This window comes from Pararhizobium capsulatum DSM 1112 (assembly GCF_030814475.1).
In the GTDB taxonomy this organism is placed as follows: Bacteria; Pseudomonadota; Alphaproteobacteria; order Rhizobiales; family Rhizobiaceae; genus Pararhizobium; species Pararhizobium capsulatum.
In genome coordinates this window covers 55,567-112,818 of the sequence record NZ_JAUSVF010000007.1, presented here as the reverse complement: position 1 = coordinate 112,818, position 57,252 = coordinate 55,567, and the positions used below count along the sequence as shown (strand labels likewise).

At 56.8% G+C, this 57,252-nt stretch carries 57 protein-coding genes and 1 pseudogene (1 of these 58 only partly in view); 8 read left to right on the top strand and 50 right to left on the bottom strand.

From position 1 onward, the window contains the following. Nucleotides 1-112: 112 nt before the first annotated feature. The 13 genes from QO002_RS30850 to QO002_RS30790 form a co-directional block, all read right to left on the bottom strand. Nucleotides 113-421, bottom strand: a complete 309-nt coding sequence (locus tag QO002_RS30850) for a hypothetical protein (RefSeq protein WP_307237602.1) — start codon at nt 419-421, stop codon at nt 113-115. A gap of 242 nt (nt 422-663) precedes the next feature. Next, the gene (locus QO002_RS30845) at nt 664-885 is read right to left on the bottom strand and encodes a hypothetical protein (RefSeq protein ID WP_307237598.1); all 222 of its coding nucleotides are present in this window, start codon (nt 883-885) and stop codon (nt 664-666) included. 175 nt (nt 886-1,060) lie between these two features. Continuing rightward, a complete protein-coding gene (locus tag QO002_RS30840; protein WP_307237595.1) occupies nt 1,061-1,207 on the bottom strand; it encodes a hypothetical protein in 147 nt (48 codons plus the stop codon). A gap of 1,301 nt (nt 1,208-2,508) precedes the next feature. Continuing rightward, nucleotides 2,509-3,549 (bottom strand): NAD(P)H-dependent glycerol-3-phosphate dehydrogenase, encoded by a 1,041-nt coding sequence (locus tag QO002_RS30835; RefSeq protein ID WP_307237592.1) that lies wholly within the window; start codon nt 3,547-3,549, stop codon nt 2,509-2,511. A gap of 44 nt (nt 3,550-3,593) precedes the next feature. Continuing rightward, nucleotides 3,594-5,642, bottom strand: coding sequence for a bifunctional aldolase/short-chain dehydrogenase (locus tag QO002_RS30830; RefSeq protein ID WP_307237588.1), 2,049 nt, complete (start codon nt 5,640-5,642; stop codon nt 3,594-3,596). 70 nt (nt 5,643-5,712) lie between these two features. Then, nucleotides 5,713-6,777, bottom strand: coding sequence for an ABC transporter ATP-binding protein (locus tag QO002_RS30825; protein ID WP_307237586.1), 1,065 nt, complete (start codon nt 6,775-6,777; stop codon nt 5,713-5,715). Nucleotides 6,778-6,842: 65 nt separating this feature from the next. After that, the gene (locus QO002_RS30820) at nt 6,843-7,568 is read right to left on the bottom strand and encodes an SDR family oxidoreductase (RefSeq protein ID WP_307237583.1); all 726 of its coding nucleotides are present in this window, start codon (nt 7,566-7,568) and stop codon (nt 6,843-6,845) included. A gap of 123 nt (nt 7,569-7,691) precedes the next feature. Beyond that, nucleotides 7,692-9,188, bottom strand: a complete 1,497-nt coding sequence (locus tag QO002_RS30815; RefSeq protein WP_307237580.1) for an ABC transporter substrate-binding protein — start codon at nt 9,186-9,188, stop codon at nt 7,692-7,694. Nucleotides 9,189-9,259: 71 nt separating this feature from the next. Continuing rightward, the gene (locus tag QO002_RS30810; protein WP_307237577.1) at nt 9,260-10,135 is read right to left on the bottom strand and encodes a carbohydrate ABC transporter permease; all 876 of its coding nucleotides are present in this window, start codon (nt 10,133-10,135) and stop codon (nt 9,260-9,262) included. A gap of 1 nt (nt 10,136) precedes the next feature. Beyond that, nucleotides 10,137-11,024, bottom strand: a complete 888-nt coding sequence (locus QO002_RS30805; RefSeq protein ID WP_307237574.1) for a carbohydrate ABC transporter permease — start codon at nt 11,022-11,024, stop codon at nt 10,137-10,139. 156 nt (nt 11,025-11,180) lie between these two features. Further along, the gene (locus QO002_RS30800; protein ID WP_307237571.1) at nt 11,181-12,650 is read right to left on the bottom strand and encodes a glycerol-3-phosphate dehydrogenase; all 1,470 of its coding nucleotides are present in this window, start codon (nt 12,648-12,650) and stop codon (nt 11,181-11,183) included. Next, on the bottom strand, nt 12,647-13,459 hold the full coding sequence (locus QO002_RS30795) for an HAD-IIB family hydrolase (RefSeq protein WP_307237568.1): 813 nt from the start codon (nt 13,457-13,459) through the stop codon (nt 12,647-12,649). The genes QO002_RS30800 and QO002_RS30795 overlap by 4 nt, the downstream gene beginning before the upstream one ends. A 4-nt stretch (nt 13,460-13,463) precedes the next feature. After that, nucleotides 13,464-14,819, bottom strand: coding sequence for a sn-glycerol-1-phosphate dehydrogenase (locus QO002_RS30790; RefSeq protein WP_307237565.1), 1,356 nt, complete (start codon nt 14,817-14,819; stop codon nt 13,464-13,466). 139 nt (nt 14,820-14,958) lie between these two features. Between QO002_RS30790 and QO002_RS30785 the strand changes: the two genes are divergently transcribed. Together QO002_RS30785 and QO002_RS30780 are read left to right on the top strand one after the other, a co-directional pair. Beyond that, nucleotides 14,959-15,915 (top strand): sugar-binding transcriptional regulator, encoded by a 957-nt coding sequence (locus tag QO002_RS30785; protein ID WP_307237563.1) that lies wholly within the window; start codon nt 14,959-14,961, stop codon nt 15,913-15,915. Between the two features lie 118 nt (nt 15,916-16,033). Further along, the gene (locus QO002_RS30780; protein ID WP_307237559.1) at nt 16,034-17,530 is read left to right on the top strand and encodes an FGGY-family carbohydrate kinase; all 1,497 of its coding nucleotides are present in this window, start codon (nt 16,034-16,036) and stop codon (nt 17,528-17,530) included. A 200-nt stretch (nt 17,531-17,730) separates the two neighbouring features. On the opposite strand, the gene QO002_RS30775 is transcribed toward QO002_RS30780, so the two are convergent. The 10 genes from QO002_RS30775 to QO002_RS30730 form a co-directional block, all read right to left on the bottom strand. After that, nucleotides 17,731-18,531 carry an SDR family oxidoreductase gene (locus QO002_RS30775; protein ID WP_307237556.1) on the bottom strand — a complete coding sequence of 267 codons (801 nt, stop codon included), beginning with the start codon at nt 18,529-18,531 and terminating at the stop codon, nt 17,731-17,733. 2 nt (nt 18,532-18,533) lie between these two features. Next, nucleotides 18,534-19,421 carry a 3-hydroxy-5-phosphonooxypentane-2,4-dione thiolase gene (gene lsrF / locus QO002_RS30770; protein WP_307237553.1) on the bottom strand — a complete coding sequence of 296 codons (888 nt, stop codon included), beginning with the start codon at nt 19,419-19,421 and terminating at the stop codon, nt 18,534-18,536. Nucleotides 19,422-19,457: 36 nt separating this feature from the next. After that, nucleotides 19,458-20,099, bottom strand: coding sequence for a dihydroxyacetone kinase subunit DhaL (gene dhaL / locus QO002_RS30765; RefSeq protein WP_307237551.1), 642 nt, complete (start codon nt 20,097-20,099; stop codon nt 19,458-19,460). A gap of 8 nt (nt 20,100-20,107) precedes the next feature. Beyond that, nucleotides 20,108-21,115 carry a dihydroxyacetone kinase subunit DhaK gene (locus QO002_RS30760; RefSeq protein WP_307237548.1) on the bottom strand — a complete coding sequence of 336 codons (1,008 nt, stop codon included), beginning with the start codon at nt 21,113-21,115 and terminating at the stop codon, nt 20,108-20,110. Further along, a complete protein-coding gene (locus tag QO002_RS30755) occupies nt 21,108-21,311 on the bottom strand; it encodes a hypothetical protein (protein WP_307237544.1) in 204 nt (67 codons plus the stop codon). Before QO002_RS30755 ends, QO002_RS30760 begins: the two co-directional genes overlap by 8 nt. After that, a complete protein-coding gene (locus tag QO002_RS30750) occupies nt 21,308-22,420 on the bottom strand; it encodes an ABC transporter ATP-binding protein (protein WP_307237541.1) in 1,113 nt (370 codons plus the stop codon). The genes QO002_RS30755 and QO002_RS30750 overlap by 4 nt, the downstream gene beginning before the upstream one ends. Then, on the bottom strand, nt 22,417-23,511 hold the full coding sequence (locus QO002_RS30745) for an ABC transporter ATP-binding protein (protein WP_307237538.1): 1,095 nt from the start codon (nt 23,509-23,511) through the stop codon (nt 22,417-22,419). The genes QO002_RS30750 and QO002_RS30745 overlap by 4 nt, the downstream gene beginning before the upstream one ends. 4 nt (nt 23,512-23,515) lie before the next feature. Further along, nucleotides 23,516-24,415, bottom strand: coding sequence for a carbohydrate ABC transporter permease (locus QO002_RS30740; RefSeq protein WP_307237535.1), 900 nt, complete (start codon nt 24,413-24,415; stop codon nt 23,516-23,518). A gap of 2 nt (nt 24,416-24,417) precedes the next feature. Further along, nucleotides 24,418-25,290, bottom strand: a complete 873-nt coding sequence (locus QO002_RS30735; RefSeq protein WP_307237532.1) for a carbohydrate ABC transporter permease — start codon at nt 25,288-25,290, stop codon at nt 24,418-24,420. 105 nt (nt 25,291-25,395) lie between these two features. Further along, nucleotides 25,396-26,814 (bottom strand): ABC transporter substrate-binding protein, encoded by a 1,419-nt coding sequence (locus tag QO002_RS30730; protein WP_307237528.1) that lies wholly within the window; start codon nt 26,812-26,814, stop codon nt 25,396-25,398. Nucleotides 26,815-27,223: 409 nt separating this feature from the next. Between QO002_RS30730 and QO002_RS30725 the strand changes: the two genes are divergently transcribed. Both QO002_RS30725 and QO002_RS30720 read left to right on the top strand, forming a co-directional pair. Further along, nucleotides 27,224-28,039, top strand: a complete 816-nt coding sequence (locus tag QO002_RS30725) for a DeoR/GlpR family DNA-binding transcription regulator (RefSeq protein ID WP_307237524.1) — start codon at nt 27,224-27,226, stop codon at nt 28,037-28,039. A gap of 54 nt (nt 28,040-28,093) precedes the next feature. After that, a pseudogene (locus QO002_RS30720) lies at nt 28,094-28,783 on the top strand (FGGY family carbohydrate kinase); the annotation flags it as partial. Here the strand turns inward: QO002_RS30720 and QO002_RS30715 are convergent. The 7 genes from QO002_RS30715 to QO002_RS30685 form a co-directional block, all read right to left on the bottom strand. Next, nucleotides 28,683-29,153, bottom strand: coding sequence for an MgtC/SapB family protein (locus QO002_RS30715; protein ID WP_307237521.1), 471 nt, complete (start codon nt 29,151-29,153; stop codon nt 28,683-28,685). The pseudogene QO002_RS30720 and the gene QO002_RS30715 overlap by 101 nt on opposite strands. Before the next feature lie 40 nt (nt 29,154-29,193). Next, nucleotides 29,194-29,454 carry a hypothetical protein gene (locus QO002_RS30710; RefSeq protein ID WP_307237518.1) on the bottom strand — a complete coding sequence of 87 codons (261 nt, stop codon included), beginning with the start codon at nt 29,452-29,454 and terminating at the stop codon, nt 29,194-29,196. A 22-nt stretch (nt 29,455-29,476) separates the two neighbouring features. Further along, nucleotides 29,477-29,740, bottom strand: coding sequence for a hypothetical protein (locus QO002_RS30705; RefSeq protein ID WP_307237515.1), 264 nt, complete (start codon nt 29,738-29,740; stop codon nt 29,477-29,479). Nucleotides 29,741-30,090: 350 nt separating this feature from the next. Continuing rightward, complete coding sequence (locus QO002_RS30700) at nt 30,091-30,819, bottom strand: SDR family oxidoreductase (RefSeq protein WP_307237512.1); 729 nt, start codon at nt 30,817-30,819, stop codon at nt 30,091-30,093. Nucleotides 30,820-30,885: 66 nt separating this feature from the next. Continuing rightward, nucleotides 30,886-31,572: an HAD family hydrolase gene (locus QO002_RS30695; RefSeq protein ID WP_307237509.1), complete on the bottom strand. Its 687-nt coding sequence runs from the start codon at nt 31,570-31,572 to the stop codon at nt 30,886-30,888. A gap of 25 nt (nt 31,573-31,597) precedes the next feature. Next, on the bottom strand, nt 31,598-32,347 hold the full coding sequence (locus tag QO002_RS30690; protein WP_307237505.1) for a pyridoxine 5'-phosphate synthase: 750 nt from the start codon (nt 32,345-32,347) through the stop codon (nt 31,598-31,600). Nucleotides 32,348-32,599: 252 nt separating this feature from the next. Next, nucleotides 32,600-33,529: a sugar-binding transcriptional regulator gene (locus QO002_RS30685; protein ID WP_307237503.1), complete on the bottom strand. Its 930-nt coding sequence runs from the start codon at nt 33,527-33,529 to the stop codon at nt 32,600-32,602. A 229-nt stretch (nt 33,530-33,758) separates the two neighbouring features. On the opposite strand from QO002_RS30685, the gene QO002_RS30680 reads away from it, so the two are divergent. Genes QO002_RS30680 through QO002_RS30670 form a run of 3 tightly spaced genes read left to right on the top strand, consistent with a single transcriptional unit; the run spans nt 33,759 to nt 37,268 of the window. Next, nucleotides 33,759-34,670 (top strand): tagatose-bisphosphate aldolase, encoded by a 912-nt coding sequence (locus QO002_RS30680; protein WP_307237500.1) that lies wholly within the window; start codon nt 33,759-33,761, stop codon nt 34,668-34,670. A 14-nt stretch (nt 34,671-34,684) separates the two neighbouring features. Next, nucleotides 34,685-36,124, top strand: a complete 1,440-nt coding sequence (locus QO002_RS30675; RefSeq protein WP_307237497.1) for an ROK family protein — start codon at nt 34,685-34,687, stop codon at nt 36,122-36,124. Next, nucleotides 36,102-37,268 (top strand): gluconeogenesis factor YvcK family protein, encoded by a 1,167-nt coding sequence (locus QO002_RS30670; protein ID WP_307237494.1) that lies wholly within the window; start codon nt 36,102-36,104, stop codon nt 37,266-37,268. Before QO002_RS30675 ends, QO002_RS30670 begins: the two co-directional genes overlap by 23 nt. A gap of 14 nt (nt 37,269-37,282) precedes the next feature. Here QO002_RS30670 and QO002_RS30665 read toward each other — a convergent pair whose 3' ends face one another. The 9 genes from QO002_RS30665 to QO002_RS30630 all read right to left on the bottom strand — a co-directional run bounded on the left by QO002_RS30665 (nt 37,283) and on the right by QO002_RS30630 (nt 45,825). Continuing rightward, a complete protein-coding gene (locus QO002_RS30665) occupies nt 37,283-38,056 on the bottom strand; it encodes an SDR family NAD(P)-dependent oxidoreductase (RefSeq protein WP_307237491.1) in 774 nt (257 codons plus the stop codon). Nucleotides 38,057-38,070: 14 nt separating this feature from the next. After that, a complete protein-coding gene (locus QO002_RS30660) occupies nt 38,071-39,183 on the bottom strand; it encodes an ABC transporter ATP-binding protein (protein WP_307237488.1) in 1,113 nt (370 codons plus the stop codon). A gap of 28 nt (nt 39,184-39,211) precedes the next feature. Then, complete coding sequence (locus QO002_RS30655; protein ID WP_307237485.1) at nt 39,212-40,024, bottom strand: carbohydrate ABC transporter permease; 813 nt, start codon at nt 40,022-40,024, stop codon at nt 39,212-39,214. A 2-nt stretch (nt 40,025-40,026) separates the two neighbouring features. Beyond that, nucleotides 40,027-40,902, bottom strand: coding sequence for a carbohydrate ABC transporter permease (locus QO002_RS30650; protein ID WP_307237482.1), 876 nt, complete (start codon nt 40,900-40,902; stop codon nt 40,027-40,029). A gap of 90 nt (nt 40,903-40,992) precedes the next feature. Further along, on the bottom strand, nt 40,993-42,300 hold the full coding sequence (locus QO002_RS30645; protein WP_370878635.1) for an ABC transporter substrate-binding protein: 1,308 nt from the start codon (nt 42,298-42,300) through the stop codon (nt 40,993-40,995). A 732-nt stretch (nt 42,301-43,032) separates the two neighbouring features. Then, nucleotides 43,033-43,821 carry a CoA transferase gene (locus QO002_RS30640; protein WP_307237479.1) on the bottom strand — a complete coding sequence of 263 codons (789 nt, stop codon included), beginning with the start codon at nt 43,819-43,821 and terminating at the stop codon, nt 43,033-43,035. A gap of 1,154 nt (nt 43,822-44,975) precedes the next feature. Further along, nucleotides 44,976-45,128: a hypothetical protein gene (locus tag QO002_RS30635; protein WP_307237476.1), complete on the bottom strand. Its 153-nt coding sequence runs from the start codon at nt 45,126-45,128 to the stop codon at nt 44,976-44,978. 314 nt (nt 45,129-45,442) lie between these two features. Next, nucleotides 45,443-45,634, bottom strand: coding sequence for a helix-turn-helix domain-containing protein (locus tag QO002_RS31095; RefSeq protein WP_370878634.1), 192 nt, complete (start codon nt 45,632-45,634; stop codon nt 45,443-45,445). Beyond that, a complete protein-coding gene (locus tag QO002_RS30630; protein WP_307237473.1) occupies nt 45,631-45,825 on the bottom strand; it encodes a hypothetical protein in 195 nt (64 codons plus the stop codon). Before QO002_RS30630 ends, QO002_RS31095 begins: the two co-directional genes overlap by 4 nt. A gap of 319 nt (nt 45,826-46,144) precedes the next feature. Between QO002_RS30630 and QO002_RS30625 the strand changes: the two genes are divergently transcribed. Then, nucleotides 46,145-46,315: a hypothetical protein gene (locus QO002_RS30625; RefSeq protein ID WP_307237471.1), complete on the top strand. Its 171-nt coding sequence runs from the start codon at nt 46,145-46,147 to the stop codon at nt 46,313-46,315. A 391-nt stretch (nt 46,316-46,706) separates the two neighbouring features. Here the strand turns inward: QO002_RS30625 and QO002_RS30620 are convergent, their stop codons facing one another. The 11 genes from QO002_RS30620 to QO002_RS30570 form a co-directional block, all read right to left on the bottom strand. Then, nucleotides 46,707-47,087, bottom strand: coding sequence for a RidA family protein (locus tag QO002_RS30620; RefSeq protein WP_307237468.1), 381 nt, complete (start codon nt 47,085-47,087; stop codon nt 46,707-46,709). Nucleotides 47,088-47,102: 15 nt separating this feature from the next. Beyond that, nucleotides 47,103-48,431, bottom strand: coding sequence for an alanine racemase (locus QO002_RS30615; RefSeq protein WP_307237465.1), 1,329 nt, complete (start codon nt 48,429-48,431; stop codon nt 47,103-47,105). A 26-nt stretch (nt 48,432-48,457) separates the two neighbouring features. Then, nucleotides 48,458-49,189, bottom strand: coding sequence for an aspartate/glutamate racemase family protein (locus QO002_RS30610; RefSeq protein WP_307237462.1), 732 nt, complete (start codon nt 49,187-49,189; stop codon nt 48,458-48,460). Nucleotides 49,190-49,201: 12 nt separating this feature from the next. After that, nucleotides 49,202-50,665: a dihydropyrimidinase gene (hydA, locus tag QO002_RS30605; protein WP_307237457.1), complete on the bottom strand. Its 1,464-nt coding sequence runs from the start codon at nt 50,663-50,665 to the stop codon at nt 49,202-49,204. A 14-nt stretch (nt 50,666-50,679) separates the two neighbouring features. Beyond that, complete coding sequence (locus QO002_RS30600; protein WP_307237454.1) at nt 50,680-51,675, bottom strand: quinone oxidoreductase family protein; 996 nt, start codon at nt 51,673-51,675, stop codon at nt 50,680-50,682. A 108-nt stretch (nt 51,676-51,783) separates the two neighbouring features. Beyond that, entirely contained in the window at nt 51,784-52,698 is a 915-nt protein-coding gene (locus QO002_RS30595; protein ID WP_307237451.1) for an N-carbamoyl-D-amino-acid hydrolase, read from the bottom strand. Nucleotides 52,699-52,727: 29 nt separating this feature from the next. Beyond that, the gene (locus QO002_RS30590) at nt 52,728-53,453 is read right to left on the bottom strand and encodes an ABC transporter ATP-binding protein (RefSeq protein ID WP_307237448.1); all 726 of its coding nucleotides are present in this window, start codon (nt 53,451-53,453) and stop codon (nt 52,728-52,730) included. A gap of 3 nt (nt 53,454-53,456) precedes the next feature. Continuing rightward, nucleotides 53,457-54,236 carry an ABC transporter ATP-binding protein gene (locus tag QO002_RS30585; protein ID WP_307237445.1) on the bottom strand — a complete coding sequence of 260 codons (780 nt, stop codon included), beginning with the start codon at nt 54,234-54,236 and terminating at the stop codon, nt 53,457-53,459. 4 nt (nt 54,237-54,240) lie between these two features. After that, complete coding sequence (locus QO002_RS30580; protein WP_307237442.1) at nt 54,241-55,062, bottom strand: branched-chain amino acid ABC transporter permease; 822 nt, start codon at nt 55,060-55,062, stop codon at nt 54,241-54,243. 198 nt (nt 55,063-55,260) lie between these two features. Further along, nucleotides 55,261-56,121 carry a branched-chain amino acid ABC transporter permease gene (locus QO002_RS30575; protein WP_307237438.1) on the bottom strand — a complete coding sequence of 287 codons (861 nt, stop codon included), beginning with the start codon at nt 56,119-56,121 and terminating at the stop codon, nt 55,261-55,263. Nucleotides 56,122-56,169: 48 nt separating this feature from the next. Next, nucleotides 56,170-57,252, bottom strand: partial view of an ABC transporter substrate-binding protein gene (locus QO002_RS30570; RefSeq protein WP_307237435.1) — the 3' portion only. It continues 126 nt past the right edge of the window; 1,083 of the gene's 1,209 nt are visible here — the last part of the coding sequence; its start codon lies beyond the right edge, outside the window; its stop codon occupies nt 56,170-56,172.

Below are 57,252 nucleotides of genomic sequence, written 5' to 3'. Positions count from 1 at the left end.
AAAAAAAAAAAACGCCGGGCCTTTCGTGTCGATTGGCGGCCGCACGTCCGGGACCGTGAAAAATCTGCAACTTGGCGGAACGACGAGTTATTCGTTGGCGGAAGTAGCCCCCTCATTCGCCCCTCAAAACCTCATCCTTTGCATCCAGCACGATCTTGAGCGTGCGGATAATATCGGCCGCCACAAGCAGTGCCGCTCCTACTTCTTCGTTCGTCCGTCGATCGATCGTTCCCGCCACAACCTTGAGACGGGCGGTAGCATCGGCCGAGTTTTTGTCTGACACCATGCCCACCTTGTCGCGCAAGGCGTAAATCGTGCCTATGGCCCGCTGAAGCAGGCGCTTCCGCTGCGGTACGCCTAGCTTCTCGACCTTGTTCGCGGCCCGGATAAGCTCTGCGATGAAGTCGGTGATCGGGGTCATGATTGAGGAATTTCGATAGGCATTAGGCGGTCTCGGCCCGTTTGACTTCTCATGCATCCGTTTCACTAATTTTGCTTATGGCCGGCAGCTGCGCGATCCCAACAACCGCGAAGGGAACGAGGATTAGCCCGATCACAAGCCAAAGGTACCATCGTCGCTTCTTAACTCGCGCAATCAATGCCGCTACAACTCCGCAGGATGCCCACAGAAGAATTCTTCCACATTCGAACCAAGTCATCATACTACTGGACGTCGTCGGCCGTGTAAGGCTTCTTCTCAAGCATGACCTCGTCGGCGATAGCCCTATCTAACACTTCAATAGCCTGCTGATATTTCACAATCTCAAGGAAACACTCGTCGATGTTGCTTGCGGTACCGGCACGCTCCGCCTCCGCGCGACGTCTTTCCACTAACTTAACGCGCGCCTTCACCAGTGAGGCAACATGATTGTTCGAACTTGGCATCCTACTCTCCTCAAGCTGTAACTGACTGACCGTGAACTGGTATCCAGAGTCTTGCACCACGTTCGCAGCCCGCAGAACGTCTCAGCGCATTCTGGGGCAAACCTTCGTCGGCTGCGGATGTTCCAATTCCGAGGGCGCTACCACGACTTGCTGGGCTTAACCGACGGCTAGGCATCTACCGAGCGTATCTGATGATTGCCAAGAGCGCGGCGAACGACAAACCAGCCAAAATGGTTGGGAGTACCGAGAAGCCAGACACCATCGTCACGGCGGCGAGGCAGAGGAAGATGATGCTGGAGAACACGTAGGCTGCGAACCACATCGCTCTCTCCTGGATCAAAAAACCCGTCCACTGGAAACGCAGGACAGGCTGGGAATGTTCCTGACGGCCCCAGCAGTTACTGTCACGGTCTGCCCGTGAGAATCGACCGGCTTGAACCTCACTTCATTCTGCTGAGGTGACCGAGATTTGGTCAATCTAAAGCACACACGAACGGCGACGGAACGGACTATGCACACAAACCACGTTGAGTCGCGCCTAACCCAATTGGGCGATGGCATCCGCTTTTTCAGTCCCCAAATATAGCTATATTTGCGGCTTCAACCGCACGCTATGATCAACGGCGCTAGCTACCCCAACCCCAAAGGCTAGCGACACCTCGCGCTCAAAGGTGAACCCCGCGGGCTGAGGACAACGAAGCAGGTTCATCCTTGCTTCTTGGTGGGCGATCATCTCCGCCGGGGTGGTCGCCCATCGACTTCAAAAACCGAGAAGCCGCCGCCCGGGCCTGCGCAATGCGCACTACAGGGCGAAAGGCCAGGAATGCAGGCGATCAAAGGGCAGGGTGTCCCACGGCCGGTTAGCCATCGCTTCGGAACATAGCGCGAAACTGGCTGGCTAACCGATCGGATAGCCCATTGATTTCACTGAGTTCGTGTCGTCCCTCCGAGCCCACCGCCGGTTTTGCGCCGCTGAACTGGCCACAATGGCCCCGAAAATTAAACGTTAAAACTTGCCAGCGAGTCTCCGTATCGGCGTTCAGAACGAAACTGCAACAAAGTGATCCAAGGCGCCTGGCGTCGACCGGAATGTGTCCCATGGCTCTTATCGATGCGGTGAAGGAACGACATCCGACGGCGATCAAAAAAGGAATTTCGCGGGCCGCATTTCTCAGCATCATTCATTCCACGGAACACGATCCGAAATACGTGCAAAAACTCCACGATAGCGACGGAGACCCATACCAGCTAACGACTTCAAAGCTAGACGCACGGAAGAGGAGACCGACCTCCGCGTCAGTCGTAGAATTCAAAAACCGCCCTGATTTTACTATACGCTTTCAAAGGCACTAGTTGCGAGCATCGGATAACGTTTCCACGTTGAGGCCGGAATGGCTTACAAGAACAGCGTGGAACATTGGGGCTCTAGGAATGCTGACAAGGTGCCTCCACTACGGTGAACATTTTTTGAGTAAAACATATAATACTATCAATATGTTATCTAAAATCACGTAAGATCAATTATGGAACTTGGCGCATCTATCGCAGCGAGATAAGGAACGCTGTCGATCTACGCATTTTCGCCGTGCCTCCCGGATCGATTGCACCTCGGGGCACCCGCGACTACCGAACAACGAGGCTGGAAAAATCCAACGCGAAGGGTTTGTGCTCAAGAACGGCATCCATGATAGCAGACGCAAGCGGGAAATACCCGGTTGCGTCTCCTTTGGTAAGCGGCTCATCCAGCGGCATGGTCGCAAGTACCCGTGCCGTATCGACGCCTTCGACCGTTTCGCCGAGCAATTCCCTGGACAGTACATCAAGGACCGTGCGGCCCGTTCCGAGACCGTGACCAAGGCGACTGTTGCGTCCTCCGCCGACGGTGACATGCAGATCGCCAAGACCGGCAAGCCCGAAGGCGGTAGCGGATTGGCCGCCCAGCCGCTCGCAGAGCCTCGCCATTTCCAAAGTGGCCTGGGTGAAGGCTGCTGCCGTGGGATTCTTGGACTGACTATTTGCGCGTCTCGGATCTGGATATCGTGTCTGCATGGCGCTGACGCCAATCGCAAAAAAATTCTTGAGGGCGGCGCAGGCTTCGATGCCCGTGTCATCCGTCGTCACCGACAAACGGTAGTAGTCTGTCTCCATGATCTTGGCGAACCGTTCGGCGACGGAAATATCCCGACAGGCGTAAATACTGGCAGTCGGCAAACGGTTAGCAAGTTCGCGAGCGATACAAGGTCCGCCGATTGCGACGAAGGCGCTCATCATCGGAATACGCGGAGGAAGCGCCTGGGCATAGGTCGATACGGTGGCCCCCCTCGCGTCGAGACCCTTTGTCACGAAGGCCACGGGACAGGGTGCGGCCATAAGCCGGTTGAGCATATCGGTCACCCATTCGATGCCGGGGCTGCTCACCCCGGCAACTATGAAGTCAGCATTGCCAAGGTGGTCGGACCGCAACGCGTCGAAAGAAATTGCTTCGACGTTGGCGGACAACGGGTCATCGAGTTTGGGGTGGACCCCGCCCGGTTGCCGCAGGGTCGCCACGATATTTTGGTCGAGCGGCGTACCGACGAGCAGCACTGTGTGGCCATTTTCGGAAGCAGGCACGCAGAGTGCCGTGCCCATCACCCCGGCCCCAAGTACAACGATTTTTGCCACGGCGATCCTCCACCTTGCTTGGCTTCAAACGGCAAGCCGAACCGCTATCGCATCATGGCGGCGACATTGCCGCCGTCTACGGTGATCACGGCACCGGTGCTGGCGCGGGCCTTCGCAAGATGAACAAAGGCTGCCGCCACGTCGGCACCCGTCACCTCTCTGCCGACGAGGTTGCCGCGCATATAGGCCTCCGGTGTCAAGCCCCGCGCGCGGCTTCTCTCCTTGACCATGTCATCCGTCATTAAGCCCGTACGGATCCGGTCGGCGTTGACGGCATTGGAGGTGATGCCCGATGCGCCATGTTCGATGGCGTATTGACGCATCAGCGCCATCAACGCCGCCTTCGAGGTGCCATAGGGACCGAAATCCGCCCCTGGATTGACGGCTTGCTTTGACACGTTGAAGACGATCGCGCCACCGGTGTTCTGCTTTTCCATCACGCGAACGGCAGCGCGTGCCACGTAGTGATGGGCCCAGAAATTCAGATCGAACGCCTTTCGAAACGTTTCCTCCGGCACATCCACGAGCCGGCCCTGAAACGCCGCCCCGGCATTTGAGATCAGGATGTCGACACCGCCGAAATGACCAGCCACCTTGGCGATCGCTGCATCCACATCCGCCGGATCGGTCACGTCGCAGGCGATGCCTAACCCGCCAAGTCTCTTGGCTTCGCGGGCGACTGCCTCCCCCGCAATGTCAATCAGCGCAATCTCCGCACCCTCGGCGCGAAGGGCCTCTGCTACGGCGAGGCCAAGCCCACTAGCTGCGCCGGTTACTACGGCTATTTGCCGAGTCAGGGGCTTTTCCACCTGCTTGGTCAGCTTGACCTGCTCCAGCGACCAGTATTCGATGTCGAACAGGTCGGCCTCGGACAGCGCTTCGAAAGTCTCGATGCCCTCGGCGTTCGTAATCACGTCGATCGTCGCCTCCGCCACATCGGCGCCGACAATTGCGTTCTTGCGAGTGGCACCGGCGGAAAACAGGCCGACCCCGGCAACGTAAAAGACGCGCGGCATCGGATCGAGCATAGTCTTGCCCCCGCCGACACGGGCATTGTTCCGTTCGAAATAGGCGCGGTACTCTGCCTGGTAGGCCGCGACCGCGTCAACGACTACCAGTCCCCATTCCTCCAGACTTCCCGACACAGGCGCAGGCAGCGCAATGCCGAAGCGTTTAATATGGATGACGTGTTCGGGTGTCGCATTGCCTCGCGTGACGAGACTTTTTACCGTCTCTGCGTTGCAGAAGTCGAGAACCTTTGCACTGGTCCGGTGTTCGATGACAAAGCGCTTTGGTGCTCCCTCGATCCCGGTATCGATGGCGATGGCACCGCGTAGGATCGGCGCGATCTCTGCCACGCTCGCGACCGCTACGGGCAGTTCGACAGGTGTGAACGGCCGAGGACGGCCTCTTGCCAACCTGCGTTCCGCCTGATCGATCTTGGCGATCATATCCTCATAAGCTGTGCGCGAATCGTCAGACCAGGTAAAAATACCATGCTTGAGAAGGATCATACCGTCGCCATTGGGGTTGGCTCGAAAGGCTGCGTCGCAGGCCTTGGCCAGAAGGAAGCCGGGCATGACATAGGGAACAATGATCGAGTTGGGGAAAAGGTCGCGGATGAGGTCTTCACCATGCGGCTCGTTCGTCAGGGAGACGATCGCATTGGCATGGGTATGATCGATATGCCTGAACGGCAGCAATCCATGCAGGATGGCTTCGACCGAGGGGTTCGGCGCGTTGGGGTCCATCAGCAGGCGCCGCTGCAGCATCACCATTTCGTCATCGCTCAATTCGTTGAAGCCGACCATGGCCTTTAGTGGCTCCAGCCGCACCGCCGGCAGGCCCTGTGGCTGGATTGTGCCCATATCCCAGCCGCTGCCCTTGACGCAAAGGACATCCACCGAAGCGCCGTCCCGATCAGTAAACGCCGTTTTGACCGACGTATTGCCGCCACCATGTAGCACCAGCTCCGGATCCTGCCCAAGCAGGCGCGTCGTATAGGTCCGGATGGCCAGATCGCGGTTGACACCTTTTCCGACATAAGCCTCGACTACGGATGCGAACTCGCTTTCGTCCCATCTCGATTCCATCACTGTCTCCTTTCTCCCCTCATCCTTACGGAAGCGGGCTGCAAAAACTAACTGTCCAATAGCCGGAGGGTCAGACCCGGTTTTCCGTCGCCGCGTCGAAGACGTGCACCTTGTCAGGTGCGATCGAGAAACGGATATCCGCACGTGTTTCAAAGCGGGCGGACTTGTCGACAATCGCCAGGAATTGGCCTTCCGGACCCTCGCAGCACAGCTGCGCCTCGTGCCCCATGCGCTCTATGAGCAGCGACCGGGCAACGATGGACCCGTGGGGATCAACGGTGACATCGGTCGGGCGAACACCGCAGATCACCCGCTGGCCCGTTGTCACATTCAGGGATGGGTCGAGCTGGATGAGGCCGGCCCTGGTTTCCACAGCCGGTGCTCCCTGGTTGGCAACGACGATACCCGTGAGGAAATTGATCGCCGACGAACCTATGAAGTCGGCGACATACTTGCTCGCGGGCCTGTCATAGACATCGTCCGGCGTGCCAATCTGCTCGATCTTGCCGGCCCGCATGACGACGATCTCATCGGCCATCGTCATCGCCTCGATCTGGTCGTGCGTCACATAGATGGTGGTCGTCCTGAGCCGGTTGTGAAGCTGGCGAATTTCGGTGCGCATATGTGCACGTAGCTTTGCGTCGAGGTTGGAAAGTGGCTCATCGAACAGAAACACAGCTGCTTCGCGCACCATCGCCCGCCCCATGGCGACACGCTGGCGCTGGCCGCCCGAAAGCTCCTTCGGATACCGCTGGAGATAGGGTGTGAGATTGAGGATCTCTGCGGCGTGTTCGACGCGCCGCTTGATATCTACAGGTGCGAGTTTTGCAACCTCCAGGCTGAAGGCGATGTTCTCGTATACCTTCATGGTCGGATAGAGCGCGTAGTTCTGGAACACCATGGCGATGTCGCGGTCGCGCGGATGTACATCGTTGACCCGGCGACCGGAGATCAGAAGATCCCCCTCACTGACACTCTCCAGGCCTGCTGTCATGCGCAACAGCGTAGTCTTCCCACAGCCGGACGGTCCGAGTAGAACTACGAATTGATGATCCTCAATCAGAAACGAAATATCACGCATGATATTGAAGGCACCGAAGGATTTGCCGATGCGCTGGTATTCTACGGTTGCCATGAACTTCTGCTCCACACGTCTTTGTATTCTCTTTATCAGTACGGCCGGATCATGGGCTGTAGCCGTCAGTATCTTTGTCTCGTTGGGGTTATGACGATTTCCTGCACGATCGCCCGCTGCGGCAGATTGTAAGCATTCAGGATCAGTTCGGCGACGATGTCAGCGGAAATTCCGCCTCCGATCGCTTCCTTGTTGGCCTTGTAGTTAGCGAGCGTATTCTTGTCGTTCACATGATCCAGCACTTCGGTGTCGATAATTCCAGGCGACAAAACGATAACGCGCACCTCGTGCGGTGCCAGGTATTCGCGTAAGCTTTCCGAGACCGCGTGGACGAAATACTTCGTGCCGCAATAGACCGTGTGATCCGGATAAACCTTGCGGCCTGCAATCGAACTCATCATCATCAACGTGCCGTGGCGGCGGCTAATCATACCGGCCATCACTGCATGGACGGAGTTCATCACCCCTTTCGTGTTGATGTCTATCATCTCGTCCCATTCTTCGGGGGGTTGCTTGGCGATGTCTCCGAGTCGGGCAATACCAGCATTGGCGAACATCATGTCCACCGGTCCGAATTCTGCCTCGGCATCAGTGACCGCTGCAGCTAGTGCTGCCCGATCGCGGACATCGACCTGCTTTAACACGGCGTTCGACAAGCCCAGCGCCTGCAGCCGGTCTAAGCGACGCGCCAGCAGCAACACCGGGTGGCCGGCTGCCGAAAATGCCCTTGCCGTCGCCTCGCCGATACCTGAGCTTGCGCCTGTAATTGCAATCAGCGGCTTGTCCGCCATGTTTCAGTCTCCCGAATAATTCTGCGGCTGTTCCCGGGTGCGCCTGCGACTGGAATAGAGCCAGAGGTCGCGCAACCCGGGAACCGGTTGGTTTAAGAGCGGTTGAAACCGCCGTTGCTGCGATCAGCCCTTCATCACTGCATCGACCTGCGCGGCGATATCGTCGAGCGCTTGTTTCGACGAGCTGTAACTGCCGGCAAAATATTTGCCGAGGCTGACGGGGATCGTATCGCTGGAAAGCTGGGCCCATTCCGGCAGGTCCGGCTCGGAGCCCATATACTTGGCGATGGTTTCGCGCACGACCGGCAGGTGGCGGGTGGTACCGGCACCGACGCGAGCATTGGCAAGAACGCGGGGATCGTCATAGACGCTGGCACGCGTCGGACCTGTCCCCCCACCGAGCGTGGTGATCAGTGCCTGCGTGTCGGCGCATGTCGCCCATTGCATGAACAGCCATGCGGCATCCGGGCTCTTGGAGTATTTTGAAACGGCGAGCGAAGAGCCACCTTGATGGCCGACGCCCGGTATTTCTCCATAACCGCAATCGGCCGGTTTGCGCAGTGCGATCGGCTGCGGCGGGATGACGACTTCGCATAGCCCGGAGACCTTCGTTTGGGTCGGGTCGTCGAAGAAGGGGAAAAACTCGCCCCAGGAAAGCATGGACGCTGCAACCCCTTGCGCAACGGCCTGCCCCTGACCGTCCCACGTCCAGCCATCCACTCCCGGAGGCATGATGGCACGCAGCTTGGTATAGTAGTCAAGTGCGGCAATGCCCTGTTCGTCATTGCCGACGAACTTCTTGTCGGCGTTGAAGATCGAGCCGCCATGGCCCCACAGCATAGATGTCCATTCACACTCGAGCGCATAGTGGCCCGACTTCATCTGGCCGGCGTAGCCATATGTGGTCGGCCCCATTTCCTTCGTGATGGCCGCTGAATTGTTATACAATTCCTCGAAAGTGGCGGGTGCCTTGAAGCCCAACTTTTCGTAGATGTCCTTGCGATAGATCATGATGAAGATCGGAATGTCGTAGGGAACGCCGACCCAGCGGTTTTCATACTTGCAGATGCCGTCCACCAGAGCCGGCAGGAAATCGTCGATATTATAGTTAGGCATTGCCAAATCGGCCTTTGCCTCGATCTGCTCACGGGGGTCAAAGACGTCCTGGCTGAAGGATGCAGCCCAGCTCTGATCGATGTAGTAAAGGTCATAGGTTCCGAGCGATGACGCTACGTCGAGCGTTAACTTCTGTAAAACTTGCTCCAGCGGAAGAACTTCGATCTCGACCTTGATACCTGTCGCCTCCTCAAAATACTTTTTCAACTGCGAATTGATGGCGTTGGAGGGCGGAGTCGATTCCGTTGCCAGTTTCAGCGTCGTGCCGGCAAACGGCTTACCGACATCTTTCAGCCAGGCAATGACGTCGGCAGACGGCTGAAGTCCTTCCTGGGCGTTTGCTTGCGAAATGGTGAACGGCCGCCGACCCATGCCCATGCCGAGCGCACTTGCGCCCAAGCCGAGTTTTCCGGCGGCCATCAGGAAGTTTCGGCGGCTCATCTGACCTTTGACGAACTTGTCGGTGATCGATGCGAGATGCATCTTTCTGATACTGTCCTTCATCCTCTTCTCCTCCACTTTTTATACGGTCAACAGAATTGCCGGCCGGATATTCAGACGCCCTCCGCGTCGAATTACTGCTTTAGCGACCCCATCGTCAGGCCCCGCACGAGATGCCGCTGAACCAAAAGAATGACGATGAACGCGGGTACGATCGATGCGGCGCCAAGCGCTGCCATGTTGCCCCAGGCCGTGCCGATCGACGTCACGAACGTGGACGAAACCACCGGCACCGTCTTCAAGTTCGTCTGGGTCAGCGTCAGCACGAAAAGGAATTCCGTCCACGAGAAGATGAAGCAGAGTACGGCGGTGGCGGCGATGCCGCCCTTTGCCATCGGTAGAACGATGCGCCGAAAGATCGTCCAGCGCGACGCGCCATCGAGTAGTGCACTCTCATCAATCTCGGATGGAATGTCGTCAAAGAAGCTCTTTAGAAGCAGTACCGCCAGAGGCAGATTCATCAACCCGTGGATCAGGATGACGCCAAGATACGTGTCGAGCAAACTGAACTGCTTGAAGATGAAGAACATCGGAATGGCGACAGCGACCGGTGGCATCATACGGGTGGAGAGCACCCAGTTGACGAACTCGTGCCGACCGCGAAAATTCATGCGCGACAGCGAATAGGCGGCGAGCGTTGCGACGATGATCGCGAGCACCGTCGACATCGAGGCGACGACAATCGAATCCCAGAGGCGCGGAGCCATATAAAAATTGCCGCCGCCGGGCGTGACGGCTTCCGCTGCGCCGAAACCCAGCGAGACGCCAAAGACCTGTTCGAAGTTCTTCACGGTCGGCTCGAAGACGAAGAACTTCGGCGGCCAGTTGAAAATATCCTTTGAGTTGCGAAAGGCCACCGACGTCCAGAAGTAGATCGGGAAGAAGAAGGCCGCGACAACCAGCCAGCCCCCGATGGTGCGCAATGTGCGTATGCCCGTGCTTTGGTGCATGCTACCACCTCACCTTAAAGACTTTGATGAAGATATTGGCCATGATCATCACCATCACCAAGCTGACGAGGCTGAGCGTCGCGCCATACCCCCATTTCAGGAACGAGAACGTCTGCTGCCAGGCATAGAGGCTGACGGTATACGTTGCCGTTCCAGGTCCGCCGGAGGTCATGACGAACACGTAGTCGAACACGCGGAAGAGATCGATGCCACGCAGGAGCACCGCCACTGCGATCACCTTCGACATCATCGGTAGCGTCAGCCGTCGAAACATCTGAAACGACGAGGCCCCGTCGATCATCGCCGCTTCGTAGGGTTCGGCGGGAAGTGAGCGCAGGCCTGCCATAAAGATCAGCACCATGAAAGGTGTCCATTGCCAGATTTCCGCAACGAGCACACCGGCCAAGGCCAATGACGAAGTTGCGAGAATTGGCGTCGATTTGTCGAGCAGGCCCATCGTATTTAGCAGATAGGGCAAGACTCCGAACTGCGGGTCCTCCATCAGCAGGAACATCATGCCGGCAATGGCAGGCGGGATGACCAGCGTCATCGAGAGGGTCGCGCGCAGCATGCCAAATCCGGGTAGCTCGGCATCGAGCAGCATCGCGATTGCCATGCCAAGGATGATTTCGAACACCAACGCGATGAAGAAATAGAGGAAGGTAACGCCAAGAGCGCTCCAGAAACGCGTGTCGTTCCAAAGCTGAACCCAATTCGCCATTCCGACGAATTTCAAAGTACGCTTCTTGGGCACGAATTCGTGGAAGCTCAGCCAGACATTGTAAATGAGTGGGTAGATCGTGAAGACCACGAGCAGACAAACCAGTGGCAGAAGCCACGGAATCGGCGAGTCCGATATCGCAATGCGTTTCACCTGTGTGACGGCCATTCCGTACCCCTCCCGCGAGCGGATTGTGACTTTGCGCTCTAGCCGAACGCGTTCACCGTTGCCAAACCCACACTCCTCTGTCGGTTCGGCTCCTCGCTCCTGTTTCTCTTCCCCCGGCCGCAAACCGGTATGCATCTTTGAAGTCTTTGGTGCGGTTTAGCGCGCGATAACTTCTTCCTGTCTCTGCATGCGAGCTGCTGTTCGGTGTTTCAACATCCAGGCATCGAGCTCCGCAATCTCGTGCAAGTTCATGCGGATGCCCGCTTTCGTTCGACGAAACACCATATCCTCGGACGTACGGGCACAATTGCGCGCCATCGGGAACTGCACCTCAGCTTCCGGCAGATCGACGTTGAAGGACCGGCCCAGATCCCCACAGGCACGGGAACCGGCAAGAATGTCGCGCGCCTCGGATCCATAATGTCGAACAAGACGACGCGCCGCTCGAATGTCTAAAAATCCATAATCCCGCACCAAATCCTGAACTCGTCGTTCTGCTCCGTCTGCGGGAAAGTCACCTCCGGGCAAAGCATGTTTGTCTGTGCAGGCCGCCTTCGCACTCCACTTTGGGAACCGCGATGCCAATGTTTCAATCGCATCCTCAGTCAGGCATCGATAGGTAGTGATCATTCCACCGAAGATGGTCAGCAACGGTGCTTCGTTTTCGGCTCCATCGATTTCAAGAACATAGTCGCGCGTAGTTTTCTGTGCATGGGCAGCGCCATCGTTGTAGAGCGGCCGGACGCCGGAATAGGACCAAACGACGTCGGATGGCTTTACCCACGTCTTGAAATAGGATGAGGCTGCCTTGCAAAAATAGTCGGTCTCGTCATCCGAGATGCGTATGTTATCAGGTTGATCCTTAAAGTCGACATCGGTCGTGCCGATCAAGGTGAAGTCATTTCCATAGGGAACTGCAAAGAAAACACGCCCATCGGGATTCTGGAACATGTAGCCTCGATCGTGTTCGTACACGCGTGGCACGACGATATACGCTGCGTTGACGAGCGCCCGAGACCTAATGTTCTCGAAGACCCCCGTCTCCGTATCCTCGACACTCACCTGCCAGAAACCGTTCTCGCGGTTGGCCCGTACAAGGCGCGTCCGCGTGCGGATATCGGCGCCACGGTTTTCTGCGTCGCGGACATTGAGTACCACGAGCCGGTTGTCCTGTACCCAGCAATCGGAATATTCGAACCCAATCGAAGATACATCGCGAAGTGGTACGCCGAGGGGATCGCGCGAATGGTTGAGGGCCTGTGTTCCCGGAAGCGTTTTCCGCCCGCCGAGATGATCGTAGATGAGCAGTCCGAAACGCAATAGCCAGTCAGGCCACATTCCCTTGCGATGCGGCAGCACGAAACGGAGCGGCCAGATGATGTGTTGCGCAATTTTCCACAGAACCTCCCGCTCGCGCAGTGCATGGCGCACAAGTCCGAGCTGATAGTGCTCGAGATAGCGAAGGCCGCCTTGAATGAGCTTGGTCGAGGCCGAGGACGTGGCGGAACCAATATCTGATTTTTCGCACGGAAAGACGCTAAGCCCGCGACCGGCCGCATCGCGCGCTAAACCCGCGCCATTGATTCCGCCACCGATGATCGCCAGGTCGTACGTCGCTATCGTCATGCAGCCGTTCTCCCCTTACGCGCTGCCAGAAGACGATCGGCAACTTCGACGAAGCCGTGCCCGCCCTCAGCGGCCGTTACATATGTCGGTTCGGCCTCGATGCGTCCTTGAAAGTGGAGGACATTGGCGACACCGCAGGCATTGGGAAAGAAACGGAACATCGGCGCGTCATTCGGACTGTCTCCCACGAACACGATATTGTCTTTATCGCGGTCGATATCGAGCCCGAGCACGTCGGAAGCGAAACGGCGCGTCATGGTCAGCTTGTCATAGGCACCATACCAGCCATTGACATGGATGGACGAAACCTTGGCAACCGCACCTTCCTCCTCGAAGATCCGCTTGATACGGTCCACTGCGCTGGCAGGCAATGATGGTACGTCCTCGCAAAAGTCAATGGCGAGGTCGGCCTCGCGATAGAGCTGGTCGGCGGAAATTGCGGTCCCCGGCACTTCGGCCAAAATGCGGTCACGCACCGTTTTCAGCCGTTTGCGATCATCGGCGCGTTGATCGTCGTTTATCGCGAAAACACGGCGCATACGCCGGCTCTCCTGATGGTAGGAAAAATAGAAGGCACCATTTTCACCGACAACGCCCGAGACGGGCCACATCCGCGCGATCATATCGCACCAGCCGGCCGGCCGTCCGGTGATAGGCGCGACAGCAATGCCCGCTTCCAGAAGCCGCTCCAGCGCCTGATAGGCACAGGCCGGCAGGCGCCCGTCCTTAGTGAGCGTGTCGTCAATATCGGCAAACAGCGTATTGATCCTGCGCGCATCTTCCAACGGCATTTCTACGATCGCGCGCATGAGATCACACCTCGCCACGTGCGAAGTCTTCGAGAATGCCTTCATCTGCGGCAATATCGAGAAACGAAAACCGGTTGCGCATCTCGCGGCAGTGAACCACCGCCTCACGATAAAATTCGACGGGCACACCGAGTTCTTGCGCCGTTGTGGGACCGCCTGCGGCCTTGAGCAGCCGCGTCATTTCTTCGACCGGGATGACGAAGGCTTTTAGTTCCTCACGGAGCACCGGCCAGATCTCGGCAATCTTTTCATTGACCGCTGCGATCGCGCTACTATCGAAGATTTTGGGCTGGATCTCATCGAAACATTGCGTGGCAATGTCGATGCCCATACGGCCCACCATACTCGTAAAATCGATCCGGGTAGGTTTCATTTTCGGTGGCGTGGCGTTTTCCAGATAGTGCCGCTGCAATCGGCCCATGGTTAATACCCCTACACCTACCTGCTGCCCATGAATCGTGCCGGGATGCAGGTCTCTCGCGAAACAGTCGATGTAGTGGGAGATCTGATGCTCGCCCATCGACCCATGGTTCGACATGCCGGTAAAGGACACGCCGAGACCGCACATCGTTAGAACACGGTAAAGGTAGCCGTTTGCGGAGACATCGCCACTGCCGATCCCAGCGGCGCGCCGGTTAAGTTCCGACTCGTCCTCCTGCTGGATGATATAGGGCGCCTTAGCATAGAGCGTCCCGAAGAGGCGGTGCGACAGCCACCAGTCCACCTGCGCGACCGACCGCACGAGGCAATCGGCGAAACCGGCAGCCGATAGATAGGTCGGCGCCGCTGCGGCGACACCAAGGTCAACAAAGAAGCCGGCAGGCGCATGAGACGGCAATGACACCTTGAGACCGTTGTCGAGGGTCATGGACGCTGTGGTTGAGGTATAGCCGTTCATCGAAGCGGCTGTACCGAACACACAATATCGCCGGCCATCAAGGCCGGTTACATATTTGACCAGGTCGTTAATCGTGCCTGATCCGACGGCAACGACGCCGTCAGCGCCATCCAGCTTTTCGGTCAATATCGCCACATTCGCCATATCGGCATGAGGATGGTCGAGAAGAACTGTCTTGACCGGGCCAAGCGATTCCAGAGCACGGGCGACACGTTCACCCATAGCATCCCAGGTGGCGTGATCGGCGACGACCGTGAACGTCTCGCCGAGTTCGAGCCGGGCAACCAGGTCGGCTTCACGTCCCGCAAGGCTGTCTGCAATGACGATCGACTCGTAAGGCACAGTTGCCGGTTTTCCGGTCTCCGGATTTGTCCAGCGGCCGGCGACAATGTCATCAATCAACACAGTCCAGCCGCCTGGGGGAGCGTTTGCGCCGCCGCCCCGGTTCGTTGCCGTTTCCATTGCCGATATCCAGTATTGTTATGATAGAGACAAGTGACACCAGCACCTGACACATGTCAATACATAAATCAGACAGTGTTGACATTTGCCATTGCGTGCCATCTGATAAGTTGGACATAGAAAACCTCTGGGGAAACATATGCTGGACGCAGGCGGAACCCTGCCCACGGAATTCGACGACGCCGTCAACTGGGCGGCATGGCTCTATTACGCCGACGAGTTGACCCAGAGCGAGATTGCTAAGACGCTCAATGTCTCGCGCGCAACTATCGTCAACTATCTTCAAGAGGCTCGCGACCGTGGCATCGTCTCCATCCGTATCAACACCCATGCAAGTGGCCGAACACGGATCGCTCGCGCGCTGAAGGAAAAATTCGGCCTCCAAGGCGCGCTTGTCATCCCCTCGACCGGAGATCGCGATCTCGTGCGCAGGTTGGGGGACGCTGGAGCACGGGTTCTGGCGGATCAGGTGACCGCGGGGGACGTGATCGGGGTGGCGTGGGGACGCACCGTGCTTTCGGTCGCGGACCAGATTTCCCTTCCTGAACCGGTTCCGCATCTGACCGTGGTCCAAGTCTCGGGAAGCTCGACAGGCGAGCCCGATTTCTCGCCCGAACTATGCACTTCGGTCCTGTCAAGCAGGATTGGCGCGCGTTGTGTCAACCTTCTGGCACCGGCCATCCTGTCGACTCGGGAACTCAGAACGATGCTGCTCGACGAACCGGTGTTGAAGAAACAATTCGATCTCATACATTCGACAAATCGCATTCTTTTCGGTGTCGGCGATATCGGCACAAAAAGCACCGTGCGAGCGTCCGGGATCGCAAGCCAGGCCGAAATCGACACCTATGTCGAGAACGGCGCAGTCGCCGTCATCATCGGCCGCTTCATCGATTCACATGGTTGCGCCGTCGGCGGCGACCACGACGAGCGCATGGTAGGAATTGCGCTGGAAGAACTGATCCAGACACCCAACAGAATTTGCGTGGCGGGTGGCGCCGTTAAGATAGAGGCAATCACAGCAACACTTGAAGGCGGTTACGCAACGCATTTCGTTACCGACATGGAAACAGGAGAGGCATTGCTGGCGGTTTGACATTCATACGCGATAGCCAAAAGGTTGCTGCATTTGGAGGAACCATTCAATCCCACCGCATTGCACCGGTTCGTCGCGACGCTTTGCAGATAGCTTTTAGCGGAGAGGAGCCGCTTTCATGCAGTCAGAGGAACACTTTGTCATCGGCATCGATTCATCGACGCAGTCGGTGAAGGCCATTGCCTGGTCGAAAGACGGGCGGCCGTGTTTCGAGGGACGTGCGCCCCATACCCTGGTAAGCCCCGACGCCTATCGCGCCGAACAGGATCCGACCGAATGGTGGAGCGCGGCGATTACTGCTTTGAGGGCCGTAACCGACAACCTCGACCCAGGCCGCATCGACGGCATAGCGATCTCCAATCAGCGCGAGACAATGGCGCTGCTGGACGACGAGCGACGCCCGCTGGCGCCCGCCACGGTTTGGCTTGACCGGCGTGCGGGGGATATGCGCGCCCTTCTTGCGGACGAACTGGGCGCAGAGACCCTGCATGCGATATCGGGCAAGCCGGTCGACGTTATTCCATGCGTCTATCGCCTGCGCTGGATGCGCGCACATCGGCCGGATTTGCTCGATAAGGCCGCCCATATTCTGTCCGTGCACGACTACCTGACGATGCGCCTCAGCGGCGAGCCTCAAGCGACATGGACCAGTGCCGATCCGTTCGGAATATTCGATATTGTCACCAAAACCTGGTCCAAGAAAATCCTCGACCACCTTATGATCGATGAAGCCAAACTTCCGCCGCTCCATTCGCCCGCCTCCAGAATCGGCTCTGTCTCGCAGGAAGCAGCTACCGAGACCGGCTTGAGGGCCGGCACGCCAATCTTTGCCGCCGGCGGAGATGGCCATTGCGCCGCTCTTGGCGTGGGCGCGATCGAACCGGGGACAGTCTATCTCAATCTCGGAACGGCGGTTGTGGGTGGTGTCTGGTCCCCTACGCCGGAACTGAGCGGGCACTGGAGAACGTTGGTATCTCCAACCGGCGACGGCTACGTCTTGGAAAGCGTCCAGCGCGGCGGTGCTTTTTTCGTGAATTGGCTACTCGATAATTTTGCCGGTGGACGCGCTGATCCCGCGGTTTTCCAACGACTGGAAACTGAGGCAATGCGCCTGCCCGTCGGCTCGGACGGACTGATGGTGTGCCCATACCTGATGGGATGCATGGACCCCTATTGGGATGAAAATGCGCGGGCGAGCTTCACCGGCTTCGGACCGGATCATGGAATGGGTCATCTCTATCGCGCATCGCTTGAGGCTATCACGCTGGAGTTTGCAAGGAGCCTGCAACAAATGAGAGCCAAGGGGCTTGCCGCCGCACGCATCTTTGTGATCGGCGGCGGTGCTTCCAGCTTGTTATGGCGAAAAATGGTTTCCGACGCGACGGGCCTTCCTGTCCATCGGAGCCTCTCCAATGAAGCGTCGGCACTCGGTGCAGGCATGTCGGCAGCAGTAGGGTGCGGGTGGTATGGAAATTTTCAGGACGCGAAAAATGCCATGGCGCATACGACCGAGGCAGTCGCTCCCGATTTTGCCGCCTACCGGAATTGGCTCATCCTGTCGGAAAGACAGGCCAAAGTTTATCTAAACAATCGCGAGCGGCCATCGCTTTCTTGAAGCCGGTGTATGCACCGCCAGCTAAAAATGACCCCGTTTGTGAAATGAACTTTTCCCGCTGGACGCGAGAGAATCATGAAACCAGGGAGCTCGGTAGGCCGAAATTGGCAGCACCACACTGCGTTACCGAGTGCGATCTGCTTCCCAGGGCTTCGAGGTACTCTCTGCTTCCGGATAATTAAGCGCTGTAGGTTCCCAACCTATCTAAGCGAGGTTGCCATGACACCACCATCGACTGTAAGCACTGCGGCGTTGACCTTGTCCATGAGCGCCAGATGCAGGAAGGCGTCGGCAACATCACTTGCCAGAACCTCCACGCCAAGGAGGTTGCCCGCCATATATTCGTGTGGCGTCATACCTCGGGCAGCGGCGCGATCTATGATCATCTGATCGGTCATGAGGCCGGTGCGAATACGACCGGCATTGACGCCATTGGCCCGGATCCCCTCTTTTCCATGATCGATGGCATATTGCCTCATCAGTGCCAAAGTCGCCGCTTTAGGGATGCCGTATGGACCGAAGTCCTTGCCAGGGTTGACCGATTGGTTTGAGATGTTGAACAAGATTGTGCCGCCCCGACCCTGACGGCGAAAAATGCGGATGGCAGCCTGGCACGCATTTTGATGTCCAAAGAAATTCAACTCGAAGCTCTGACGCAAGGTGTCCATCGGCAAATCGCCGATCGCCCCCTGCTGAGCAGAGCCCGCATTGGAGATCAGGATATCAAGACCACCAAGGTCAGCAGCCACTGTCTCGAAGGTCACCTCAACGGATGTCGTGTCGGTCACATCGCACGTGAATGTTCTGCAGCCAACCTCGTCAGCCAGCGGCTGCAGCGCCTGCTCATTAATATCGAGCGCTGCGACCAAAGCGCCCGCTCGGGAAAAGGCACGCGTTACTTCGCGTCCTATACCGCTTGCAGCACCGGTAACGACGACGATCCGGCCGTGTAGAGCGGAACAGCCGATATTCGCAGGTGCTAAGGTGGTCTTGATCTCCATTGTCATTCCGCCTTCTGATGGTCCAGATCAAGAAATTGGTTGTAAGCCTGCTCGCTAGTTTCGCCATGGTGAACGACTGAAGCCAGGGCTTTGAGCATTGCCACCGGATTGGACGACTGAAAGACGTTGCGCCCCATGTCGACACCTGCCGCGCCCTGATCAATAGCCAGCCAGGCCATCTCAAGGGCTTCGCGCTCGGGTAGTTTCTTGCCTCCAGCGATCACGATGGGCACCGGACAGCCGAGCACAATCTTTTCGAAGCCGGTCTCGACATAGTAGGACTTGACGAACTGAGCACCGAGTTCGGCAGCGATGCGGGTCGCCAAACCGAAATAGCGGGCATCACGAACCATATCCTTACCCACGCCAGTAACCGCCATCGTCGGAATGCCGTAGCGCGTGCCGGAATCGATTAACTTGATGACGTTGCCGATCGATTTGTGTTCGTGTTCCGCCCCCACATAGACCTGCGCTGCCATCGCAACGGCACCCAGCCGAATGGCGTCATCAATATCGACAGCGACGAGTTCGTTCGAAAGCTCCGTTAGGATACTGTTGCCGCCGCTGCATCGAAGGACCACGGGCTTATTGACCTCGGGCTGAATGGTCGTCCGCAACCCCCCGCGAGTGCACATCAAAACATCCGCATGCGCCGCAAGCGGCGCGATCGTCAGGTCCATGCGCTCGAGCCCGGTCGTCGGGCCCTGGAAGTAGCCATGGTCAAAGGCGAGCATGACGGTCTTGCCGCTCTTATGGTTGAAGATCCGAGATAGGCGTGCCTTCATGCCCCAATCGTGATGAGCGGCGCCCTTGAGATAGAAGCGGCTTGTATCTGCAGGGCGATCCTGTCCCCAGTCCTTGCCGTCCTTGATGTCGTCGAGATCTGCCATATTTGTTCCTCTCCGCTAAAAATGGAGCCCCGCTTGTCAAGCTTTGTCCGTGAAGGCCTGCATTGCTTTTAAGATGATCGCGACAGAAATGGCGCCCGGGTCCGGATGACCGAGACTGCGTTCTCCCAGCGATCGAGCCTTGCCAGTGGTCGCGATCATATTCTTCGTCGCCTCGACACCGGCTAGAGCCGCCTTCGTGGCAGCAGCCACAGTCTGACCCAGGTCCTTGTCCTTGCCTGCCTCGGCACGCGCTGCGCGTGCGGCAGGTGCCAGAGCATCGATGATCGTCTTCTGGCCTTCCGTAGCACCGCCGCGCTTCAGGACCGCTTCAAGACCGCTTTCGAGAAAGCCTGCGAAATTACTGCCGACGATGCCATCCTGGTCGACGAATGCCTTGGAGCCGGATCGGAACAGGGTTCCGAAAATAGCACCCGCCGCCCCTCCGGTCTTGGCCATTACGGCCATTCCAGCAGCCTTGAATGCCAACTCAATCGTCTCTGGCCGCGTCGTTTGAAAACTCTCCAGCACAGCTTCGAAACCGCGCTGCATGCCGATACCGTGATCGCCGTCACCGATGGCAAGATCGGCATTTGTCAACACATCGGTGTTGCGGATGACCTCGGCAGCCACATGCGACAGCATGTCAATGGAGGCCTGCCTATCAAGAGATTGAACCATTCCGCGCCTCACGTTCTGGAATAGCCGAGGGACTCGGCTGGAAGGTCGAGATAGTACTTCAGCTCGGAATCGAGCTTCATCAACGTGATCGACAGCCCTGCCATTTCCTGTGTCGTCACCCAGGTGCCGACATCAGTGCGGTAGACTTTGATGCCGCGCTCGTCGAGAATCTGGCGCACCCGGCGATTGACAATCAGCATTTCCATCATCGTCGTCGAGCCAAGATTGTTGATCAGAAGCGCCACCTCGTCACCGGAGGCAAACGGCAGATCTGGCAGGATCCGACCTAACATCTGATCGGTGATGTCGTCGGCGGAGGTCAGCTTCTGGCGCGAAATTCCGGCCTCTCCGTGAGCGCCCATACCGATCTCGATCTCGTCTTCCGCAAGCTCGAAGGTAAGTTTGCCGGTTTCCGGGATCGAGCCTGCTGCGACGGCGACGCCCATGGAGCGGGTCTGCGCATTGGCCTTCTTGACCACCCGCTCTACATCTTCGAGCGTATCGAGTTCGCTGGCGGCTCCGCCGGCGATCTTAATCAGCAGCAGATCGCCAGCGATGCCGCGTCGGTCGTGCATCCGTTCTGGCGGCGCGGCGGCCACATCGTCTGAAACACGCACGGTGCGCACCTCGATACCGTCTTCGTTAAGCAGTTCAGCACCCATGTCGAAGTTCATGGCGTCGCCCGCATAGTTTCCATAGAGGAACAAGATGCCGCGCCCTCGATGCACAGCTTTGCCTGCTTCATAGATCGTATCGGGAGACGGGGCGGCAAAAACGCCCCCGCACGCAGCGCCATCGCCCATGTTCCGGCCGACAAAGCCATGAAACAAAGGCTCGTGCCCGCTGCCGCCGCCGATCAGAATAGCAACCTTGCTCTGCGGCAGATCGCTTCTGACAATTGCGTCATGATGGGAAAGCTTGGTGATCTTGCCATCATTGGCCAGCACCAGCCCTTCCAGCATTTCATGGACCACTTTTCTCGGGTCGTTCAGGATTTTCTTGCCCGCTCTAGCCATTATTGTCTTCCTCCTCTGACGATCGTCCATCCGGGATGTGATCCAGGATCATGAACAGGATGACACCGGCCAGAAGCACCGGAAAGCCTGTCGCAAACAGGACATGCACAAATGGCTGGCAGAGCATGGCAAAACCGCCCAAAATTAGGGTGATCGCCACGAAGTAGAGCCACTTCATGACAAGGGTGCGTGTCATGACCGTCCTCCCTTCGTTTGATGGGAGATCCGCTTGCCGCCGGCAACGTCGAAAAGGAAGCCGGCGCCATCGACAACGCGGAATGCACAGGCGTCCGATTGCTTGAGCATGGTTGCCGATGGAACGACCTTGCGGAAGGAACCGGCGTTGCCATTGATCTGAACCGCTCGTTCGAAGCCGCGATTGTCTACCGCATATACGTTGCCGTCATTGGCACCGTCCGTGCCGGGTGCAACGATCTCTATATCTTCAGGCCAGACACCAAGCACAAGTTTTTCCGCCATGTTCGCTGCCAGTTGGCCGAACACAGGAAGACCTATCCGCTGACCGCTAGCCCCAATGCGCACACAACCATCCTCAACGACGGCATCAAAGAATGCCATCGCAGGGCTGCCGATCAACTTGCCGACGAAAATATTGGCCGGACAGGCATAGATCTCCTCGATGGTTCCCGCCTGCTGCATGACCCCGCCATCAATGATGCCTATCCTGTCGGCAATAGAGATGGCGCCGTGATAGTCGTGGGTGGCGTAGAGCATGGTCGAGCGATTCTCTCGGTGGATCTGACGCAGCTCCGCGCGCAGGCCCTCGCGCAATTTCAAGTCCAGTGCGGACAACGGCTCGTCCAGCAGGAACAGTTTCGGTCGGCGCACCAGCGCCCGGGCGATCGCCACACGCTGGCGTTCCCCGCCCGACAGTGTATCGACATCGCGGTCGAGCAGATGCGAGATCCGCAGCAGTTCGGCTGTGCGCCCGACACGACTGGCGATCACGGCCTCCGCTTCGCGGTAGGTCGGCGACCGCAAGGCAAAGGCGATGTTGTCTTTGACATCGAGAACCGGCAGCAGATTGAAACCCTCGAATACGATCGATACATCGCGCCCGGATGGATCGATATCTGTGACGTCTCTGCCGGCGAGATGGACACGGCCGGCATCAAGGTCGACCAATCCGGCAGCCGACAAAAGCGTCGAGCTCTTGCCAGCGCCGGTCGGCCCCAACAGGGCGAAGATTTCATTGTCATTGACGGTCAAATCGAGGCCACGCAGCGCCTGTTTGCCCTTGTAGGATTTCCTCAATCCTTCAAGACGAAGCATCGGTTCGGTCATGCTGCTGTCTCCGACGTGACGCGGCGCCCTGTCTCTGCATCGAAAAACAGGAACCCTTCCGGCGCGAAATGCACATGACCAGATAGGCCGCCCGGCGCCTTACGTTTGTCGACACCCTGATAGATCGTTTCCCCGACTCGGAAATTGAAGTAGCGCTCCCTACCGACCGAGAAAATGTCATCGACAGGAATGGCCACGGCTGACGTCGGATCGGCTTCATCGCGAAGATGAATGTTCATTGGTCGAATACCAAGTTTTAACCGTCGTTTGTTGGCAATCGCCCACTCGGGAATATGATTATTCTGCACCGTCAAACGGACGTCGCTGCCGGCCAGTTTCAGCCCCCCTTCCACAGGCACGAGATCAATCAGGTTCATGCTTGGCGAGCCGATGAACTGACCGGAGAAAACGCTGACTGGCTGGAAGAAGATCTGGTCTGGCTCTCCGACCTGGACGATACGGCCATCGCTCATCAGCACGATCCGGTCGGCAAGCGACATCGCCTCGCGCTGGTCATGGGTGACGTAGATCGTGGTGACAGCGAGTTGGCGTTGTAGATGGCCCAGTTCCCAGCGCATTTCCTCGCGGAATTGCTCGTCGATCGCCGACAATGGCTCGTCGAGAAGCAGCACCGCCGGATCGCGTATGACAGCGCGGGCGAGCGCCACCTTTTGCCGAGCACCCGGTGGAAGTGTGCCGGGATACCGATCGAGATCCCGGCCCAGCTTGAAGATATCGGTCACCCATTCCAGCTTGCGGGCGATCTCGGCCTTAGCGACACCGCGTGCTTTAAGAGGAAAGACGATGTTTTCGCGAATCTTCAAATGCGGATAGAGCGAGACGAACTGGAACACCATGGCGATGTTGCGTTCACTGGCCGACAGGTCGTTGACCCGGACACCATCGAATAGAACGTCGCCTGAGGTCGCCTTTACGAGGCCGGCAATACACCGGAGCGTCGTCGTCTTGCCACAACCTGATGGGCCGAGATAGACGACGAACTCGCCATTCTTGACCGTAAGGTTGACAGTATCGACCGCTTTGAAAGCACCAAATTCGATGTTCAGGTTGTCGAGCCGGATTTCAGCCATGCAATCAGAACCTTTCGCCCATCTTGTTCAGATGCCGCACGAGGATCATCGAAAGCCCAATGATGATGACGAGCAGCACCACGGCGAGCGCGGAGGCTTCACCGGTATAAAAGTAACTGAAGGCGGTCTTGGCCACGGCAAAGGACACGGTTTCCGTGGATGAGCCGGGTCCCCCGCCAGTCAACGCGAAGAACAGATCGTATTGCTTGAAACTGTCGATCAGTCGCAGGATCAGGGCGATGAACAACACAGGGGCAGACATAGGCAAAGTGATGCGGAAGAACCTGTAGGCGGGGCTGGCGCCGTCGACCTCGGCGGCCTCATTGATCGTCTCAGGGATACCTCGGAAGGCAGCGGTAGCGAGCAGAATGATGAAGGGTGTCCACATCCAGGTATCAGCGGCAGCGGCAGCCCAAAGGGCGGCAGTCGTCTGGCCAAGCCAGTCGATTTTCGGAAGCCCGACGACCGTCAGCAGATAGTTGATCATACCCCATTCGGAGTTGAACATGTAGCGCCAAAGGAAGCCCACCACGACCGGCGACAGCATCATCGGCATCATTAGTGCGGTAAAGATCAGGTCGCGGCCACGAAAGTTCTTCTGCAACTGGTACCCGACAAAGATGCCGATCAGCATTTGCAGCGTCACGCACAGGAAGACGAACTTACCGGTGAAGATGAAGCGCTGCCACAAATCGGGGTCGGAGAGCAGAAACTTGTAGTTGCCGAAACCGACAGGCTTCATGCCAGCGGCGGGCCTGAGCGCCGAGAAATTGAAGAAGCTGTAGTATATCAGCGAGAAGATCGGATAGGCGACCATGAAGAGTAGGATGGCCAGTGTCGGCGACAGGAAGCCGAAAATCATCAGTCGGCCGGTTGAACGTTGGCGGACAGCAAGTCTGGTCATGATCAACGCCTTCCCAGAACGCCGAAGGTCATCCCCATCAGAAGATGCTTGCGGATGAGATAGAAGAAGATCAGCACGGGTATGATGAGCACGACACCAGCCGCGCAGATCTGCGTCCACTCGATGCCTGTGGCGCCTGAGGCGGCAGATATTTTAACCGGCAAGGTCTTTGCATGCGTCGTGGTGAGGATGGAGGCGAAAGCGAATTCGTTCCAGGCAAATATGAAGCAGAAACCAGCGGTCGCGGCGATCCCGCCTTTTACCATCGGCAAGACCAGCCGGGAAAATGCATACATCCGCGTATAGCCATTGACGATGGCGATCTGTTCCACCTCCTTCGGAACTCCGTCGAAAAAACCCTTCATGATCCAGGTTGCGAGACCAACGTTGGCAAAGATTGCCACAAGGATCAGCCCGATGCGCGTATCGGCAAGGCCGAGTTCGGCAAACATCAAGTGGTAGAAGACGAGGACGGCGACCGGCGGCAACATGCGTGTCGACAGCACGAAGAACATAAAGTCACTCTTGCCGATAAAATTGAACCGAGAGCAGACATAGCCGGCGAGAGTTCCGAGGAAGACGGCCAGGGCGGTACCGACCGTAGAGACGATGACGCTGTTGAGCAGCGAATCGAAAACGCCATAGGCAGATGCGCTGTCCTTGGCGGCACCGATGCCGAATACACTTTGATACCCACTGAAATCAGGCGCGAAAAACACCTTCGGCGGCATGGAGAACATGTCCATACGGCTCTTGAAGGATGAAATGAGCAGCCAGAAAATCGGACCGAGATTGTAAAGTGTATAGATTGCAAGAAGGCCTAGAAACAGCCAGCGGGCGACGTGGTCTGTTGCCGAGGTTCTGGAACGAGACATGGATGCTCCTGCTGCAGCAAGCCTGCTAAAAAATAGCACTGGAAGGAAAGATCTTGACCTTGCGGACGCGAGGAACAAGTCCACGCGTCCGGTCGAAGCAGCGTGTTACTGCACGGCAACCACACCATCGACGCCGACTGGAGATATTTCCTGATCGGGTACTTCTGGTGTCTTGTCGCTCCGCTTGATCTCGTAACCAGCGCGCTCAAGCGTGCGCTCGTTCTTGGCGGCGGCGTCTGACAGAGCCTGTTTTACGGTTTTCGATCCGGAAACCGCATTACTGACTTCCTCCTGAAGTTGATCGAGCAGAACCGGGTACTCCGGTAGGTGCCAGTAGTCGTTCAGGTACTCAAGAGCCGTAGCGAACTGCTTGTTATAAGAGTTCAAACCCTGCCATTCCGGGCTTTCCAGAACTGCTTTCAAGCCTGTCTGACAAACAGCGGCATAACGCTTCTGCTGCTCAGGCTGGAAATACCACTCCATGAATTTGGTCAGCTCGGGCAGCTTCTTGGAATATTTGTTGATGCCCATGCCCTGACCGCCGACGGAGAACTGACGACGGAACTTGCCATCACGGCCCACGGCACCCGGCAGGATGCCGAAAGCGGTCTGTTCGGCAAATTTGCTGACTTTCGGATCGGCGTTCGAACCGTTGAAGTAGAACCATTGCATCGCCATTGCCAACTGGCCCTGCTGGAAAGCAGCGTTGACCTCATCGAAGCCCCAGTTGCCGCTACCCGGAGGTCCGAACTTGAACATGTCGACATAAGCCTGAACACCGTCCACCGATGCCGGACTGTCGAGATACCCTTTCACTTCGTAGGTCTTCGGATTATAAAGCTCGCCACCGAAGGACCACAGGAACGAGTTGGATGCGGTCGTTGCGAAATCGTACTCGCGGCCACCCATCTGCCCCCAGCCGTAGAGACCTTGGTCCGGACGCGTAAAGAATTCGGCAATATCGCGAGCTTCTTGATAGCTTTGCGGAACGGCTAGATCGCGGCCGTACTTTGCCTTGAATGCGTCCTTTTCCTTTGGATCCTCGAACAGATCCTTGCGGTACATGAGCCCATAAGCATCCTGGTTTGCGGGCAGGCCAAAAAACTGCCCTGAACCATCAGGATATTCGCCGTAGCGGGAGAGAGATGCAGCCGGAAAGATATCGGCCTTCAGGTAGCTGGACTTGTCGAAGATTTCATTGAGCTTGACGGCGTGCCCCCCACCTGCAAACTCCGCTGTCGACTGGCTGTCCCACATGGCGAAATCGAATGCATCGCCCTTAATGGCAAACTCGGAAGCGATCTTGTTGTGCCACTCCGGCCCATAAGGTACCAGGGCCGGCACAATTTTCACGGTCTTGTCGGGATAGTCCTTGGCGATATTGACAAGTGCATCAGCACAGGTGCCGGCATGCCATACGAAAGTCAGCGTCGTTTCTGCTCGGGCTATCCCGGCAGTTACGGCGAGCGACACGCCAATGGCGGCCACCGACGCCACAAGACGCAAGCGTTTTCCGTGTTCCATTCTCTCCTCCACTTCGACAGGCAATCAAAGAAGCATCTCCTCAGGACTTCTTTTGCCCGGGATCAGGATAGGAGGCAGAGTTAGAAACATCAACATAAAAGTTATAATTCTCAAACATATTTTCAAAGCCCAGATACAGAATTATGCTACGTCAGCTTATAAAGTTTTAACATATTGATTTTGTGCTGATATATCCACGAATTCTCCCGTACCGGGTTTTTTGTTGGCATGGAAATTCTCACTCTGCTCGACATTTTGTGATGGATTTGATGTTATTTAACATTCTCATATGTCGCCGTCTGGGTGCTGCCCAGTCGACTTTTAAGAGAACCACGCGGTGAAAACATGCTGGCATGACTTGCAGAGAGACGATGCCTTCGCTAACGAAAAGCGCCGGGAGGACGACCAATTGGCCCACCAGATCGACAATGCGCCGGCAAAAGCCGACGGTCCCCAGCACAACGAATCCAAGGCGGACCTGCGCCGATCTACGATCGTCAGGACGTTGATGGAAAACGGCACGGCGCAGATCAAGGATCTGGCGATTTCGCTCGGCGTCAGCTTGATGACGATCCATCGAGACCTGAACGATCTTCAAGATCAGGGACTGGTCCGGCGAATTCGAGGCGCTGTGACAGCAGAGAAATCAATGCTGCACGAGAGCAGCTATGTTTTCCGTGCGCGCCAGTTCGTGGACGAAAAAAGGCGGCTCGCACGCGCTGCGGTCGCCCATATCGATCCGGGCAATGCCGTCATATGGGACGACAGCTCGACGACCTACCACGCCTGCGACTTCATCGAATCGGTGACGCCTGTGACGGTGATCACAAACGCAATTCCCGTAATCGAGCGCCTGCGCGATGTGGCCGATATCGAACTGATCGCGCTGGGGGGGAAGTACCATCGGGTTTACAATGGCTTTTTCGGCCTTGCGTGTGAAAAAGCGATACAGTCCTACCATGTCGACGTCGCCCTGATGTCGACCACGACGATCCAAGGCCTCTCGCTTTACACGCAGGATGAACAGGTCCTCCGGGTCAAGCAGTCGATGATCCGCATCGCCCGCAAGAAGATCCTCCTCGTGGACGAAAGCAAGTTCCATTTTTCGGCGCTGAACCACGTTGCCGATCTCTCGGTGTTCGATGTCGTTATTGTCCCCCAGACTGTCGATGAACGGATCATCCAATACCTACAGCAGAACGGGATAAACCTCGAACTCGTCTAGCTAGGCTTTTTTAGCTTTGCCTGTTCCAGCGACCAGTATTTTTATCCGTCACCCTCCCGCCACGAACAGCGGCCGCTCGACTGGTGGGATGTCGTCAGCCGCAGTATTCTGGCTCTACTGGCTGCACCAGGCGTTGATCCCACATCGATCAGGGCAATTTCATTGTCGGGGCACAGCCTGGGTTGCGTGCCGCTCGATGCCGATGGCGTCTTGCTTCAGGATCGCGTGCCGATTTGGTCGGACGGCCGGGCCGAGGCAGAAGCGGAAGCGTTTTTCACCCGCCTCGACAAAAAAGAATGGTATCGAAAGACTGGCAACGGCTTCCCAGCGCCGCTCTACCCCATCTTCAAGATCCATTGGCTGCGTACCCATGAACCTGAGTTGTTCGCGCGGACGCGCACCATCATCGGCACAAAAGACTATATCAACTTCCGCTTGACCGGCATCATCGCGACCGATCATTCTTACGCATCCGGCACGGGCGTCTATGATCTTGAAGCACGCCGCTATTCGCCCGAGCTGCTTGCAGCCGCAGGCCTCGAGCCAGGGCTGATGCCGCGGGCGATAGCCTCTACCGATGTCGTCGGCGAGGTATTGCCCGATATCGCTCTTGGGCTGGGACTGCCCGCCGGCGTCAAGGTGATTACTGGGGGCGTAGACAATAGCTGCATGGCGCTCGGTGCGACGCGGTATGACTACTGTTTTGCTCGTCGCTGGGTGCGTCGGGCTTCAAGTTCGTCATGATCCGCAGGGTGAAGAAGGTCATGACTGACAAAACGACTGCTATGTCGTACGAGCCCAGGCCAACCGCAGTGCCAACCGCTCCAGTCGCCCCCAAACTGGCGGCGGTTGCGGTGCCTTTGACATTGTTTTTAACAACAAGGATTGCGCCACCGCCGATGAACCCCATTCCGGTGATCAGGCCCTCGACTATCCGGGCGGTGGCCTCCGGATTGCCAGCAGTAAGGTGCTCGGTGGCTTGGATGAAACCACAGCTCGCGATGGCGACAAGCGGGAACGTGCGAAGTCCGGCGCTCCGTTCGCTCTTTTCCCGATCCCACCCGATGGGCAAAGCAAGCAGATAGGCCGCAACCACGCGACTATCAGGATCCATTCATTGCATAGACCCAGAGTTCATCTTGAGATGGCCGGCTTCACGCCGGAATCGTGGCCGGAATGAATTCGGAATGGGTGGCCGGCTTCATGTCGGAATGGGTGGCCGGTATCATCGGAATACGCACTAGGCCAACGCCCGGCAGAAGAATGCAGAGCACAATGATGGCGAAGAAAAGCGGATTTCGGAGCGAGGAGATGCGGAGTTTCTCCGTCAAGCGTCGACTGATCAGCCGATCAGGATCGTCGCCGTCAGCCAGACCAGTGTTGGAATGATGACGCACGCATGCGAGACAAGACACGTCTCCTCCCTAATTTGAAAAGTCATTCCGCTTGTCCCGCTGTGCCTCTCACGACCTCATCCATCGCCAATTGCCTTTCGATAAGCGCTCTGGCTGCGAAGAATACTCCACTCTCATCGTCCGCCTGACCTTCCTCAAGCATCAGCAAAGCGTCCTCATAGATTTCTTGCTCAGCTTGCTTACTGACGGCGCCCATTCGTCCAAGATGGGCAATCAGAGCTGCCACGGTTGCCGAGGTCGAAAGAGCAACGGCTCCGGCAGAAAGCAAGGCACTGTCATGCGGCATGTTTACTGCTCCTTGATATGCTCATCATTTGGGTTCAATTCGATCCTGAGCTTGCGGATCGGTCAGCAGCGTCGAGAAAAGTCGCCGTCCCTTCATTGTTCGAGCGTGAGCGGACCTACAAGCATTTCGGCCGTCACGCCGAGCGAGCACCGTTATGGCCGCCAAAACAGCAATATCGCCCCGTCTAGAGCTTTAGCCGGATTATTTTTTGGCGCTCCGTCGGGGCTACGTGCGCTGACATAACGATGTTCTGATCGATGCGAAGAACCCTATTGACGATAGACGAGATGGAAGTTGACGAGGCGCTGCGGCTGACAATTCAGCCCCGAAGTGAAAGACTATTGCGGCCTCTAGCCGTCTACATTAGTCGGCAATACGATTACGTCGTGAATGGTCACATTGCGCGGGCGGCTTAGAATAAACAGAACAGCCTCTGCGACTTCCTTAGGTTCGATAACGGCTCCCGCGTCCTTGACGGCCTGGAGCCGTTCTGGCTCCCAGTCGGCAAGCAGTGCGGATATCACTGGGCCTGGCGATACTTGGGAGACGCGAATGCCGTGTTTGTTGACTTGACGCCGTGTTGTCTGTGTGAAGCAGGTCATTGCCCATTTCGACGCAGAGTACACGGGTTCGTGTTTGATTGCCGCGTGTCCGGCGAGTGAACTTGTGACAATGATATCTCCGGTTCCCCGCTCGATCATATGCGGCAGAACAGCGTGTACGTTTTTGATGACGGCATTGATATTGAGGTTCAGCATTCGATCGATTGCTTCCGCGTTGGTGTCGATCAGGTCGCCGCCAATGTATGTGCCCGCATTACAATAAAGGATGTCGATTTTACCTGTCTTAGCCAAGATTTCTGAAACCATCGCCGCGCAGCTTTCGGCATTCAGGAGATCAGTCACCTGCGCAATTGCTTTGTCTCCGTTGGCAGCGACCAAGTCGTCAAGCGCGACCTTATTTCGATCCACCATCACAACCGTCGCTCCCTCTGCCATGAGGACTTTGGACGTCGCCAGTCCAATGCCCGAGGCCGCGCCAGTGATGACTGCAATTTTGCCATCGAGGATGCCTGTCATTCGAGTCTCCTTGCATTTGATTGTATATCCGGCATCGACATCGCACCGATGGTTCAGCTTTTGTCCTTAGCCGCGATGGAGGCTGGTGATTGCGCCGATGGCCGCAGGCAGGTCCCGCATATCCGAAATGGTCGACCGAGCACCCCCCTCGAGAAGGTTTTCGGAATGATCACGATATGTGTGGGATCCTCCGGTGAAGCCTATGACCTGCATACCAGCGGCGCGCGCGGCGTGAACACCGTGAACCGAGTCTTCAATCACCACGGTTTGTGACGGATCGAACCCCATTTGCTGTGCGCCGAACAGAAAAATGTCAGGCTTCGGCTTGGACCTCCCCTCACCCAGATCCTTTGCCGAATAGATATTAGGCGCAAAGAATTCTTTTAGGCCAACGTTGGTCAGAACCTCTTCGACACGCGATAATTTTGTGTTTGAACAAACGCAGCGGGGATACCGCAATTCTTGCAGGACTGCCAGCACGCCGTCTATTGCTCGGGCCTCTGCCGGAATGCGCACATCGAGTTCAGCTTCGGTCCTGTCGAGCAGCAAATCCATCAGGCTCAACCCGCGTTCCTTCTCCAGGATGAGCAGAATATCCTTCCAACTCATGCCACTGAAACGCTCGGCCAATTGCTCGACACTTATTTCGCAACCCGCTCCATGAAGGAGTTCTACTTCGATCTTTATACCAATGATTTCGGAATCGACCAAAACACCGTCGCAGTCGAAGATTACAGATTTTATTTCAGTCATAACGGTGTCCAGAACTCAAAATTAATCAGATCATTTGTCCACAAGATTGTCGAAAACGACGAACAGTCTCTGCCATCCCATGCGTCAGAGCATCGGCGGTTAGATCATGGCCGATTGACACCTCGGCCAAATAGGGAATTCTCTCGATCAGCTTGGGCAGGTTCGCCACCGTCAGATCGTGGCCGGCGTTGACGTCAAGGCCGCGCGCGCGCGCAGCATCGGCTGTCCGACCCAACTGCTCAAGAACGACGAGGGCTCGCTCTTGATCATCGAAGCATCCACCATATGGTCCGGTATACAATTCAATCCGGTCGGCTCCGACTTCCTTCGCAACGTCCATCGAGCCTTCATCACCGTCACCGTCAGCGAACACCGAAACACGGATCCCTGAGGTTTTGAGCTCCGACACTGCCTCGATCAGAAAGGCTTTATGCTTCCTGAAATCCCAACCATGATCGGAAGTCGCCTGCAGGGGATCATCGGGAACGAGAGTTACCTGGTCGGCACGGGAATCGCGGCAGAGGTCCAAAAACTGGCGGGTCGGATAACCTTCGATGTTGAACTCCGCACCCCTGAATTCGTCAATCAGGTTTCTAAGAACGGGCAGATCGGCGAAGCGGATGTGTCGTTCATCTGGCCTTGGGTGCACGGTCAGCCCCTGTGCTCCGGCATCAAGGGCGATCCTGCCCAAGCCTTCGACACTTGGCCAAGGAAGTTTCCGTCGATTCCGGAGAAAAGCTATCGCGTTGACGTTGACTGAGAGGGCTGTGGTCATTGGTGTTCCAGACGTCGAGATTTGGTTGCGGTGCGAGGAGTTGGTCGTCTCATCGTAATCTCTCTATCAAGCATCGGAACACGGTGTGACCACCTTCGACCGGCAGGGAGGCCTCCGGTGATCCCGAACGAACTTCCACAGCATCCCCCTCGCTGAATTGCTACGCGAACGCTCCTCAATGTTCAGCACGTGGGATATTCGCCTAACGCATGGAACAGCGTCAAGCAATTTTTTCCAGAAAGTTATTTCACACTATTTCTGAGCAGCCCGATCGGCATGGATCTTTGGGTCGGCCTCACAGATTTCCAAAACAGCGAGCGCCGTCGTGGTGTCTGTTACAAGGGCGTTGATCATTCCGGACCGAACAGCTCCCACTATCCCAGCAGCCTTTTCAACGGTCGCGGCGACGCCAATTGACAGTCCCACGTTCCGCAACTGCGCGACCGACGCCGCAATCATTCGTTCCTCTCCCTCCCAGTGAAGAAGGGCGCCGTCGCGATCGACGTAATGTCGAATAACGTCGCCGACCGCTCCTCCGATGTCCTGCTCGCTAATCGTGGCTGCACTTGCCTCCGGAGGGTTTATCGCATGGGGAAGACCGATCCCCACGATCGCACAGTCAAGTTGATCCCAGAGACCCGTAGTTTGCTTGACGACTGGGTCAGTGAGGAACGCGTCTCTCAGTTCGACAGAAGAGACGTATGGGGCGTGCAGAAAGTGCGCCGTGCCACCGAATTGCTCTGCGGCCTGGCGAACAAACTCATTGATCTGAAAATGAGGGGCGGACTGCTGCAATCCCCCGTTCAACGCAACTGCACGAACTTCTGGTACCCGTGGCAAACCGGCTTGTATGACCTCGCGCACCGCGCGCCCCCAACCTATTCCGACGACAGCTCCCTTCGAGAGGTTTTCGTCCTTCAGCATATTACCAAGAGGCGTTGCCAACGAGGAAAGAACACCGGTCGAAGGTGTATCGACCACGGCGGCGCGCTTCAAACCGAGAACCTCAATCAGACGGGCCGTAATCTCGTCTGGAATCACCAGGTCCATGACCTGGATCCGTACAATTCCAAGCGCCCGCGCCCTCGTAAGAAGCCGTGAAACTGTCGCGGTGGAAACGCCCAGCTTCTTCGCAATCTCGACTTGCGGCATATCGCTTTCATAGTGAAGCTTTGCCACCATATGGATCGTCGCTCGAGACGTCGTGTCGTGTGATGTTTGCGGAAGCAGCTTGCAATTCCTTTCTGCAATGTGTTACATAAGGCGGAAAGTTACACCTAACGGGTCCACAATTCAATCCAGACATCGTCCCATACAAGCGATCGCTTGAGATGGCGCGAAAGGAAGACGTGTGACCAAAATCCGACCAAGCGCCGACACCGTCAACGCACATGTAAGAGGGAACACGAGTATGACAGCTATGACCACCGCGGAGCGCCGCGGCTATCACCAGATTTGTGATTCTAGCGGAGCCATGATGGTAATTGCGTGCGATCAGCGGGGTGGAATGCGCACTGTACTCGCGGCGACCCCCGAAGAACAGGCGAAAATCAGTAATGAAACACTCGGGGAAACGAAGGCAGATATCACCCTGTACCTGGCCTCCAAGGCTGGTTGCGTGTTGGTAGATCCGGTTTGTGCTGTTCCCGGACTGGTGGACGACGATATACTGCCTAGAGATACTGCACTTCTAATCGGCATCGACGCCTCGGGTTGGGAAACTTCCGCCGAGGGCTATCGTATCTCAAAGATGGTTGACGGCATCGATGCCCGGAAAGTGCGTGAACTAGGTGCTACGGGCGGGAAGATCATGATCTACCTGCGCATGGATACGCCGGATGCAAATACGAGGAACCTGGAGACGCTGAAAAAGAGCATCCAGGACTTCGCTGCGGAAGACCTGCTGCTTGTCGTCGAGTTCCTAACCTATCAACTGGAAGGCGAAAGCAAGGAAGACTATGAATCGAAAGTTCCGATGCTGATCGTCGAGGGTTCGAGAGCATGCCTGGAACTTGGTTCCAAGGTCCTCAAGATTCCCTATCCTGGGACGGAGGAAGCATGTGCTGAAGTCACCAAAATCGCCGGCGATGTACCGTGGGCGGTACTGTCTGCTGGTGTAGATCACAAGACATTCCTTCCACAGGTCGAAGCGGCAATGAAAAACGGTGCCTCCGGCGTCATCGCAGGAAGGTCTCTCTGGAAGGATTGCATCTCGCTCGACCGCAAGGTTTCGAAGGAGAAACTTTCGACAATCGCGATCTCCCGCCTTCAGGACATTCAGAATATCATCCGCCGCTACCGCGCCGATAGTGCCGCTGCCTGAGGTTCGCAAACGAAATGTCTCCAAAAGATTTTGCAATCGGCATTGATGTTGGCGGCACGAATATGCGGGTAGCAAGGATCTCTCCCTCAGGAGAGATCCTTGAAAGGCGGTCAATCGCCGGAAGCCGCGATCCGACAACGGCGCTTGGACTGATCAGGGACTTGGTTCGAAGCATGGATGGAGACGGCGCTCGGGCCATCGGCGTCGGCATCCCCGGACGAGTGAACGGCTGGACGGGCGAGATCATTTCAGGCGGTTTCCTGGATCTCTCCGGCGTCGATCTGAGACGCGAGCTTGCAGATAGTTTTGGTCACCCGACCTTGGTGGCCAATGATTGCAGCATGGCACTCATCGGCGAGTCGCGACGCGGAGCGGCCAGAGGATTGCGCAACGCCGTCATGATGACGATCGGCACTGGGATTGGCGGTGCGGTCATGGAGGACGGCCAGATTGTCAACGGCAAGAGATGTGCGGGTCAGCTCGGTCATCTGGTGGTCAACTTAAATGGGCAGCCTTGCCCGTGTGGTCAGCGTGGTTGTATCGAAACGGAATCGTCGGGCACTTCATTGCGACGCCATCTGAACGACGTCGGTTATGGGCCCGAAATTCGTTTCGAGCACGTTCGCGAAAGCGCGGAAGCAGGCAATGAGCGAGCAATCGGCGTCATGCGCGCGTGGGGCGGGCCTCTACGTGCCGCTATAAACACTCTTTCTGCAGCCTTCGATCCCGACGTCCTCGTGCTGGGCGGGGGCATGGGTGAGGCCGCCGTCGCTTCTTTGAATTTTCTTCCTGACCTTCAAACCTGGTATCAAGTGCCGGTCCGCCTTGCAGAGCTCGGCGACGATGCCGGCGTAATCGGATCAGGGCTTGCCGCCCTCGAAGTGGTGTCGCGTTCCAACCACGGAACGGCTAAGCGGCTCCTCATGGTCAACGGGGTTCCCGCTTCCGGAAAAAGCGGAGTAGCTGGCTCATTGTCCGAGAAAACCGGTTGGCCTATCCTGGCGCTGGACACCGTGAAGAACCCATTTCTCGAATTGATCGAGAACGTCGATCGGCCGTTCAATCGTGTCCTCGGCCGTGCCAGTTACAAGTCGATTTTCTCAATCATCAAAGAGTCCCCTCCTGGTTCGACGTTCATTGTCGATGCCTGGTTCGGATTTCAACCCGTCGACGTCCTGCGCGAACATCTCGCAATGGCGGGTATAACGGAAGTGCTGGAGCTGTGGTGCCATGCCCCTCCCGACGTAATCGGCCAGCGATATGGACAACGCAGCGGCCGACGGCTGCCCGGCCATCCCGGATTGGCCTACGTGCCGGAACTCATCGAGTTGGCTCGACGGGCGAGGCCTTGCGGTCTCGGACCCGTGTTCGATATTGACACTACGACACCGATAGAAACGGATACGGTTCTGACGTGGATAACGGACTCATTTGAACAGAAACTCGGCACCTGACGACGTCGCCGCCATCATCCGTGGAGCAGCATTGAAACGAATTGTCCTGTTCTCAGGAGGAAGCGCCTGTCGCTCGATCAACCTCGCGCTTTGCGGCAACGCACATTTGACACGTGTCGTGCCTAGCTGGGATAGTGGGGGAAGCTCGAAGCTAATCCGCGAGAAGGTGGGCCTCCTTGCTGTGGGCGACCTTCGCCAGGCCCTGATGACGATGGCGCATGGTGAAGGACGAGCGGGAGATGTTGTCAAGATTTGCAACGCCCGTTTGTCGAGCAATCTCGGGATGGACGTCGCTCGCGCCGAATTTCAATTTTACTCCGAGGCGCGGCACCCTTTGCTTGAACGGATGCACCCCGGCTTGAGAGGGGCGATCCTGAACTATCTGAAGACGTTTGCGTCGACGGTCGGAGCGGGCTTCGATTACAGAAACGGCAGCATCGGCAACTTCATCCTTGCCGGCGCCTGTCTGGCCCATAATGGCGACATTAACACCGCCGTGTTCGTGTTCCGCAAGCTCTGCAGCGTTGTCGGCGATGTATGGACGTCGTCTCTCGAGAACGATCTCGTCCTCACCGCGACGTTGAAAAACGGCAGAAAGATTGAGCGGCAGGATGCGATTACCAAGCTGTCAGAAGACGAGGCAACGATCGGTATCGACTATGTCGAGCTTTCAAGGACTTCGAACGATCGGCCGAAAGCTAATCCCGCGGCCCTGGAAGCCCTCGCGAATGCAGATCTGATCGCCTTCGGCCCCGGAAGCGTCTTCACGAGCCTCCTTCCGCACTTACAGATCCAGGAAATCGCCACCACACTGTTGAAAGTGAATTGCCCTCGTGTCTGGATCGGCAATATTCTCCAATGTCCGGAAACCACCGATCTAAAGCTTGGTGACATTTTGCGGGCGTGTCGGAGCCAATGGCAGCGGGACGATAGGTCTCGCCGCCAACTGTTGACACATGTCCTCGCTAACAGGGTGCTCTTTCCGTTCGAGAAGACGGTCGGCGCCTTCCCCTACCTTTCACATGAGACCGACGATTGCGATCAGCCCGCCGTGATCATCGGCGAGTACGAAGACGCCTGGAACAGGGGCCAGCACGACGGAAAAGCCATCGCGAACGCATTACGTGAGATCGCGGCGAGCTAACCCTGCCCCAGCGATCACCAGATCGTATAGCCGCAATCGACCGGAATTACCGTCCCAGTCATCGCGCTGGAAGCACCACTCGCAAGAAACAGGATCGCGGATGCCACTTCGTCCGGTTTTGCGACACGCCGCATGGGAGTAAAATCCATCCAGATCGGCATTCGCTCCGGGTCGTCGAAGCTTGTGTTTGACATCGGCGTGTCAACGTAAGTCGGTGCGACGCAGTTAACCCGGACCCCCCGCTCCGCCCATTCGCCACCAAGGCTTTTCGTCAGATGATGGACCGCGGCCTTGGCGGAATTGTAGTGAGCTTGCCGCTGGGGCTTGTTGGATATCAGTCCCGAGATAGAGCCGAGCGTAACGATCGCGCCCTTAGAACGACCGAGCATGTGTTTTCCGAACTCACGGCAGGACCAGTAGACCCCGTTGAGATCGACGTCGATCAGCCGCCTCCAATTGTCGTCGGCGATCTCTTCCCCTGGAGTATCCGGCCAAGCAATTCCGGCGTTTGCCACAAGGATGTCGACGGAACCGTGTCGTTCGTTCGCTGCCTTTGCGGCGGCCGCCACATCGTCTGGACGCGTGACATCGAGACGGACGGCATCTGCCGCATAGCCCTTGGTTGCGAGGTAGGCGCGACCACTTTCAAGCAACTCGTCGTTGACGTCGGAGATGATGACGTGCGCGCCGGCTTCGAAAAGAGCTTCGGCGGCAGCAAGCCCGATCCCGCGGCCACCACCGGTGATGAAGGCGGTCTGCCCGTCCAGGCGCATTTTCTCAAGATACATGGAACCTCCAAACTTCAGATATGTTCAGCGACAAGCGGGTGGGTCGTCAGCGATGGCAACGCGGCGCCATCAGGCGCAAAAACATGGCTGGAGCCCGCCGTCGCCGCGAGACGAACTCGGTCATGGACGCGTACACTGCTGCTGCCATCAAGTTGAGCGATCACGATCGTGTCGGGACTAAGTTCAACGTGAATAAACGTCTCACTGCCAAGCCGCTCGACGACGATCACCCCGCCAGTCAGCGGGCCTGCGTCGTCCAGTCGGAGATGCTCAGGCCTCACGCCGACATCAACGCTGTCGCCAATGGCGACTTTGTTTGGCGACACCGGTACGGTCAGGCGCGAGCTTCCAAGGAGAGAAACCTCGACGCCGCCGGTGGATGCAGAGATGACCGACCCTTTTATGAAATTCATTTTCGGGCTGCCGATGAACCCGCCCACGAAACGATTGACGGGGTGATGATAAAGCTCCATCGGGCTGCCGACCTGCTCGATCCTGCCGTCCTTCAAGACGACGATCTTGTCCGCAAGCGTCATCGCCTCCACTTGGTCGTGCGTCACGTAGATCATCGTTGAACCAAGGCGCTCGTGCAACCGAGCAAGTTCGATGCGTGTCTGGACCCGCAAAGCTGCATCGAGGTTGGATAGCGGCTCGTCAAAGAGGAAGATCGATGGTTCGCGGATAATGGCACGGCCGATGGCAACACGCTGGCGCTGCCCTCCAGAGAGAGCACCGGGCTTGCGATCCAGATATTGTCGCAGCTCAAGTAGATCGGCGACCCGTTCCACTCGGGCGTCGCGCTCGGCCTGCGGTACTTTTGCCAGTTTGAGTGCGAATCCCATGTTCTCCCGGACGGTCATGTGTGGATAGAGGGCATAGCTTTGAAAAACCATCGCAAGACCGCGTTCGTCGGGCGGGATGTCGTTCACCCTTTTGCCCGCGATCAGGAGATCTCCGGACGTAATCTCCTCCAAACCGGCAATCATGCGCAAAAGAGTCGATTTTCCGCAGCCGGAAGGCCCGACGAACACGCAGAATTCGTGGTCCTTGATCTCAAGGTCGATGCCCTTGATGATTTCCAGGGCGCCGAACGACTTGGTAACATTTTTCAGACTCAGGTTTGCCATGAGTAGTTCCTTGAATTCTGTAGTTCGATCATTTCACGGCTCCGAAGGTGAGGCCTCGCACCAGTTGTCGCTGCGTGATCCATCCCATGATGAGGATTGGGGCGACCGCAAGCGTAGAGGCCGCCGACAGTTTGGCCCAGAACAGTCCCTCAGGACTTGAGAAGGATGCGATGAAAGCCGTCAGGGGACCGGACTGGGAGGCAGATAGATTGAGCGACCAGAACGCTTCATTCCAGCAAAGGATGATGGACAGCAGAGCGGTCGATGCAATTCCTGGCAGTGAGATCGGGATCAGAATGTAGCGCATCTGCGTCCAGAACCGAGCGCCGTCCATCCTTCCCGCCTCAAGGATAGGCGTAGGCACGTCTTTGAAGAACGAGTACAGCATCCAGATAACGATGGGGAGGTTTGATAGCGTAAATAGGATCACGAGCCCGATACGTGTGTCCAGCAGGCCCGCATCCCTGAAAAGAAGGTACATCGGAACCAGCACGCCAACTGCCGGCATCATCTTGGTAGACAGCATCCACAAGAGCAAATCCTTGGTTCGCTTGCCAGGATAGAACGCGCAGGCGTACGCCGCGGGCAGTCCGATAATCAAAGCCAGAACCGTCGAGCCGACCGATTCGACCAGACTATTCAGAGCGTAGTGAAAGTAGTTGGCACGACTGTTCACATCGACATAGCTTTGAAGCGTCGGTTCGAACAATATCGATGGTACGACTGCGTCGATTTCACTTTTGAAGGACGTGAGGACCATCCAGAAGATGGGAAAGAACATCACGACAGCGGACGTCCATCCTATGATTCCCGCAATGAGTGAGTTTCTCGATTTTTTCATGATCAGTCGCGCTCCAGATTTTTCGCAAAGGTTCTGATGAGGAACGCGGCGACTATGTTTGCAAGCACGATAGCAATCACGCCTCCCGCGGAAGCCCCACCGACGTCCCACTGCAGAAGAGCGCGCATGTAGATGAAGTAGCTGAGGTTGGTCGTGGCCAGACCTGGTCCCCCCGACGTCGTGACCAGAATTTCGGCGAAGACCGAGAGCAGGAAAATGCACTCTATCATGACGACGACCGAAATCGGACGAAGGAGATGCGGCAGAGTGATGTTCCAGAACATTGAAAAGCCCTTCGCACCATCCATGCGGGCCGCTTCAAGCTGTTCTCGATCCAATGACTGCATGGCTGTCACAAGAATAAGCGTGGCAAAAGGTATCCACTGCCAGGCAACGATCATGATGACCGAGAACATCGGCGCCTGGACGAACCAATCGACGACCGGCAAGCCAAGCCAGCGTGAAACATAGGAAAAGAACCCGTTCACCGGGTGCATCAGCAGGTTCTTCCAGATCAATGCGCTGACCGTCGGCATGATGAAAAACGGAGCGGTGACAAGGAGGCGGGCGATGTTCCGGCCTGGAAAGTCTTGATCGAAGACCACCGCGAAAATAATACCCGCGACCACGGTGATACCCAGAACACTGCTGACAAGGACGAGCGTGTTGAAAATGGAAATCCACAACCGAGCGTTAGACAGCAGAAGCCTGTAATTCGTAATTCCCGCAAAACCGGTGATCAATGGATTCTGGAGATTGTATCGCTGGAATGAAAACCAGAGTGTAAGCGCCAACGGCACGATCATCCAAAACAACAGAACGCCGACTGCCGGGGCAAGTAGCGGTCCTGTTCTCACGTCTCTTGAGCGGGCTGCCATTCAGTGTACTCCAATGATTACTCGCACGCCTCTTGGTAGAAACGCCCGGTCGCGGGAGGTGAGCGACCGGGCGTCGGGACGCATTGGATGTTACTTGATGTAACCAGCCTGCGTCATAGCTTCGACCGCGTTGTCTTGAGCGGACTGAAGTGCGTCATCGACCGAAGACTGTCCAGCGAGTGCACCTGCGATCGCCTGCCCTGTGGTCGTTCCAATACCTTGATACTCAGGTATGATGACGAACGAAATTCCGGTGTATGGTACTGGGTCGCGTGTGGGCTTGGACGGGTCTGCGGTGAGGATCGCCTTCTGCGTCATCTCCGCGAAGGGCGCGGCCTTCAGGTACTCTTCCGTATAAGTGGATTTACGCGTGCCTGGAGGCGAGGTTACGACGCCGTTCGTCTTGGCGACGAGTTGGACGTAGTCTTTAGACGTCGCCCACTTGACGAAGCTTTTTGCTGCGTCGGTCTTTGTGGACGTAGACGGAATGGCAAGTGCCCACGCCCAGAACCAGCCGTTGCCGACATCTGTCACCTCGCCGGGACCTTTTGCATACCCGACCTTGTCCACGACTTTCGAGGTGTCCTTGTTGTAGAGACGGCCCGCGGCGGAAGTCGCGTCAACCCAGATACCGCAATGACCTGCCGCGAAAAGCGCCTGGTTTTCGTTGAAGCCGTTTGCGGTCGCTCCTGGAGGACCGTACTTGTTCATCGTGTCAACGTAAAAATTGACTGCTTTCTTCCACGGCTCGGACGTCAGCTGCGGCTGCCAGTTATTGTCGAACCATGTACCCCCCCAGACGTTCGCCATGAGCGTAATGAGCGCCATGTTTTCGCCCCAGCCCGGCTTGCCACGAAGGCAGATGCCATACTGTTCCTTGGACTTGTCAGTCAGCTTTTCCGCGAACTCAGCGATCTGTGTCCAGGTCGGCTGTTCCGGCATCTTCAGCCCAGCCTGCTCGAACAGGTCTGTATTGTACATCGTGAACGAGCTTTCTGCGTAGAATGGAACGGCGTAGAGCTTGCCGTCGGCCGAAAGGCCGTTCTTCACAGACGGAAACAGGTCGGCGTAGTCGTAGTCGTCGCCGAGATCGTCGAGTTGGTTCAGCCACCCTGACTTGCCCCAAATTGGCGTCTCAAGAGCGCCGATCGTTACGATGTCGAACTGTCCACCTTTGGTGGCGATATCTGTCGTGACGCGCTGACGCAGCACGTTCTCCTCCAGCACGACCCAATTGAGTTTGTTGCCGCTGCTCTTTTCCCATTCTGCCGACAGCTTCTGCATGACGATCATATCGTCATTGTTGACTGTCGCGATCGTAAGCGTTTCGGCGTGAGCGAGCTGCGATCCAAGGATCATAGCGCCAAACGACAATATGGAAGTTTTGAAAATTCCCATCGACTCCTCCAACGGTTAAAAGTTGGTCCCCTCTAAATTACGTTTGAGCATGGGGACCATTGTGCTTCAACGCTTTTTGAACCTTGTCTGTCGGACGCAAAATCCCTCCCGCGGGTCATGCCCTCGGTGAAATTGACGCTGCTTTGCTGTTTGGTCTGCGCTACCCGTCGTGCCGCCGTCGGGAATTTAAATGGGGAGTGTGGCCGAGGCGCGAAACGGGTGCAGTTGTGAAGGTAGCGAGTGAGATACGCCCCTGTTTAGGCAAGTCGGCCTTGTGCGTCGAATTTTGCAACTTCACCTCCCTGTGTAAGCGCCTTAGACAGTGAAACACCTTTCTGTATGAAATTGCAATAGCCTTCATTGAAATTTCTCCCACCGAACTAGATGACAACAGAGCCCCGCAAAAACATAGCATTATGTTTTTATATCAATGTGATACCACTAGAGGACCAACAACAGGACCGGTTGCCCCAACCAACTACAAGTGCTCAGGCCATGAGGAATCTCGCAACAAAAGTTCACACCTCCGACCAAATCTCTCTCGTTGATTTTTCCGATCGGGATACTTTAGGTAGGCATTGGACACTGATCGGGCGTCGCTATTCTCGCCGCGCGAGATCACGGCATATGGCTCGTCCCCGGCACTCTCCTCGAGCGGGAAGGCGCGCAAGTCTTCCCCTGATGCCATTCTTGCAACTAACGGTTTTGCGAAGCGCCGGGTACACCGTTCACTCAACCAAGCCAGACCGCCTCGTTTGAACCGAGTTTTATTGCTGGCCGTGTCCAGTTCATCGGTATGCCAGCAATGTTGACCGGTGGAAGCAAGCGCAGCGCCGGTCCCCAATCTGTTTGTTCAACGGTGGTGCCGAAGTCTTCATCCATCAACGGTGCAAATCTGGCGTTGGATGGGCTGTCTTTGTGATCAACTAGGAGCTTTGCTGTGCGGGCCAGAGACAGCCGCGCACTTATTGGGCCTGCGCCTGTCGATTTTGCGATCACACCCCGAACTGCGGCAGCCGCCAGGAGATAGCCTGTAGCATGATCGAGTGCTTGAACGGGAAGCGAGAACGGAGCGTCTGCGCTGCGCCAATCCATGCCCGTTGCAGTAATCCCGGACGAAAACTGGACGAGGCTGTCAAAGCCGCGCCGCCGTGCCCAGGGTCCGCTATGGCCATAAGCATCGAGGGATATGTCGATCAGGCCAGGGCGAACGGCCTGTCGCGCTGCGGTACCGAACCCGATTTCTTCGAGTGCGTCGCTGCGATAGCCATGAACCAATATGTCCGCCTTGTTGAGCAACTCACTAAAGACATTACGCCCAGATGGCGTCTTGAGGTCGAGCCTTGCGCAATGCTTACCCAATGTGACTTCGGGGATGACGCCGGGTTCATCCCATCCGGGTGGATCGATACGCAAGACATCCGCGCCAAATCCAGCAAGAAATCGCGTCGCCACAGGCCCCGCAAGAACGCGGGTGAGATCGATATAGCGCGGCGATCTGGATGAGAGGCCGATTCTCATCCTGATTGTCGCGCCGCAGATCGAGCACACGCAGCCCCGAAAGCGGGCGAGCGGGAGAGGGCTGCCATTCGTTTGCCATCCGCTTGCCGGGTGTATCCCAAAGTATCAATTTTTCTGCCGAAACAGCTTCGCCTTGCGGATGGGCAGCCCAATCTTCGACAGACCGCAAGCGTGCGGCGCAGCCACCAGCAGCGACAATCGCTTCTTCAAGCTCGTCTCCACACCATGTCTTGACAATGTCCGCAACAGCCTCGCGGCTTGGTTCGCAACCAAGCACTGATAGCGCCGCTGCGCGGTGATGCGGGGCATTGGTATGGAGTTTGATCCATCCATTCGGTGTCTTGTAATCGCCCGCCATGGCGTCCCAAGGGTTCGGCATTTCCCAACCTTGAGGCCGAATTGACCAGGTGAACCAGAGCGACGCCAACCTATAGGCGACCGAGACTGGTGGGAATGGACTTTCTAGAGTTCGTCGTAATTAAGGAGATCGAAGGCGGCGAGATTATAGCGACGACTGAAAGCAGCCTTTGGCGAATTGCTCAGAAAAAGGAATTCACATGAACAACGTCGACATCAGCCCCGACAAGCCATTGCGCGCCCCGTCGCTTGTCCTGGCAGGAGTTCTATCGGCTGCGCCCCGATCTGCGGCCAGCGAATGATAATCAGCCGGCATCAATCGCCTCACGCATCTCCCAAAACGAATGCGTTTCCTATCAGAGCAGCAAAAGCGCATAGTAGTTGGTCGCTGCCAATTTAAGGGTATCAGCGCTTGAAAGATCATAGTGCTTTCGCCCACAACAGGAGTGATTGCCATGTCCTTTTACGGACAATCAATCGGCGACGAATCGCTGGTGATGATGAGAAGGGTTCTCGATGAAGAATGCGCACGTCGCGAAATTGACCCTGACGCGGGGCAAGGCCAAGACCTAGCGCTTGTTGTCATGCATGCTTTCCGTAGCGGAATGACGGATGAGAAGGAACTTGTCGTCCTGGTCCGAAACCTTACGGACGAAGTTTGTTGACAGAAAGGAGCCGACCGCATGGGGCGCGCTCGGCTCCTTCGCCGGGTGATAAGGCCGGTGATCACCAAGGAGGTGACATAGCTATACCGGCAAGTCGGCATTAAGTTCCCTTGTCCCGACCAACTTCGGCCCTCACGCAGCGATACGGCGAGCCGCCTTGTCTGCGTTTTTGCGATCGTCTCCGAATTGAGTGAGGATTTTCTGCGCATCCTGAATTTCGATCCTGTGCTTTTTCGCAAACGTGATCACGTCTTTTGGAGCCGGTGCCGGCTTTTCAATAGTCATATCTGTCTCCTGGATTTTCGGGGCACGGGCGCAAACGGCTCAACATGCCATCGCGTTAGATATAGGCGTTGCGGGGTGGGATTGCTAGGCGCCAACGGCCAGCACGGTCTCCGCCGTACCAACGAGGATAAAAGGCGTGCCGTTCTTACGCTGCTTCAGGATGCCGAGTGGGCGCGGTGGAGTGATAACGAGATTGGTCGAAGGGCTGGAGTGAGCCCGACCACCGTTGGTGCAATCCGTAAGTCACTATCCAATCTGGATAGTGAGCGCGCACCTACACCACCAAGCACGGCACCACCATGTATAGGTGAAGGCTAACCCTTCGGCCGCCACCCGCTATCCAGCGCCTGCATGACCAGTGCCAAAAGGCGAGGAACGGAAATCGGGTTTTTTGTCCGTTCAAACTCAGAGATGCGGACGCCGGAATGGTAACCCAGAAGCGCAGCGAGCTCGGATTGAGTGAAGCCGAGTCGCTTGCGGATAGCCTTGAACTCTTCTCTGGTCATGCGGCACGCAGGTACTGCTGCCCATGTACGTCGACGATGAAGTCAAGTTCGCGGGCAACGTCGTCAGCCTGCATGATCAGCGTATAGGCCTTATCCTTTGAAACTTCTCGATAGACCTCGCCATCAATGCGGACATCGAAGGCGTAGACCTTGCAGTTGCCATCGAAGCGCTTGGTGATGTTGATTTTCATGATGCGTTGGTCATTTGCTTGCTCCCTTTCGATGATTAGACACTAACGTAAATACGTTAGTATGTCAAGACCAAAGTTAAACTAAAAGGAGATCCACATGAGCATGCTTACCGAGAACGACCGACCCCTTCAGGGCCGCCGCGTATCATGGTCAGAGTTCTATTGGCTCCGGCCTGATCTACGGCCTGCGAATGATAATGTGAAATCTCCAATTCCCCTGAATATCGAGGCTGCCAGTGTGAGTGGTAAAAGGGCGACGGCCTGAAATTGACGACGTGCTCCCGGTCGTGCCAACTTGCCGGAAGGCGGGAGGGGAACAATGATCAACGATATAATAATCGCGTGGGGTGCGGAGAAGCTTGATGGCACCATGGCCTTCGCTATCGGCGTGCTCGCTGATGTCACTCACAATAATGTCATGGAGTGGGCAAGCATCATCTTGGGCCGCGATAGTGGGATGCGGCATCCTGGCGCTTATCGGCATCGCTAAATCTTGACTTGTCGTCCTGGGCCGGCAGGCCTGAAACGATTGCTTCCGCTCCTGAGCCAGTGGCTGTGGGGGCGGCGGCCACTGGCTCGCTTCCGCTGCTCATCTACAAGCGCGCAAGCACCAGCGTCGAATTGACCGACACCAGCATTATGAAACACTAATAGATGGTGGAAGTTCCATGAGAAATATTCGAACACGATAACGCACGCTCTTACTTTGGAAGCCCCCCAATTTCGCGGTGGTTATCCTTGATATTTTTTGCTTCGGCCTCGAGAACGGAACCGAAAGATGGCGGCGAACCGAGCCTTAGAGTGTCTTTACAATATGACGAGCCAGACCGCGATAAGCGTACTACCGACCTCCCACCTCAGAATGAATGATCTATGAACCTCTATCGCGATGCCAGAACTGCGACACAGTCAACCTCGAAGAGGATGCCGTTGAGTGTGCAGCCAACGGTGGTTCGGACAGGGAAGTCCTCTTTGAAAAAGTCCGAATAAACTACGTTGAAACGCTCAAAATCTGAAAGGTCTGCCAAATAGGCGTTGACCTTCACCACCTCGGTAAGCCCGCTGCCGGCCCCCTTTAGGATCGTCTCCATGTTGCGAAGGGCCTGCCGCACCTGAGCCCCGAAATCAACCGGCATTTCCCCCGTTGTAGGGTCGACCGGCCCCTGGCCTGCCACGAAGACGAAACCATTGGCGATTACCGCATGGGAATACGGGCCGGCGCGCTTGGGCGCCTCCTCCAGCACGATATGTTGCTTCTGCATTGCCTTGTCCTCGCCTCAGAAGAATGTTTTCACCGCGTCGACAACATCAAAACTCTCATCCAGAACGCAGAGAACGTCCCATTTGTCGAAGGTCGTACAGGGATGGGAGATTCCAAGCTCTACCAGGTCTCCCGGACGCAAAGGACTGTCCTCGGGGCATTTGAGGTAGGCGTGTTGGTCATTCAGCATGATTACCTCGTGTCCATTGGGCAGTCCTGCCACAGCCATTGCAGGTGAGCCCGAGGCGTAGCGAAGCGGGCGCGGCAGATGCGCGTCATAGGAAACGTCACGTCTGCCAGCGTTAAGAAAGGCAAGGCCGGGTTCCGGTCGCGACTGCACCGTGGCCCAAACTGTCAGCGCCTGAGCGGGCTTGGCATCTAATTTTGCCAGTTCAGGCGAACGTTCCAGCGCGCGAGCGATCTCGCGCTCATACATGCCAGCATCGTGAGAGATGTAACAACCACTGCGCAGTACAACACGCGTAGGTTTCTTCAATACTACGCGCCTTAATGCTTTCGCAACAAGGTCGAAATAAGCCGACCCACCTGCCGTCAGCATAATTTCCCGTCCACCGAACAAATCGGAAGCGGCAAAAGCTTCGGCAGTGCGCCTGATAAAGCCGAGGAATTCTTCGATACGGCGTTCAATCTCGGGTCGATCGGCTCCGCGGATGCTGCCCTCGAAACCTTCGATACCGACCAGAACAGCCGAGCCGCGCATCCGGGCGATGCGTTCCGCAATAGCCCGTGCCTCGGCTTCGGTGCGGCAGCCGGTTCGCGCGAAATGAGACCCGAGCTCGATCAGTACTTGGAATGGCCGATGGCCCGCAATACCGGCTCCAACTCGGTCGAGCAGCTCGGCTCCCTCAACCGAATCGACGAGAAAATAGAACTCGAAGTTTGGATCTTCGATCTGCGTTCGCGCAATATAGGTTAGAAAGCCGGTGTCCAGTATTTGGTTGGCCAGAAAAATTCGTGATACGCCGTAGTGACGGGCCACCTGAACGTGATGCTGGGTGGAGAGGGTAATGCCCCAACAGCCGTCATCAAGCTGTTTACGGAAGAGCTGCGGCGCCATTGTCGTCTTGCCATGGGGGCAAAGCGAAACGCCGTAGTATGTTGTGACCGCGGAAATCCATCGGCTGTTTTGCATAACCGCGGCTCGATCAAGTACAGCAAGCGGTGTCGGAAGGTCTCTTCTCAGCAGGTTCCAACCTTTAGCACCGATTTCGCCAAGCGGCATAGCCGGCAGATTTCCGGGCATTCCCTTCGTGCGGCTGTCGACACGTACATCAATGAGTGCGGGAAACAACGGCGAGGTTACATGAGCTTGTGCGTTCGACATATGAACACTCCTTTGGTCGGTCTCTTTCAGGGCTGAAAACGTGCCATTTCCCCGTCGTATCGCTTAAGATTTGGATATGCATAGCCGCAGGCTCGGCTGGTGCTAAGCCCCATGCCAATTAAGCCCTCAAGCATCTTCACTCCGGCGGCCACGCCATCGACAACAGGCACGCCAAGCTCGCGAGAGATGTAATCAACCAGATCGGCCATCCCCGCACAGCCCAGCACGATGCAATCGGAATGGTCTTCTGCGATTGCCCGCCGGCATTCTTCAAGAATGACGTTTCGTGCTTCCGAACCTTCCACTTCCAAGTCCAGTACCGCCAACTCGGTCGTGCGAACCTTTCGGCATTTGTGCTCCATGCCGTAAGCACGCACGAGATGTTCGAGGATGATGCGATTGCGGTGGCCGGTCGCGACGATGGAAAAACCTTCGCAGATGAAGGATGCCATGTGCATGGCAGCCTCTGCGATGCCGACAACGGGGCCATTCGCAACTTCTCGAGCTGCATGCAAACCCGGATCATCGAAGCAGGCGACAAGATAGCCGTGAAAGCCTTGAGCGGAACCCTTACGCACCTCGTCAACCACGCCGAGAGCACTGATGACCTCATCATAATGACCTTCGATGGAGGCTGGCCCCATATTCGGGCTGACCGCCACGATCTCGGTCCCGGGAAAAGCAATGGAAGACGCTGCCTCGCCAATCTTTGCGGTCATCGTTAGCGTCGTGTTCGGATTGATCACCTTTATCTTCATCACTTTGTCCTTTCAGCGCGTTGCAGTTTCAACGCTGCCCGTTACGGGATCGAAGGGCGTTACATGCTTGCCTCGTGGCTTGATAGCCTCATAGGGGCCGCGCGCAAGAAAACGTCCGTGACCGGACTTGCCGACGACCGCACCTTCGTCACATATGACCTCGCCGCGCGAGAGCGTCATTATTGGCCAGCCCTTTACCTTCACACCTTCATAGACGGTGTAGTCGACGTGGTGATGTAGCATGTCGTTACGGATCGTTACCTGGCGCTCCGGATCCCAGATTGCGATGTCTGCATCGGCCCCGACAGCTATCGTGCCCTTCTTCGGATGAAGGCCAAAGAGTTTTGCCGGATTTGTTGATGTGAGCGCGACAAACGTATTGAGGTCGATACGACCCTTGCTTACTCCCTCTGAGAAGAGAATTGGCAGACGTGTCGCGAGCCCTGGCACGCCGTTCGGGATAGCGCTGAAAGGTGCATTTTCACCGCCGACTTTTTTGCCGTGTGGGTCATCAAAGCGGTTCGGTGCATGGTCGGAAGAAACGACGCCAATCGTACCGGTGCGGATGTAGTCCCACAGCGCCTCTTGATCGGCTTCGGTACGCGGCGCCGGACTGCACAGAAACTTTGCGCCTTCAAAATTCGGCCGATCAAGATCCTGGGCCGTCAACATCAGATACTGCGGGCAAGTTTCCCCGAAAACCTTCAAGCCGCGGTTCTGCGCCCGGCGGATTTCTTCGGCCGCCTCTGCGCCGGAGACGTGGAAGATCTGGATCGGCACATCAAGCAGCTCAGAAAGCATGATGATGCGGTGGCAGGCCTCACGCTCTACCGGCATGGGTTTGGCCCAGGCATGATGCTTGGGGCTGGTCAGCCCCGCCTTTTCGAGGACGCGTGTCAAATACATGATCGCTGCATGGTTTTCCGCATGGACCGTGACAAGCGCACCTGTGCGGCGGGCAAGCGCCAGCACGCGCAAAGTCTGTTCGTCATCGAGAACAACATTCGTGTAGGTCATGAAGATCTTCAGTGACCGGTGTCCCTCTTCGATGAGCGGCACCAGTTCTTCCAACACCGCATCCGTGGGGTCGGTCACGACGAGATGGAAAGAATAATCGATCAGCGCGAGGGCCGCCTTGCGATGATAGTCCCGCAAAGCATCGCTAATGCCGCTGCCCTTGGTCTGCTGTGAAAACGAGATTACCGTCGTCGTGCCACCGGCCGCTGCCGAGGACGTAGCGGAAACGAAACTGTCGGCATTCTGGATCTCGCCAACCTGAGGTTCCTCGATATGGCAGTGAGAATCCACGCCACCTGGCAGAACGAGCCGCCCTACTGCAGAAACTTCTCTTGCGGCACCCCCGAGATTTTCGCCGATTGCGACGATCCTTCCGTCAGAAACCGCTACATCTGCTTGAAAAGTGTCGCTTGCGGTGGCGACGGTTCCACCGCGGATGACGAGATCGTAGTTTGCCATGACTTCAGCTCCGGCTATTGATTGCAATTGGGATTGACAGCAAGCAGAAGCTTTCCCGAAACCATCCGGGATTCGAGACATTCGTACATCTGCTGTGCCTGTTCGAAGGAAAAGATGCGTTCGACGGGCACGCGAAGTGTTCCGTCGGCTACTGCGGCAAGGGTGAGGCTTAGACCATCACGCCAGGCCTGCCCGGTGAAATCGAGATGACCGAGATGAAAGCGGGAAAAGGTGCCCGATTTCTCGACGAGGCGTGCCCAAAGATTGTCGAGCGGTCGGCCCTCCGCCTCGCCATAGCTGACGATCTGCCCGAGTGGACGAAGCAATGAGAAGCTGCGATCAAGAATCGTCGCCCCCGTGGAATCGTAAATCTTGTCCAAGTACCGGCCGTCAAGAAAGCTGCGGATCTCTCCGACAAAATCCGCCTCCCCGCGGTTCACGACGAGGCTTGCTCCGTATTCGAGTGCTCGCATTTGTTTGCCCGGAGTACCCACTGTCCCAACTACAGCAGCGCCTGCTTGGATTGCGAGTTGGGTGAGGTAGAGACCAACACCGCCGCCGATCGCATGAATGAGGACGACATCACCCGGCCGAATAGTCGATACCGTATGCAGCAGATGCCAGGCCGTTTGTGCTTGTATGAGGAAGGCCGCCGCAGTTTCAAGGTGCACGGAATCTGGCAAGCGGATCGCGGCAGCGGCCGGTACGACGCAGAACTCCGCGAAGCCGCCACCCGCCTCGGCATATCCCGCCACGCGGTCTCCCACTGAAAAGTCTTGGACGGCAGCGCCGATGGCTATCACTGTGCCAGCAATTTCATAACCTGGTACAAGTGGGTAGCGTGCAGGATGAGGGTAAGTCCCACGCCACATCATCGTATCGGCAAAGTTGCAGCCGCAACAGGCAACGGCGACAACGATATCGCCCCGTCCTCCAACGGGTGGAGCGATGTCGGCAATGCGCAGGACACCCGGTGCTTCGCCGGGTTGTTCGAGCAGGATCGCGCGCATGGTCTTCTCCCTCTTCTCATTGTCGCCCATGTAAGCGGCCATGCCGCTCTCGTTCCGCCTCCCTCATGCGAAGGCGGTGACAATTTTTCTTTGTAGAACGGCGTCCGATCAGACGGCGGCGATAAGCCCGTAGTTCTTCGGTTCACGATGCAGATCGAAATTGAAGATGTTCTCGCGGATCTCCCGGCAGCGGGCGAAGTCGGCGGCGGCCGTGATGACCTCGTCCTCAAGCGTGTTGGTCAATGCCACAAGCTCTCCCGTGGGCGCGACAATGCAGGAATGCCCCAGCAACATGCAGCCTTCCTCGATACCGACCTTCCCGGCTGCCGCAGTCCACGCGCCGTTCTGGTAAGCACCTGCCTGCATTGAAAGAAGATGATGGAAGGAGCTGAGTTGGTCGTGCTGCGGGACCGGCGGATTGTGCAACGGTGTGTTGTAGCCACCGCAGATCAATTCCGCGCCTTTGAGACCCATCACGCGCCATGTTTCCGGCCAGCGCCGGTCATTGCAGATGAACATGCCCGTCTTGAAACCGTCGATGTCAAAAACAGGAAAACCAAGGTCACCGGTCTCGAAATATCGCTTTTCCAGATGCTGGAATGGGCGATGAGCTTCGTATTCCTTATGACCAGGCAAATGCACTTTTCGGTATTTCCCGACAATTTTTCCGGCTTTGTCGACAGCGATGGAGGTATTGAAGCGTCGCTTCGTGTCGCCTTCTGTCACGAGCTCGGCAAATCCAAGATTGAAGCCGACTCCGTGTTTTACTGCGGCATCGAAGAGCGGCTGCGTCACTGGGCTTGGCATTTCCGTCTCGTAGAACGCATCCAGCTCGGCTTCATCGGTGATATGCCAGCGTGGGAAGAACGTGGTCAGTGCCAGCTCCGGGAAAACGATAAAATCCGAATTTCGGGCCGCTGCCTGTTCCAGCATATAGACAAGTCGCTTCACGGCCTGGTCGCGGCTGTCGCTGCGTGCGATTGGACCGAGTTGGCCTACTGCTAGTATGATCTTTCCTGGCATGTTTTTCTCCGTTACCGCTGTCGAGGCCCTTAGCCACCGAGATAAAGTTGCTTGACTTTTTCGTCGTTGAGGAGGTCTTGGGACGCTCCCTCGAGGCCTATGTGCCCGTTTTCAAGCACATAGGCGTATTGGCTGATACGCAGCGCCATACGTGAGTTCTGCTCGACCAATACGATGGTCGTGCCTTCATCCCGATTGATTTCCAGTATGAGGCGGGCGATGTCGCGCACGACCAAAGGTGCCAGTCCCAGCGATGGTTCATCCAGCAGGAGAAGGCGTGGCTTTGACATCAAAGCACGGCCGATGACCAGCATCTCCTGTTCGCCGCCCGACAATGTCCCGGCCTGTTGCTTGAACCGCTCACGCAGCCGGGGAAAGCGGTCCAGAATACGTTCCAGATCGCGCTTCACTGCATTATCGCGGCGTGTATAGGCGCCCATCAGAAGATTGTCCCTGATCGACATGAGCGGGAAGACGCGACGTCCCTCCGGCACCATGGCGATGCCCATCGCAACCCGCTTGGCTGCCGGGATTTTGTCGATGCGCTGGTCATCGAACCAGATCTCGCCTTCGGTGAGACTGGCCAGGCCAGTAATGGCCCTCAGGCTCGTGCTCTTTCCAGCGCCGTTGGCGCCGATCAAAGAAATGATCTGGCCGGCATCAAAGCCAATGCTCACGTCGGCAATCGCTTTTACGCGGTCGTAGCGAACGCTCATCCGGCGCGCCTCAAAATATTTCGTGCTGCTAACGGCCATGCCTCAAAAGCTCCCGATCTGCTCGTCGTCTTGACCGAGATATGCTTCGATAACAGCTGGATTGGCACGAATTTCTGCCGGCAAACCTTCTGCAATCTTCGAACCGAAGCTGACAACGACGATGCGATCGCTGATGCGCATAACGGCGCGCATATCATGTTCAACGAGCAAGATGGTGATCCCGCGCTTGCGTATGCCCTCCACCATCTGGACGGCACGGTCGGTTTCCTCCGAATTCATGCCCGCGAAGGGCTCGTCGAGCAGCAGCACACGCGGCTTTGCAGCAAGCGCGATCGCAATCCCGAGGGCGCGGAGATGTCCCTGAGGAAGATTGCGCGCGAGCTCGCTCTTCATCGAACCGAGACCCAGATAATCGAGGATTTCGGCGGCGCTTTCAGCGGAAGCCTTCGCATCGATGCGCGCCGCCGACGTGGAGAAATAGGCTCCGAAGGGCGTCGCTTTCAGCCCAAGCTGATGAGCGACGACCACATTCTGGAGCGCCGTCATTTCCTTAAACACCGTCGTTTCCTGGAACGTCCGCACGACACCGGTCCGCGCCACCTGATGCGGTTGTTTACCGCTGATGACTATCCCATCGAGCAGGACCTGGCCCGACGTTGGCTTCAGGAAAGAACTGATCAACTTGAACAACGTAGACTTGCCCGCACCATTCGGGCCGATAACCGACAGGATTTCTCCTTTCGATACACTGAAGGAGATATCGTTTACCGCGGTTAGGCCGCCAAAGCGCATAGTGAGATTTTGAACATCGAGGAAGCTCATGGGATCACCTCGCTCCACGGCGCAAGACCGCGCCTATACTGAGCAGGCCATTGGGCAGAAAAAGCATGACGACGATCATCAGGATGCCGTACAGCAGCGCCTGGTACTCCTGAATCGAGCGCAGCAACTCGAAGGCGATGACGAGACCGAATGCGCCGACGATCGGCCCTAATGCATATTCAAGTCCACCGAGGAAGCAATAGAGCATGAAGTTGATTGAATCGGAGACGTTGTAGGTCGCGGGATAGATGTTCTGCTGCAGAGCTGCGAAACACGCGCCGGCGATGCCACCCATGGCAGAGCAGAGAACGAAAGCGAGAACCCGATAGCGCGCAATGTCGATGCCGATAGACATCGTCAGCTCTTCGTTTTCGCGCATCGAACGGAATACCCATCCGATCCGACTGTTCGAAAGCCGCCAGACCGCGACATAACCCAGCAGCAATAACGTTGCGGCGAAAAGATAGAACGCTAGGGGCGTGGACAGACCCGCTGGACGAGGAATGTTGAGGATACCGCCGCCGTTTGCACCGAGTGTGTTGAGGAATAGAAGGCGCATCGCCTCCGTCAAGCTAAGCGTCACCATGGCGAAGTATATTCCGCGCAGTCTGAGCAAAGGCCAACCAATAAGGAAGCCGACAGAAGCGGCGACCAGTGCGGCAATTGGCAGGCAGACCCAAAAGGAAAGGTCGTACGCCGTCGACAGGATAGCTGAGGTGTACCCTCCCAAAAGCGCGAAAGCGCCCTGCCCGATATTCACGCGCCCGATGGCAAACGTGATCCAAACGCCCAGGCTGGCAAACGAAAGCAACGTGGCATTGGTCATCACGTTCAGCCAGTAGGCCTGGCCGGACAGAACAAGCGGTACCGCCGCATAGAGTAAGACCGCGAGAATGCCGATCGTCCGAAAACCGATCTTGCCGTCAAGGAGAAGCGTAGAAGTGATATGCAGCGGCCCGGAAAATGATTTTGACATAAGGTCGTCCTTGCCAGGTACGGGTTAGTTTCGCGAAGGCTCGTATGGTCAGCCCCAGGGCTTGCCCATGATCCCTTGCGGCCGCACCAAGAGAAACGCGATGAGAGCGACGAAGATAATCAGATAGGTGACGGAACCTGGAAAGAGCGCGTACCCTATGGCTTCTGCAAACCCGAGAACGACAGCCCCCAACAAGGCCCCTCCGATGACGCCGGCCCCGCCGATCATGATCATGATGAAGGCCTTCGTGGATATTGCCGTGCCGATACCCGCGTTCACGCCGGAAACGGAAATGAGCAGCCCGCCGGCAGTTGCCGCCAGCGCAGCACCCAGCCCGAAGCCGAACATGCTAATACGACCGACGTCTACTCCCATCAGCGTGGTGGCGGCACGATCCTGTGCCAGAGCGCGCATGGCTCGTCCTGTGCGGGTGTAGTAGACGAAAGACAGAACGACAACGATTAGAAGCAACGAAATGACAAAAACCATCAGCCGATTTGCGGGAAGAAACGCGCTTCCAATACGGTAGACGCCCTGAACCATCGGTGGGATGCCGCGTTGCTTTTCTCCAAAGAGATACAGCGCAGCATTCTCCAGCAGAAACGCGGTCCCAACGGCGAGAAGCATAGAGTTCTCCTCGCGCGTCGCCGAGCCCATGACCCGCTGGAAAAGGCCTCTTTCCATCGCCATTCCCACGGCGCCGACACCTATGGCAGCAGCCGCAAGGCCTACGCCATAAGGCATTTGATACACCGTGCACACCCAGTAGACTACCAGGCCACCGATCATGAACATCTGACCGTGCGCAAAGTTAAGCACGTTCATGATGCTGAAGATTAGAGTAAGGCCAAGCGCAATCAGCGCATAGTTGGCAGATAGGATCGCGCCATTTATGATGACTTGTTCCATGTCGTTCTTTCGTCGATTGCGTTTGGCTGCTTTGCGCTGTCGATACCGCTACTTCACCGCGCCGATGGAAATGGTGACAAACTCACCACCCTTGGTCTCGGTTAATACAAGGGGCACGCCGATCTGCCGCTTCTGGCCGTAGTCAGCCTCGCCGGTGAAGCTGAGTGTGCTGTCAGCCTTCAAGAACGGATTGCGCATGGAAAAGTCCGCGATCTGCTTCTTGAAGAGGCTGGCATCGTCAATAGCGGCAGGCCCTGCGGCTTGGAGCGCGGCAAGAATGACTTCAAGTGCATAGACTTTGGTGCCGGCTTCGTCGTTCCACTCACCTGCAACCTTAGTATAGTTCTCGATGAACGCATCCATGTATTGGCTGCGAATTTCGGGAGTGGATGCACCTCCGATGGAGATAAGACCATCGCCATACTCACCGGCCATTTCCTTGATAACCTTGATATCCTGGCCGGAATCGCTGGCGAACAAGCCCGTGTAGCCAAGCTCGCGGGCAGCGCGCATGAGCAGCGGCGTATTGGATGGTGCAGACGCCGGCAGGAAGATCAGGTCCGGAGCCTTGTCAACGACATTCGACATAATCGGGAAGAAGTCTGTAACATTGGGTTCATAAGTTGCATCAGCGACTACAACATCAAGACCGAGCTTCGTTGCTGCAGCGACGCCATCGTCTCGGTTGCTGAGGCCATCGCTGTCGTTACGGGCAACGAAAGCAACCTTTTTCACCCCCCGCTCTTTCTGCAGAAGCTCAAGGATGGCCGGTGCGACCTGATAGCTCGCCACCATTCCCATGACCGCATTCTCGGCCGGCTGGGTGAAAAGTGAGCGGCTGGACGCGTAAGGGAAATAAATTGCATTGTATTTTTCGGCGATCGGGCGGACGCTGGTTGCCGTCACATCGGTATTCGGACCGATAACGTAACGAATGCCTTCCTGTCCCATCAAGCGTTCGGAACCGGAGACCGTAAGCTTTGGATCGTTTCGGTCGTCGACTGAAACAATTTCGATCTTGTATTTCTCGCCGCCGATATCGATGCCGCCCTTCTCGTTCCACATGGCGGCCGTTGCCTCTGCAGCATATTTGTTGACCAGACCCCATGAGGCCTCCGCGCCACTCATTAC

Coding starts and splice junctions, on each gene's coding strand:
- QO002_RS30850 (WP_307237602.1), bottom strand. CDS start 421: ATGACCCCGATCACCGACTTCATCGCAGAGCTTATCCGGGCCGCGAAC.
- QO002_RS30845 (WP_307237598.1), bottom strand. CDS start 885: ATGCCAAGTTCGAACAATCATGTTGCCTCACTGGTGAAGGCGCGCGTT.
- QO002_RS30840 (WP_307237595.1), bottom strand. CDS start 1,207: ATGTGGTTCGCAGCCTACGTGTTCTCCAGCATCATCTTCCTCTGCCTC.
- QO002_RS30830 (WP_307237588.1), bottom strand. CDS start 5,642: ATGGAATCGAGATGGGACGAAAGCGAGTTCGCATCCGTAGTCGAGGCT.
- QO002_RS30825 (WP_307237586.1), bottom strand. CDS start 6,777: ATGGCAACCGTAGAATACCAGCGCATCGGCAAATCCTTCGGTGCCTTC.
- QO002_RS30820 (WP_307237583.1), bottom strand. CDS start 7,568: ATGGCGGACAAGCCGCTGATTGCAATTACAGGCGCAAGCTCAGGTATC.
- QO002_RS30815 (WP_307237580.1), bottom strand. CDS start 9,188: ATGAAGGACAGTATCAGAAAGATGCATCTCGCATCGATCACCGACAAG.
- QO002_RS30810 (WP_307237577.1), bottom strand. CDS start 10,135: ATGCACCAAAGCACGGGCATACGCACATTGCGCACCATCGGGGGCTGG.
- QO002_RS30805 (WP_307237574.1), bottom strand. CDS start 11,024: ATGGCCGTCACACAGGTGAAACGCATTGCGATATCGGACTCGCCGATT.
- QO002_RS30800 (WP_307237571.1), bottom strand. CDS start 12,650: ATGACGATAGCGACGTACGACCTGGCGATCATCGGTGGCGGAATCAAT.
- QO002_RS30795 (WP_307237568.1), bottom strand. CDS start 13,459: ATGCGCGCGATCGTAGAAATGCCGTTGGAAGATGCGCGCAGGATCAAT.
- QO002_RS30790 (WP_307237565.1), bottom strand. CDS start 14,819: ATGGAAACGGCAACGAACCGGGGCGGCGGCGCAAACGCTCCCCCAGGC.
- QO002_RS30785 (WP_307237563.1), top strand. CDS start 14,959: ATGCTGGACGCAGGCGGAACCCTGCCCACGGAATTCGACGACGCCGTC.
- QO002_RS30780 (WP_307237559.1), top strand. CDS start 16,034: ATGCAGTCAGAGGAACACTTTGTCATCGGCATCGATTCATCGACGCAG.
- QO002_RS30775 (WP_307237556.1), bottom strand. CDS start 18,531: ATGGAGATCAAGACCACCTTAGCACCTGCGAATATCGGCTGTTCCGCT.
- lsrF (WP_307237553.1), bottom strand. CDS start 19,421: ATGGCAGATCTCGACGACATCAAGGACGGCAAGGACTGGGGACAGGAT.
- dhaL (WP_307237551.1), bottom strand. CDS start 20,099: ATGGTTCAATCTCTTGATAGGCAGGCCTCCATTGACATGCTGTCGCAT.
- QO002_RS30760 (WP_307237548.1), bottom strand. CDS start 21,115: ATGGCTAGAGCGGGCAAGAAAATCCTGAACGACCCGAGAAAAGTGGTC.
- QO002_RS30755 (WP_307237544.1), bottom strand. CDS start 21,311: ATGACACGCACCCTTGTCATGAAGTGGCTCTACTTCGTGGCGATCACC.
- QO002_RS30750 (WP_307237541.1), bottom strand. CDS start 22,420: ATGACCGAACCGATGCTTCGTCTTGAAGGATTGAGGAAATCCTACAAG.
- QO002_RS30745 (WP_307237538.1), bottom strand. CDS start 23,511: ATGGCTGAAATCCGGCTCGACAACCTGAACATCGAATTTGGTGCTTTC.
- QO002_RS30740 (WP_307237535.1), bottom strand. CDS start 24,415: ATGACCAGACTTGCTGTCCGCCAACGTTCAACCGGCCGACTGATGATT.
- QO002_RS30735 (WP_307237532.1), bottom strand. CDS start 25,290: ATGTCTCGTTCCAGAACCTCGGCAACAGACCACGTCGCCCGCTGGCTG.
- QO002_RS30730 (WP_307237528.1), bottom strand. CDS start 26,814: ATGGAACACGGAAAACGCTTGCGTCTTGTGGCGTCGGTGGCCGCCATT.
- QO002_RS30715 (WP_307237521.1), bottom strand. CDS start 29,153: ATGGATCCTGATAGTCGCGTGGTTGCGGCCTATCTGCTTGCTTTGCCC.
- QO002_RS30705 (WP_307237515.1), bottom strand. CDS start 29,740: ATGCCGCATGACAGTGCCTTGCTTTCTGCCGGAGCCGTTGCTCTTTCG.
- QO002_RS30700 (WP_307237512.1), bottom strand. CDS start 30,819: ATGACAGGCATCCTCGATGGCAAAATTGCAGTCATCACTGGCGCGGCC.
- QO002_RS30695 (WP_307237509.1), bottom strand. CDS start 31,572: ATGACTGAAATAAAATCTGTAATCTTCGACTGCGACGGTGTTTTGGTC.
- QO002_RS30690 (WP_307237505.1), bottom strand. CDS start 32,347: ATGACCACAGCCCTCTCAGTCAACGTCAACGCGATAGCTTTTCTCCGG.
- QO002_RS30685 (WP_307237503.1), bottom strand. CDS start 33,529: ATGGTGGCAAAGCTTCACTATGAAAGCGATATGCCGCAAGTCGAGATT.
- QO002_RS30680 (WP_307237500.1), top strand. CDS start 33,759: ATGACAGCTATGACCACCGCGGAGCGCCGCGGCTATCACCAGATTTGT.
- QO002_RS30675 (WP_307237497.1), top strand. CDS start 34,685: ATGTCTCCAAAAGATTTTGCAATCGGCATTGATGTTGGCGGCACGAAT.
- QO002_RS30665 (WP_307237491.1), bottom strand. CDS start 38,056: ATGTATCTTGAGAAAATGCGCCTGGACGGGCAGACCGCCTTCATCACC.
- QO002_RS30660 (WP_307237488.1), bottom strand. CDS start 39,183: ATGGCAAACCTGAGTCTGAAAAATGTTACCAAGTCGTTCGGCGCCCTG.
- QO002_RS30655 (WP_307237485.1), bottom strand. CDS start 40,024: ATGAAAAAATCGAGAAACTCACTCATTGCGGGAATCATAGGATGGACG.
- QO002_RS30650 (WP_307237482.1), bottom strand. CDS start 40,902: ATGGCAGCCCGCTCAAGAGACGTGAGAACAGGACCGCTACTTGCCCCG.
- QO002_RS30645 (WP_370878635.1), bottom strand. CDS start 42,300: ATGGGAATTTTCAAAACTTCCATATTGTCGTTTGGCGCTATGATCCTT.
- QO002_RS30640 (WP_307237479.1), bottom strand. CDS start 43,821: ATGAGAATCGGCCTCTCATCCAGATCGCCGCGCTATATCGATCTCACC.
- QO002_RS30635 (WP_307237476.1), bottom strand. CDS start 45,128: ATGACTATTGAAAAGCCGGCACCGGCTCCAAAAGACGTGATCACGTTT.
- QO002_RS31095 (WP_370878634.1), bottom strand. CDS start 45,634: ATGACCAGAGAAGAGTTCAAGGCTATCCGCAAGCGACTCGGCTTCACT.
- QO002_RS30630 (WP_307237473.1), bottom strand. CDS start 45,825: ATGAAAATCAACATCACCAAGCGCTTCGATGGCAACTGCAAGGTCTAC.
- QO002_RS30625 (WP_307237471.1), top strand. CDS start 46,145: ATGATCAACGATATAATAATCGCGTGGGGTGCGGAGAAGCTTGATGGC.
- QO002_RS30620 (WP_307237468.1), bottom strand. CDS start 47,087: ATGCAGAAGCAACATATCGTGCTGGAGGAGGCGCCCAAGCGCGCCGGC.
- QO002_RS30615 (WP_307237465.1), bottom strand. CDS start 48,431: ATGTCGAACGCACAAGCTCATGTAACCTCGCCGTTGTTTCCCGCACTC.
- QO002_RS30610 (WP_307237462.1), bottom strand. CDS start 49,189: ATGAAGATAAAGGTGATCAATCCGAACACGACGCTAACGATGACCGCA.
- hydA (WP_307237457.1), bottom strand. CDS start 50,665: ATGGCAAACTACGATCTCGTCATCCGCGGTGGAACCGTCGCCACCGCA.
- QO002_RS30600 (WP_307237454.1), bottom strand. CDS start 51,675: ATGCGCGCGATCCTGCTCGAACAACCCGGCGAAGCACCGGGTGTCCTG.
- QO002_RS30595 (WP_307237451.1), bottom strand. CDS start 52,698: ATGCCAGGAAAGATCATACTAGCAGTAGGCCAACTCGGTCCAATCGCA.
- QO002_RS30590 (WP_307237448.1), bottom strand. CDS start 53,453: ATGGCCGTTAGCAGCACGAAATATTTTGAGGCGCGCCGGATGAGCGTT.
- QO002_RS30585 (WP_307237445.1), bottom strand. CDS start 54,236: ATGAGCTTCCTCGATGTTCAAAATCTCACTATGCGCTTTGGCGGCCTA.
- QO002_RS30580 (WP_307237442.1), bottom strand. CDS start 55,062: ATGACCAATGCCACGTTGCTTTCGTTTGCCAGCCTGGGCGTTTGGATC.
- QO002_RS30575 (WP_307237438.1), bottom strand. CDS start 56,121: ATGGAACAAGTCATCATAAATGGCGCGATCCTATCTGCCAACTATGCG.